The sequence below is a fragment of the Christiangramia oceanisediminis genome (genome assembly GCF_022570735.2).
Classification (GTDB): Bacteria; Bacteroidota; Bacteroidia; order Flavobacteriales; family Flavobacteriaceae; genus Christiangramia; species Christiangramia oceanisediminis.
Genome location: NZ_JANCNS010000001.1, coordinates 1,439,735 through 1,497,405 on the forward strand (window position 1 = coordinate 1,439,735; position 57,671 = coordinate 1,497,405).

The following is a 57,671-nucleotide window of genomic DNA, read 5'->3' on the forward strand; positions in this document are numbered from 1 at the left end:
AAGTTCTTGTAAAACAAAAAAATGGAATAGTTGCCGCTCTTAATGAAGTGAAAGCTTTGGAAGATCAGGCTTAAGATTAACTACTATAACATCTTTCGGGAAATCACCCCAATGAACACGATATCGAAGGAATGTGAACATACAGATGCGAGCAATGTTTGATTGAAGTAGTAGTAGTTTTTAGTGTTCGTATCAGGCCTCACATCGATCTGTTGATCAGATCTTTGTGAGGCTTATTTTTTTGGTTGATAATTCTTGAAAACTATGTTTTAAATCAGCCATAAAGTTCCCTATTTTAGCCGGAATGGTTTAAGTTTGCAAACCATTTTTTATTCTTCATAAAGGCTTAAAATACAAAGGAATGTACCTTATTTTTGATACTGAAACCACCGGACTTCCCAAGCGCTGGGATGCCCCTTTAACCGATTCAGATAACTGGCCACGCTGTATACAGATCGCCTGGCAGGTACATGATGAAATGGGTAGGCTTGTGGAAAGCCAGGATTACCTGGTGCAACCAGATGGCTTTGATATTCCTTATGATTCTGAACGTATCCATGGAATTTCAACCGACCTTGCCAGGGAGCAGGGAATTCCTTTAGACGATGTTCTGGAAAAATTCAATACCGCTCTACAGAAATCCAAATTTGTGGTTGGCCAGAATGTAGGTTTTGACCTGAATATTATGGGTGCGGAATTCCATAGAAGGAATTTCGATAACAACCTTCAGGAAATGCCTGTTCTGGATACCTGTACCGAAAGAACCGCGGAATTGTGTAAAATTCCTGGTGGTAGAGGTGGAAAATTCAAATTGCCAACTCTTACGGAACTTCATGAATTCCTTTTTGATGAAGCCTTTGCCGAAGCGCATAATGCAACGGCCGATGTTGAGGCAACCACGCGTTGTTTCTTGGAGCTTATTCGCCAGCGCATCTATACTGTTGAAGAGCTGGACGTACCTGCCGATTATTTCGAGAACTTTTCTGAGAAGAATCCAAACCGGATCGAGCTAATAGGTCTGAAGCATATCAACCTGAAAAAAGCTTCCGATAAGATCAGGGCAAGGCTGGAAAAGCAACAACCTTCAGATGATATTTCAAAAGAAGAGATCCAGGAAAACCTGGAAATGCTGGACGAGGTTCCTTTTGCCCATTTGCATAATCATTCCCAGTTTTCGGTATTACAATCTACCATAAGTATTCCCGATCTTGTTGCTGCGGCAGCCGAGGAAGATATGAGTGCTGTTGCCCTTACCGATCATGCCAATATGATGGGAGCCTTTCACTTTGTGAAAGAAGTTGGCACCTATAATAAAAGTATCAAGGAGCATAACGCGACTGCCGAGGAGAATGGTGAAGATCTGAAGAAGCCTTTAAAAGCGATCGTTGGATGTGAATTTTTCGTCTGTGAGAACCACGCCGATAAAAGCCGAAAGGATAATGGTTACCAGGTTGTAATGCTCGCTAAGAATAAGAATGGTTATCATAACCTGGCGAAAATGTCTTCCATGGCCTATACAGATGGATTCTATTATGTTCCACGTATAGACAAGGAAGTCATTAAAAAATATAAAGAGGATGTGATCGTCCTTACCGGAAATCTTTACGGAGAGGTTCCAAGTAAAATTCTGAATGTTGGTGAAAAGCAGGCCGAAGAGGCTTTGCTATGGTGGAAAGAAGAATTTGGAGAGGACCTGTATATAGAGATCATGCGTCATAACCAGGAAGATGAGAACAGGGTTAATCCTGTACTCGTTGAGTTCTCCAAAAAACATGACATAAAATTAGTAGCGACCAATAACACCTATTACTGGAAACAGGAAGATGCCAATGCCCACGATATTTTGCTTTGTGTAAAAGACGGGGAAAAGCAGGCGACTCCAATTGGTCGAGGAAGAGGATATCGTTACGGACTACCTAATACAGAGTATTACTTTAAGTCTGGTAACGAAATGAAGAAGCTATTCAAGGACCTGCCTGATGCGATTTCGAATATCCAGGAGATCGTTGATAAGATCGAACCTTTTGAACTGGCGCGAGACGTTTTACTTCCAGCTTTCGAAATTCCGGAAGAATTCCAGAGCGAAGAAGATAAGGTCGATGGAGGAAAAAGAGGAGAAAATGCTTATTTGAAGCATATTACTTTTGAAGGTGCTAAAGATAGATACGGCGAGATCACCGATGATATTGCCGAACGACTCAATTTCGAATTATCAGTAATTGAGAACACCGGTTACCCTGGTTACTTCCTGATCGTGGAAGACTTTATTCGAGCTGCTCGTGAAATGGGTGTTTCGGTTGGGCCGGGCCGTGGATCGGCAGCCGGTTCAGCGGTGGCCTACTGCCTTGGAATTACCAATATCGATCCCATTAAGTACGACCTGCTTTTTGAGAGGTTTCTGAATCCGGATCGTGTAAGTATGCCCGATATTGATATCGACTTTGATGATGAGGGCCGAAGCCGGGTTATGGATTATGTGATCAAGAAATATGGAGCCAACCAGGTTGCGCAGATCATCACCTACGGAACCATGGCTGCGAAATCTTCCATCCGTGATACAGCTAGGGTACTGGACCTTCCTTTAATGGAGGCAGACAGGATCGCGAAGCTTATTCCGAATACCAAGCTTGGAAAGCTTTTCGCCATGGACGATAAGACCATCAAGTCCAAATTCCGTGGGGATGAAATTGAAAAAATTAACGAGCTCTTCAATATTTCTGAAGGAGATGACCTGGAGGCTGAGACCATCAACCAGGCCAGGGTATTGGAGGGGTCGGTTCGAAATACCGGGATACACGCCTGTGGGGTGATTATTACCCCCGGTGATATCACCAATTACGTTCCGGTATCGGTTGCCAAGGATTCCGATCTTTATGTGACCCAGTTCGATAACTCGGTCGTGGAAAGTGCGGGACTACTAAAAATGGACTTCCTGGGTCTTAAAACACTGACCTTAATTAAGGATACCGTAAAAATTGTAAAAGGAAGACATAATATAGACCTGGACCCGGATAGTTTTCCGCTGGACGACGAGGAAACCTATAAGCTGTTCCAGAGAGGGGAGACGATAGGGATATTCCAGTACGAATCTCCCGGGATGCAGAAGCATATGCAGTCGCTAAAACCAACCGTTTTTGATGACCTTATTGCCATGAATGCCCTATATCGTCCTGGACCTATGGAATATATTCCAAGTTTCATCGCCCGTAAACATGGGGAGGAAGAGATCTCTTATGACCTTCCCGAAATGGAAGAGTACCTGGAAGAAACCTACGGGATTACGGTCTACCAGGAGCAGGTGATGCTTCTGTCACAAAAACTGGCTGGATTTACCAAGGGTGAAGCCGATATGCTTCGTAAAGCCATGGGTAAAAAGATCGCTGCACTTCTTGCAGAACTGAAACCGAAATTCATTGGTGGTGGAGAGGAAAAAGGACATCCAACCGAAGTTCTGGAGAAGATCTGGAAAGACTGGGAAGCCTTTGCTTCCTATGCATTTAACAAGTCTCACTCCACCTGTTACGCATGGATCGCCTACCAGACGGCCTATTTAAAAGCGCATTATCCCGCGGAATATATGGCGGCGGTGCTTTCGAATAATATGAACGATATCAAGCAGGTCACTTTCTTTATGGAGGAATGTAAGAGAATGAAGCTGAATGTACTCGGGCCCGATGTAAATGAATCGTATTACAAATTTTCTGTAAACAAGGATAACGCTGTTCGGTTTGGAATGGGTGCGATCAAGGGTGTTGGCGCAGGAGCCGTAGCCACGATCGTAGAGAACAGGAAAACAAAAGAAGGCCCGTATCGATCTATTTTCGATATGGCTAAAAGAATAGACCTGAGGGCAGCCAATAAAAAAGCATTCGAGAACCTGGCCCTGGCCGGGGGATTCGATGGGTTTGGTGGAACCCACAGGGCACAATACTTCCATGATGATGGGAGCGGCATGAGCTTCCTGGAAAAGGTGGTGAAATATGCCCAGAAGTTCCAGGAAAACCAGAATTCATCGCAGGTGAGCCTTTTTGGTGAAGCCAGTGATGTTCAGATCCCGGAGCCAGAAGTACCGCCTTGCGAAGAATGGGGAACCATGGAAAAGCTTCGAAGAGAGAAAGAGGTAGTTGGGATCTATATTTCGGGTCACCCGCTGGATGATTTCAAGATCGAGATGAACTATTTCTGTAACGGGAAATTATCAGATTGCAGAGATCTTGAATCAATTGTAAATCGAGAACTAACCATTGGTTGCGTGGTGGTAGACGTGCAACACAGAACTTCCAAAAATGGGAAAGGATGGGCGATCTTTACCGTCGAAGATTACGATGAATCCTATGAGTTCAAGATCTTTGGGGAGGAGTATTTGAAAATGAAGCACTTCTTTGTTCCGAACAACTTCATTCATATGCGGATCTTCGTCAAGGAAGGCTGGACTAACAAGGATACCGGTAAAAAAGGTGAGCCTCGAATACAATTCAGGGATATTAACCTGTTGCATGATGTGATGGACAAGAATGCCAAGAAATTGACCATTCAGCTGAACATTGATGACCTGAAGAACGAGAAGATCGAATGGCTAAGGGAAACCTTTGATATGCACAAGGGCGACAGCAGGCTTAACTTTGTGGTCTATGAAATGAAAGAGCAGGTGAAGCTGCATATGCCAAGCCGAAAGCAAAAGGTTAGGATCTCCCAGGAACTGATAGAAAGCCTGGAGCGGGAGCAATTTATGTATAAGCTGAATTAGATCTTATTATATCGTTATCCTGAACTTGATCCAGGATCTATTGATGAGAAGCTGAAACAAGTTCAGCTTGACGTTTTAATTTTTAATTCGGGCCAGGGATTGAGGCGAGCTACCGCGTAGTGCCGAAAGCCCGGTTCCTTGGAGCGAAGCGGAGAGGAAGGCCCCCAAATAGGCCTTAACAATAAGCTTATAGTCAAATAAAATATTGGGGGTGTAAGGAAAATTTATTTTATTGACTACTTTTACGAATCAAATTAAAAACACAGAAAAATAACATATTATGGCTGTAGAAATAACTGACGCGAATTTTGAAGAGCAGGTGCTAAAAAGCGATAAGCCTGTAATGGTAGATTTTTGGGCTGCATGGTGCGGACCTTGTAGAATGGTTGGACCGATCATTGACGAACTAAGTTCGGAATATGAAGGGAAGGCTGTTGTAGGAAAGCTGGATGTAGACGCAAACCAGGAATTCGCGGCTAAATATGGTGTAAGAAATATCCCAACCGTACTGGTATTTCAGAACGGAGAGGTTGTAGGTCGCCAGGTAGGTGTTGCGCCTAAGCAAACCTATGCAGATGCAATTGACCAGTTATTGTAATAACTGATTATATATAAATTGAGGCCTCGCTAAATGCGGGGCTTTTTTTATTCATAAAGTATAGCTACTTTAAGGCTTAGAATGAATATAGAAAAAGAGCTACATGAAACGGGTGGTTTCCTAAACCTGGACCTGCTGGCGAGGCAGGTGGTGGAAGGTTATATTTCGGGCATGCATAAGAGTCCGTTTCACGGCTTTTCTGCTGAATTTGCCGAGCATAAGATCTATAATTCGGGCGAAAGCACCCGGCATATCGATTGGAAACTATTCGCGAAGACCGATAAGCTGTATACCCGCCGATACGAGGAAGAGACCAATTTAAGGTGTCATTTGATCTTGGATAATTCGGCCTCCATGCATTACCCCAAAATGAGATCCCAGGGTTTGAATTCGCTCAATAAGATCGGGTTTTCGGTGCTGGCCTCGGCCTGTTTGATGGAGATCCTGAAGAGGCAAAGGGATGCGGTAGGTGTCAGCATCTACAGCGATGAATTCGAGTTTTATGCGCCGGAAAAATCCAGTGAAAGGCATCACCATATGTTATTGGACAAGATGAATGGGATCCTGAAGCAAGGTGCTAAAAAAAAGACAACAGATACCTATACGTTTTTGCACCAGATCGCAGAAAAGCTTAAGAGACGGTCCCTGATCTTCCTTTTTACCGATATGTTCCAGGCAGATGCCGACGAGGACAAATTATTTGAAGCTTTAAGACATTTGAAATATAACCGGCATGAAGTGATCCTTTTTCATGTTTTTGATGAAAAGCGGGAGCTGAATTTTGATTTTGAGAATACTCCAAGGCGATTTACCGATGTGGAAACCGGGGCTGAGGTGGACCTGTATTCAGAAAATATTCGTGAGAATTATAAGAAAGCGGTGAAATCCTTTCTTTCGGATCTCAAAATGCAGTGCGCAAAATACCGAATTAAGTATGTGGAAGCAGACATCAATAAAAATTTTGATAATATCATGACGACCTATTTGCTTGAAAAACAAAAATTTGGATAGGATCGAAAAAAATCCCTTGAAAAATTTCAAAAAAAGGTTTGGTGAATCTAAAAAGGGGCGTATATTTGCCCTCGCCTAACAGAAAAGATAGGCAAGCAATAAAGCAACGGTCTGGTAGTTCAGTTGGTTAGAATACCTGCCTGTCACGCAGGGGGTCGCGAGTTCGAGTCTCGTCCAGACCGCAAAACAAATAAAGCTCCTATGAAACTGGGAGCTTTTTTTGGCACTAAGATTTAGTTGTGTTGTTTGTCTCAGGAGACTGGGACGTGTAGTTAACCGAGTTATAATCCTGTGTTGTGAGGATTTTGGTTAACCAATGAAAAGCTTTTTTCCATTTGATGGAAGAAGGCTTTTTTGTTTTATAGACCTTTCCGTTATTCTCTGCTGTTTTAGTGTCCTGAAAATTACAATTCAGGAAATTGAAACTTTTCAGCTTCATCTTCAGTACTGGATTCACATCATCAAATCAAAATATTTTTGCCTGGTTGAGAAAATGAAGCAATTATGGTATTCAAAAGTAACCCAGGATAATTTTTGCTAATTTATCTTATCTTAAGGTTTCCAAAATCCCATAAATGAGAATTTTCAATTTAATTTTTGTATTCTGTTTTTTTAAGTTAAGCCTCGCCCAGAACGATACTGGAATTTTCCAAAACATTAAAGATATAGGAGAGCCTGCTATAAAAGGTTCTGCAGTTTATGATGAAGAGAATCAGGTCTACACGTTAAGCGGAGCCGGAAATAATATCTGGTTCGATAGCGATGAATTTAATTATTTATACAACGAACAAGATGGAGATTTCATAATTACTGCAAATTTTAGATTTCTGGACGAGGGTGGAGATCCTCATCGAAAAACCGGAATAATGATAAGGGAGTCTGATGATGAGAATGCCGCTCATGTAAGTGCTGTATTGCATGGTGATGGTTTGACTTCCATGCAATGGAGATCTGCCCTGGGAGAAGACATGACAGAATCTAATGAGATCAAGGCACCAAAATACAGTTATCAAACCCTCCAATTGGAACGCACTGGAAAAAAATTGATCATGCGGGCGGCTCATTGGGGTGAACCTCTACAAAAGATCGGAACACGCGAATTAGAAAACCTTAGCGGAAAAGTCCTGGTAGGTCTTTTTATAAATTCTCATAATCCTGAATTGACTGAACAGGCCTCGGCCTGGAATGTTCGAATAGACAAACCTGTTTCAGATACGTATAACCCTTATGAACAGGGTTGGTTAGGATGTAGATTAGAGACCATTGATATCGAGACCGGTAACAGGAAAGTTATTTTTACAAAAGATGACCGGTTTGAGGCTCCTAACTGGATGCCCAATGGTGAAGAGCTTTTATTCAATATGGATGGATCTTTATATACTATTCCCGTTGCAGGAGGTAAGCCTTCAAAATTGAATACTGGCTTTGCAGATAACCTGAACAACGATCATGGTATTTCCTTCAATGGAGAAATGCTTGCTATAAGTCATAGTCCGCAGGGTGAAGGCTCTGCAGTTTACGTTCTCCCATTAGCAGGTGGCGAACCTCAAAGGGTAACCGAAAAAACGCCTTCCTACTGGCATGGATGGGCACCTAATAACCGGGAAGTTGTATATGTCGCTACCAGGGATGGCGATCCTACCTACGATATTTATAAAAAGGATATCAACGGAGGTGAGGAGGTAAAGCTGACAAACACTAAAGAAAATGAACATGTTGATGGATGTGAATATTCACCAGATGGTAAATACATCTATTATAATGGGAGTGCTTCAGGAAGCATGCAGATCTGGAGAATGAAACCTGACGGATCTGATAAAGAGCAGATCACCTTTGACGCTAATAATGACTGGTTTCCGCATATTTCTCCCGATGGGAAATGGATCGCTTATATTTCATTTCCTGCCGAAATTCCCGTGAACGATCATCCCTCATTTAAAAGAGTTACTCTTAATATTATTCCAGCAGATGGAGGGGCACCCAGGGTTATCGCATATCTTTACGGAGGCCAGGGAACCATAAATGTGCCTTCCTGGTCACCAGATAGCAAACATTTTGCCTTTGTAAGTAATTCGGGTTCTCGAAAAGAGTAGAAATTTTGATCGTTTTGATTCTTAACTAAAGCAATTTTGATATTGGGCAAATTTACCCTACATAAAACAGGCATACTTCTGCTGTCACTTTTAGTTATAAATGCGTGTAATTCAGTTTCGCAAGACTTTGGTCAATTTTCCAGGATTCAATCTTTTGATGAAAACTGGCAATTCTTTTTAGGAGATTCTGTGGCTGCTGTCAATTCTGAAAACTGGAGAGAATTAGACCTGCCTCATGACTGGAGCATAGAAGGGGAATTTGAGCAGGATCATCCGGCTGGCCTGGGTGGAGGTTATCTTCCCGGTGGCATGGGCTGGTATAAAAAAACCTTTAAAATCCAGGATTCTTCAAAACTTACTTCCATTCAGTTTGACGGAGTTTATATGGATAGCGAGGTTTGGGTGAATGGTGAGTATCTTGGAAAACGACCTAACGGATATATTTCTTTTGATTACGATTTAACTCCTTACCTGAAATATGACGGACAGGAAAACGAGATCCTCGTAAAAGTCGATAATTCAAAACAACCTAACTCCAGGTGGTACTCAGGATCTGGAATTTACAGGCATGTCTGGCTTAATACAACCAATAAACTGCATGTCGCCAATTGGGGGTCTTTTGTGACCACTCCAATAGTTTCTGAAGATAGCGCTGCAATTTCCATAGAGTCAATGATTGAGAATGAATATCCGGTTTCAAAGACAGCTACGATTGAAACCAGCATTCTTTTTAATGAAGCTGAGATTTCTTCCACAGAGGAAAATTTCAGTTTCGAAGCTAATTCCATCAAAAACATTCAGCAGAGAATAACTATTGAAACCCCGCAATTATGGTCTATAGACACACCAAATATGTATACAGCAAAAACTAATATAATCATAGATGGTGAGCTGGTAGATTCTTATAAAACTCCTTTCGGAATACGAACTTTTGAATTCGACCTTGACAAAGGTTTTATTTTGAACGGCGAACAGTTAAAGATCAAGGGAGTTTGCCTTCATCACGATCTTGGTCCTTTGGGAGCTGCTGTTAATACCAGGGCTATTGAAAGACAGCTGGAGATCATGAAAGACATGGGTGTGAATGGAATACGAACCGCTCATAACCCGCCAACGCCAGAACTACTGGATCTTTGTGACAGAATGGGTTTTGTCGTGATGGACGAGTCTTATGATATGTGGAACAATACCAAAACCAAATACGATTATGCGAATTATTGGAATGAGTGGCATAAGAAAGACCTGGAAGATTTCATAATTCGCGACCGGAATCACCCAAGTATCATTATTTGGAGCATCGGGAACGAGATCCAGGAACAATGGAAGGAGCAGGGAGTTAGAACGGCCAGGGAATTAAAAGCCATCGTAAGAGAACTGGACACTACCAGGCCAATTACTGTGGCCATGAATCCACCGGTGAACATGCCCGATGCCAATGTTACGACTCAGTTTGATACTGCAAAAGTTAGCTTGAATCCTGTTGCGGCTTCCGGTGTACTGGATATAATCGGGTACAATTATGCGCATCAAACCTATGAGCATCATCAAAAAAATTTCCCGGAAACTCCCTTTATAGCTACAGAAACAACTTCGGGATTACAAACCAGGGGATATTATGAATTTCCTTCAGATACCCTGAAGATCTGGCCGGTTAGATGGGACATCCCGTTTGATGGCGGAAATCCTGATCATACCATTTCAGCCTTCGACCAGGTAAGGGTACCATGGGGATCCTTGCATGAAACTACCTGGAAGATCATTAAAAAGCATGATTTTCTATCCGGAATGTTCATCTGGACCGGATTCGATTATATAGGGGAACCCACTCCCTATACATGGCCATCAAGAAGCTCCTATTTTGGGGTGGTAGACCTGGCTGGTTTTCCTAAGGATGTCTATTATATGTACCAGAGCGAATGGACAGATAAGGATGTGCTGCATCTACTTCCACACTGGAACTGGGAAAACGGGCAAAGCGTAGATGTATGGGCCTATTATAACAATGCCGATGAGGTTGAATTATTCGTAAATGGCAAATCCCAGGGAATAAGAAAAAAACAAGGAGATGAGCTTCACGTGATGTGGCGAATTCCGATTGAGGCCGGCACTTTAAAAGCTGTTTCCAGAAAGGCTGGTAAGATTGTCCTGGAAAAAGAAGTTCATACTGCCGGGGAAGCTTTCGGCCTGAAATTAACTCCAGACCGGGAAACCATCAATGCTGATGGCAAGGACCTTTCCTTTATAAAAGTAGAAATAGTAGACGACAAGGGGAATCTTGTTCCAAGAGCTAAAAATCAGTTAAACTTTTCGGTGGAGGGAGAAGGGAAGATCGTTGGAGTGGCCAGTGGAGACCCTGCAAATCATGAATCTTTTAAGGGAAAAACCCATAAGGCCCTGAATGGAAAATGCCTGGCCATCGTTCAGGCGAATAAAAATGCCGGAGCCATAGAGCTTACAGTTTCGGGTGAGGGATTAAAAACAAATACTATTAGTATAACTACAAAATAAATGATCTGGAGTTACAGCTGAATATGAATTAGTCATAAACTAATTATATAGGAAATATAATTTCACAAGTAATTCCGAATTTTATAAAAACCACTGAGATGAAAATATATAAGGAGACCTCTCTTTTATTCGTTCTTATTTGCTGTCTTGGAAGCCTTCTTCCATTGAATGCCCAACTTCAAAACAATAATGTTCTGAATGAACCGCCAGACATTAGCAAGGATTTTGAAGATTATCGAAACACCTATTATCTGGCTGATGAGCTGGTTGATTTTGATCCCGAAACGGGAAAAGGAACGATCAAATACATCAGGCATAATTTTTCCACTAGCCAGGCCTTCAACAATATGTTAAGCAGGCTTAGCCCGGCAGGGGCTAATGAATTTCCTTCCACAGAATATGCTGCACAGCCGGAATTGCCATTTTCGCTTCAGTTTGTATCAGATAGAACCATCAGGCTGAAAATGACTTCGGGTCCCCAGTTCAGAAAAGAAGAGCCTTCTCTTATGCTGGTCGACGGAAAGGCGCCTACAAACCGATCTTCCTGGAAGTATAGTAAAATTGAAGGAGGGCATAAATACTCCAATTCCAATGGGTCTGTGACCATTCAGGAAAAGCCCTGGAAGGTCTCATTTTTCGATGCTGAAGGCAAAATGCTTACCAGTACACAACATTTAAGTGATTTTTCTAATACCTATACCCCGGTTACTCCATTCTCATTCGTGCGCAGGGCCGATGACTATTCCAAGAGTATGGACGCGGTTTTTTCACTGTCTCCAGATGAAAAGATCTTTGGCCTGGGAGAATCTTTTACCCAGTTTAACAAGCGCGGGCAGAAGGTGGTCTTATGGACCGATGATGCCAACGGCGTTCAGAATGAAACTATGTACAAGCCAATTCCTTTCTATATGAGTAGCCGTGGATATGGCGTTTTTATGCATACTTCTTCTCCGATATCGGTGGATTTTGGGAAGTATTTCAATGCAGCAAACTCCATGTATATAGGGGATGACGAGGCCGATCTTTTTATTTTTCTTGGTGAGCCGAAGCACATCCTGGATGAATATACCGATCTAACAGGAAAAGCCGAAATGCCACCGCTCTGGTCCTTTGGCTTCTGGATGAGCAGGATCACTTATTTTTCTGAAGAAGAAGGGCGCGAAATAGCCAGGAACTTAAGAAAATATGAAATTCCGAGTGATGTCATCCATTTTGATACCGGCTGGTTCGATGTGGACTGGCGTAACAATTATGAGTTTGCTGAGGACAGGTTCGACGATCCGGTAGATATGATGGCCGATCTCAAAGAGGATGGTTTTCATGTTTCCCTTTGGCAGTTACCATATTTTACACCTAAGAATTCCTTATTTGACGAAATTGTGGAGAATGGATATGCCGTTAAGGATAAAAAAGGTAACATTCCTTACGAAGATGCCGTACTGGATTTCTCCAATCCTGAAACCGTTGAATGGTATCAAGATAAACTGAAGAAATTGTTCGAGCAGGGAGTTGGGGTCTTTAAGGTAGATTTTGGAGAAGCGGCGCCTGCCAGCGGAATTTACCATTCCGGCAGAACGGGATTTTATGAGCATAACCTGTACCCATTGAGATATAATAAAACCGTAGCAGAGATCACAAAAGAAGTGAAAGGCTACAGCCTTATCTGGGCGAGAAGTACCTGGGCCGGGAGTCAGCGTTATCCGTTGCACTGGGGTGGTGATGCGGCAACCTCCAATACGGCCATGTCAGCCACATTGCGCGGCGGACTATCTTTGGGACTTAGCGGCTTTAGTTTCTGGAGTCATGATGTGGGAGGTTTTACCACTGCTTCCCCAGAGGATGTTTACCGAAGATGGACGCCATTTGGAATGCTTACTTCTCACGTTCGTAGCCATGGGGAACCGCCTACTGAACCCTGGGAATTCAGCGAAGGATTCCTGGAGGATTTCCGAAAGGCCGATAACATGCGTTACCGCCTGATGCCGTACATCTATGCTCAGGCCAAATTATCTTCAGAAAATGGCCTCCCAATGCTTCGAGCCATGTTCGTGGAATATCCGGATGATCCCGGCTCATGGCTGGTGGATGATCAGTACCTGTTTGGCTCAGATATGCTGGTTGCTCCATTGTTTGAAGAGGTAACTGGACGCCATGTATACTTACCGCCGGGTACCTGGATCGACTATCAAACCAATAAAGAATACCAGGGTGGATGGCATAAGATAGAAGCCGGTGAGATCCCTATTGTGGTATTGGTAAAAGATGGAAGTGTAATTCCTCATATCGAATTAGCTCAGTCTACGAAAGATATGGATTGGAGTGAGCTGGATTTGAAGGTGTATGCTTCAGATGATACAAATTCGGCCAAAGCTCAGATCTACCTCCCAGATAGCGAAAAGGTTGAAACCATCGAGCTTTCAAGAGAAAATGGCAGGTTCAGCATTCAAATCAATCCTTATAGTTCAAAGGTTGATTTCAATGTTCAATAGAATAAATAAGTATTAAACTGTAGGATGGCTGCAGGTTCTGTTCTATTATGGTCTGCATTAATGAACTTGCGGTTCATAAATAAGCCTTAAAAATGAACTGAATCGTTCTTCATCCCGGTTTAATGAAATTCCGGGTACTATTCCTATCTTAAGAGAGTTTTTAATTTCCAACCGCATTTGTGGCCGTAGAACAGTATTTAGTTTACCATCTTTAATGAGTTGATTGACTTCCAGGCCAATAAAATTTCCGGTTCCGGGGATCATATAATGCAGGTTACTGTTAATTTCGTAAGCTGTATAATCGTCGTGGCCGCCCCAACCAGAAAAGAATCTTGGGCCGGTATAAATGAGTCCATGCCACTCGTTGGTAAAACGTTTGGCGGCTATAAAGAACGGATTTACCAGCACACCCTGGGATAGATTATTAAACTGCATGGAGTTTAAATCTGTAAATTCTAATTCTGTTATCGTACCAATAGCGAGAGAGGTTTGCCATTTTTCTGATACTAGAAAAGTATACTGCCCCGCAAGTTTAAGGCTTTCAATGCGGTCATTTGGTCTCGTGGTCCCATTGCGATTCAGTGAATTTCGGCTAAAGAGGGTAACGGGGATTTCAACTTCAAGGCCAAGCCTGTCTGCCACGGCCCATTCATATTCCACCAGGAATTCGTAGGCATCAAAATCAAGGTTATCGGTAATTCCGGCTCCAATGTTCCATTCTCGTTCTCCTTTCCTCGCGCCTAAATCCCTTATAAGATCGATATAAAGAGGTTCAGCATGTTGTAATTTTAGAGGAAGCTCTTTTTCTGTAGCTTCCTGTGACTGTATAGGATTTGTTAAGAATAAAAAACAGCCTATGGTGAATGGCAATAAAAATAGCTTCTTCATGTGATCGATAGATTTTAAGCAAAGAAGCTATGCCGGAATTAAAATCTTTTTAAATACAGATTAAAATGCGATTAGAACCGGGAGGCATTTGGCAATATAATCTTAACTGAAGTGCCTTTATGTTCTTGAGAAGAAATGTTAATTTCTCCCTTGTGCAGTTGAATAATATTGTGAGCCAGGGCCAGGCCAATTCCGTAGCCTTTTTGTGATTTAGCATTTTCACCCCGAAAGAAAGTGGTGAAAACTTCTTCCATTTCGGTTGAAACTATTCCTATACCCGCGTCCGTGACCTCAATTATGGTAGTTTTAATTGTTGATTTTAGTCGAATAACCACTGTTTCTTCAAATGAGTATTTTAATGCATTATTTATAATATTGGTAAGTGCAATTTCAATCCAAAGGATATTACCAAGTATCTCAAACGAATCTTCCCTAAGGTCTGCAGAATTCTGATATTCGAGTCTTACGCGGTTTTGTTTTTGTAAATCGTTGGCAGTAATGGCAATTCGTTGCACGAGCTCGTCAACCCTGAAAACAAGAAAATTTTCCTCAGGCCTTGTTTCATGAACATCCGAGAGTTGCAGAAGACTGGTTAAAAGTTCATTTAAATGTTCGGCTTGCTGGTGAATTTTTTTAATGGAATTATGAGACTCACTCTTTTCTCTCTGAAGAACATATTCAGATTCTCCAAGAATAACGGTTAAAGGGGTTCTTAGCTCGTGGGAAGCATTGTGAATGAATTGTTTTTGGGAGTTGAAGGCTGTTTGAATACGCGAAAGCATTTTATTGAATGTTTTCGCTAATCTTGAAATTTCATCCTTTCCTCCGGGCTCCTTGAGACGTAAATTAAGGTTACTGGCGCTTATTGTTTCTGCCTTGTTTATGATTGATCTTATAGGTTTTAGGATTATTTCTGCAAAAATCAGAGAAACCACGAGTATTAAGATGAGACTTATCAGGACGATTATGGAAAGTGTTCTAATTAGAAAGCCTAACTGCTGTGTTCCTTCTATGTCTTCTGCACTAAGAATTATGATGAAATCTCCCTGGTTATCTTTATAATATATAGCGGTAGCCGGTTTGCCATCAGTCTTAAAAAAAGTATGGGTATTCTCTAAAGTTTTTTGAAATACTTCTTCATTAAAACCTGGGTAATCAAAGGCTTCATTATCGATTCTATTATTGTTTAGTTTAAAAAAAGTCTCGTTCTCTCCCGGGAGTGATTTAAAGTGTTGTAGCGTTAAACGTTGATATTTGGTTTCACTTAGTTCATCTTCCTCCAACGAAATTTCTGCCGCGATATAAGCGCGATCAAGAAGTCTTTTATTGAATTGTTGCTGCATATTTGCGGCTACCAGGAAATAAATAAATATCGCAACTAAGGCAATGATCCCGGTGCATATTAAGGAGAATGTTGCCGCTATTTTAAATTTTAACTTCAAGATCTAATTACGTATCCCATCCCAATAATGGTATGGATTATTCGATTATCGGGAGTATCGTTGATTTTCTTCCTAAGGTAATTAATATACACATCTACCACGTTGGTGCCTAAATCGTAATCTACCCCCCAAACTTTTTCGAGAATATTTTCCCTTGACAGAACCCGGTCTTTATTTTCAAGTAAGTATTTAAGTAATTTAAATTCTGTCGCGGTAAGTTTTATTTCGGTATTAGCCCTGTACACTTTTTTTTCTCTGTCATTAAGGCTCAGGTTTTGAAATCCAAGAGTTTTAGCAGATTTATGATCGTGATCTGTGTTGCGTTTATCCAGGCGACGCTTAAGGGCGTTAATCCTGGCTTTGATTTCCTCTATCTTAAAGGGCTTAACAATATAATCATCGGCTCCCATATTTAATCCCTTTACCAGCATTTCTGTGGTATTTAATGCAGTTAATAAAATTACCGGAGTCGTATTCTTATTAAGTTGAAGTTGTTCTAGAACCTCTAATCCTGATAGCTCTGGAAGCATGATATCCAAAAGGATAAGATCATAGTTATTGGACAGTGCAGCGTCTAAGCCCATTTTGCCATTTGTGGCAATCCCTATTTTATGGTTATCCTCAGATAAACACCTGTGCAGGAGGGATGCCACATTTGGCTCATCTTCAACTAATAAAATATTCATAAGCCTAAAATTGTAAAATTATCTTATTGTAAAGATTAAAATGGCATTAAAATTCTAAATGCATAATAATTTAGGAAAGGCTGTAAGGAGGGAAGGATGAATTAATCAAAACTAAATCTTTATTCAAAATCTCCGCATTCGCATCGGGGTTATTTTTTCAGTTTTTTATAACAGGCGGAGTGGCCAAAGTATATGGAACCGTATCAAAGCTTTTTACCCTCTTCCTATGTTTGCTGAATTTAATAAGTTGAATAATGAAGATAATTAAAAAGGGTATGAGAGCTATACATATAAAAATCATTTCCCAGTTAAAATGCATCTTTAATACGCCAAGTAAACCAGCTCCAATTGCTCTTCCCATATTCGATAAGGCCATATATAAAGTGAACTGGGTCGCTGCTACCGTTTTCCAGCACAGGTGCATGGCCGAGGCAAAAATGCCAATACACAAAAAAGTATAAAGCGTATAGTAGGATAAAATAAAGGCTATTGCCACAATGCTGCTTGACCAAAGATTGGTCATGAAAGCAAAAGACGTGATCAGGCTGGTTGTAAAAATCAGGTAAATACTCAGCATTTTGATCTTACCAAAATAATCTACAAGATAACCACCGAGTAACATTCCTAAGACTCCGCCAATTACGGTAGTGATGGACAGAATGTTTGAAAAATGAGAATTATCCCAGCCTAATTCCTGGATGCTGAATATTGGAAGCAGTGTATCTACCAGTCCGAACATGATGCCCAGTAAAAAAATTCCAAGGCATAAAATAAGGCTGGACTTTAGGACCACAACTCGATAAAGATTTTTAAGAATCCTGCCCCAGCTTTTCACCTGTATCATTTTCGAATGCCTGGAAATCTTACCCCTGGTCCATGGAAGCATTTTTTCACCTTGTCGTTCCCTGAAGTATATGGGGGAAATCATGATACAGGCAACTACTATGGATAATGAAGAAACCGCCAGGCTAAAACCGATATTGTTGATTAGCCAGGTCCCGATGATCAGGGAGGCTGAAATTCCTACTGTTTTAGAGCCCCACATGAGGCCGTTGGCCCGGGCCTGTTCTTTCGCCGGAATCACTTCTACAGCCATGCCGTCTGTAGCCACATCCTGGAAGGCTCCAAAGAAATTTACCAGGAAACCGACCATCATTAATCCACTAAGGTTATTAAGTGGATCTTCCACCATTCCAAGAAAAAGAAAACTAAGAATAAGGCCTAGCTGGCCGAATATCACCCAGGGACGTTTACGGCCCATCGATAAATAAGTGAACCTATCCATTAAAGGAGCGATTATAATTTTAAAACTCCATGGAATTAACATGACACTCACCAGGGAAGCAATTTCAAGAGCCGACCTGCCATTCATCGCCAGCCAGGCGGGAAGGGCAAAATAAGTAATGCCTTCTGGAATACCCTGCGCTGTGTATAGCGCTGAAAATGTAAAGTAACGCGCCCTCGAATTATCGCTTAGGCTTCTGGTTTGAGCTTCTTTTATCCTTCGAATTTTCTTCTTCATATGCTAAAATTTGAAGTACGATTCTGAAAAATATAGTCGGGGAGTGAAAGAACCTTAAGGTTCCATGACTAGAGGTCTGCTTTAGATTGATATGAATGACCCATTAAATTTTGATGAAACTTATCGGGTGCTGGCCTCTGGTACGCCCCGACCTTAAATTGTGATGATCGATGAAAATGTATTTAAATACCTGGCTAATTAAGGGATTAATCGGCTGTGTACGAACCGGATTAGGACGAAAGCAGTGTAAGGTTGTCCGGGTAAAGCTTAATTTTTAGCGGTTAACTATATGGTTTGCAGTCTTTTGAGTAATTCCTTCTTTAAGGATTTACCTATCGGGATCGCTTTCCTTCCAATCACGATATGGGTTGTGGCTACTTCCTGTATCTTGGAAATATTTATTATATAGGACCTATGGATTCGCATAAAATGTTTTGCGGGCAGTTTTTTATCCATTTCCTTCAGGGTGATCACCAGCAGATGTTCTTTATTGCTGGTAAAGATCCGGCAGTAATTTCTTTCGGCTTCAATGTATAGTATATCTGCAATACTAACTTTTACCATCGAAGTAGAATGTCTTACAAAAATGGCATCCTCGAGGATAGAGATCTCTTCTTGCTCCTGCCTGGGCTTTTTATTATTTTTCACCTTCATTTCTGCCTGTGACATTGTTAATTCTATGGCCCGTTGGAGGTCGAGTTTTTTAAAGGGTTTGGCAATAAACGCATAGGGATGGGTTTCTTTTGCCCTTTGGAAATGCGCGTCATCAGAATTTGCGGTGAGGTAGATTATTGGGATATCATGGGTCTTTTGCATTTTCAATGCAGTTTCAATTCCGTCCAGTTCTCCTTTTAAATTAATGTCGAGCAATAGAATATCGGGAAGTTCAGATTCAATCTGGGTTAGAGCCTCTTCACCCCTGGGCACGATCGCGGTTACCTCGTATCCCAATTCGGTTAATTGAAGAGAAATATTGGCAGCGATGACCATCTCATCTTCAACTATAAGTATTTTGATCTTCTCACTCATCAGGCAGTCTTTCTGATTAAAAAGTCAAATTCAACATAGGTTCCTTCCTCATTTCGTTCTATCATTTTCCCGTTTAGCTGCCTGGTTAAGAGTTTTACCAATTGAGAACCAAACCCGGTTCCCTTTGGCGCCAGGCCTTCGGTTTTTCCAATTCCGTTATCCCTTACCAGCAATTTCAGGTTCTCCTGTTCATCCTTTTCCAGGCTTAGCTTAATGACCCCTTTTTGCTGATCTGGAAAAGCATATTTCAGTGCGTTGGTTAGTAATTCGTTCACGATAAGGCCTATGGGAACTGCTGTATCTACATCCAGGTCGAGATTGTCCATAGCACATTCTATCCTGATTCGGTCTTCAGCATTAAAAGTGTCAAGGATACCTTCGCTTAAATTGATGAAGTAATCCTTCATTTCAATGCTTCCCAGGCTGGTGCCCTGATACAATTTTTGATGGATGATGCCCATTGACTGTACACGGTTCTGACTTGCGATCATGGCATCCTTGGTTGCTGGATCTTCAATTTGAGCCGATTGAAGTGCGATAAGGCTTTTTACCATTTCGAGGTTGTTCTTTACGCGATGGTGTATTTCTTTAAGGAGGAGTTCATTTTCAGCATTTTTAGCGCGAATGATCCTCGTGGCTTTTTTACTTTTCTGGAAGAAATAGAGAAGGGATAATAAAAAGACGAATAAAAGACAGGCGATCACGATAAACAGGGTCTGGGTCTTGCTTTTCTGATCCAGCAGGGTCGCCTGGGCTGCCAGGGCTTCATCCTTTTTTTCAGTTTCGTACTTAATGGCCATTTCAGATTCGATATTTTCGATCTTTCCCTCCAGCATATTGGTATTATTGGTATAGGCCTTTTCGCGATATTCCAGTGCGTTCTCAAAATCACCCAGTTGAGCATAGGCCTCGGAAAGATCTAAATATGGCTGAACGAGCCCCGCCTGGCCTTTCTCTTCATAGGCCTCAACACCGGCCAGGAGATGCTCCCGGGCCTGTTCGTAGTTGCCCTGAAGCAGGTATATCTGGCCAATTTCGGTTCTATAAGTGGTACAGCGTTCTTCACCTACATGCTGTTTGCACAATTCCCAGGCCATCAGGTAATCATCCAGTGCTTTAGCATAATCGCCGGCTTTAACGTAAACCTCACCCCGGTATGAATAGGCTCTCACCGGGATAAAGATCTCTTCCGGCGCTTTGGTTCGTACGATCTCCAGGCAACGTTCTGTGGCAGCATAGGCTTTTTGATAGTCTCCTAGTTTTCCGTAACCGATTATCAGGTTAAATTGAGAAATGGCCAGTTCACTATAATTTTCAGCCTTTTCCAAATACGGAAGCGCCTTCTGAGTATATTCAACAGATTTATCATAGTCTTCCATTACCCGGTACAGGGTTCCAAGAGTTCGATAGGCACTTCCCAGGCCGCCGTCATCCTTGAGCTCCTCATAAAGTTCGATGGATTTGAACAGTACCTCCTGGGCTTTATCCAGCTCGCCGGTATTTAAATAATCGATAGCCAGTGACCTGTAGGTGTCGGCGATCTTTTTTTTATTATTTGCTTTTTGATAATAGGAAAGAGCAAGCTCGGCATGGTAAACTACCGAATCTGGAGGGAAAAGTCCGTTATAGGCATGCCAGCCGGCCATTGCTTCATGTACCTGTGCAATTAAAGTGTCGTTTTGAGTGGATCGGGCTCTTTTTAGAGTAGCTAATCCAAAATCCAGAAATCTGTCCAGGTTGGCATCACTGGTGATATTGGCCTGCATCCATGTTAAGCTTGAATCTATGGATTGACTTGATTGTAGCTGCTTCATATCTGCAGCTATTTGAGAATAGCCAAATCCATATATTGAAAAAATCAGTAAGAATAAATAAATGATCCTTTGCATTAGACAAATACTACTTACTAAAGTGTTAGACTTAAATATACTGAAATTGAATAGTATAAATAGCTGGTTTTTAGAAGATAAGAGATAAAATGAGAAAGTGTTCCGTAAGATCATCTCATATTTCGGTAAAGAGGGAAGATTATTCCAATTATCTTTTAAAATTGAAGGAATTGGATGACTTATATAATCAAACTAAATACTGAAGAAAATAATTTCCGATTCGGTTTTTGAATTGGCAACAAGTATATCTTTCTAATTATGGCGGTAACTTATTTGGTTCGGTATTTCACCTGGAAACACTTTTTCAAAAATAATTTCAGAATAGAGCATGGGGATCTTTTGTTTCAATTAAGTCTATATAACTAGTAAAGTTTTAAAGTGGTTAAATATTTCCCTGTAAAAATGTGCTTTGGAAATCAGGATAATATGCCAAAAATTCTATTTTTGCGCGACCCTAAATGTTCAGTAATCACAAAATTTTAATGCGAAAGTCCTGTTAGAAAATTAGCGATGAGGAGGATATTATATGTATTGCTTTTAATAGGAATTAATGGTTCTGCTCAAAAAGAGCAGTTAAACCAGGCAGATAGTCTCTTTTATTCAGAAATCTATAAAAAGGCGCAGGAATTACGCGAAACCAACCTGGATTCAGCTCTTTTTTATTACCAACAGCTCGACCAGTTCCTGGCCGATAAAAATTACACCAAAAAACGGTTCCGGGTCATGCTGGACATTGGGAACGTGTATCTAACCCAGGGACAATCAGACAGGGCACTTGAAACTTATCTGGAGATCGCCGAGGCATCAGGGCTGGATGATGATGCCCAGTATAAATTATATGCCGAGATCAGCATAGCGAATATCTATCTCGATTCTGAAGAATATCAAAAAGCCCTTGATCGATTTAAAAGCATCAGGGAAAATTTTGATGGAGCAGACTCCTCCGCCACGAACCTGGTGCCCTTTTCAGTGATCTATAACAACGAGGGTATAGCGAATGAAAACCTTGGTTTTTACGATGAGGCAGAACAGCATTATCAAAAGGCTATCTCCTTATCCAAAAAGCTTGAAGAACAGTATTACCTGGCAAACGCTTATAGCAACATGGGTTCACTGGAGGTTAAAAGGCAGAATTACCTGGAAGCGCTGGAATGGCACCAGAAGGCCCTGGAAATTAGAGAAACGGGCAATTATTCCCTGGGGATCGCCCAGTCTGAAACCCACATAGGCGCTATTTACATTGAACTTGATCAACCCAGCCAGGCTGAAGGATTTTTGAGGAAATCCCTGGAACGTTCTCTGAAAATGGGCTACGAGAAACAAGTCATAGAAAATGCTCAGGCCCTGAAAGAAATCTATGAGCAAAGAGGCAATTTTCAGCAGGCATTTAGAATGCAGCAAATGGAAATGGAATCCCGGGCCGCGGTCTTCAACGAAGAAAGTATCAAGAACCAGGAGCGCCTAAAGGCCAAGTATGAATTTGAGCTTGAGAAACAGATCGAAGAAAAGAACCGCAGATACAGGGAAACGGTCTATAAATTCGTTTTCGGGCTGCTTGTTTTATTGTTGATTATAGCCTTTATCCTATACCGGCTTCAAATGATCAAAACCAAAAAAGAGCAGCTACAAACCGAAAATATTAAAAAGGAAAAGCACCTTTTACACCAGGAACTGGATTATAAGAACAAAAAACTAATGTCCAACCTGATGTTCCTTCTTCAAAAGAATGAAATGATCTCCGGGTTAACTGAAAAACTTCGGGCCGTCAAGAAAATGACCAAGGCACAGGGTGATAAATCGATCACCGATATCATCAGGGAACTAAAACATTTTCATAATAATGAGTCCTGGGACGAATTCGACCTCTATTTCCAGGAAGTACATTCTGAATTTTACGAAAAACTTTCTTCAAATTACCAGCTTACTCCTAACGAGATGAAACTGGCTGCCTTCACAAAACTGAAACTTTCTTCCAAGGAAATCTCTTCGTTGACCGGACAGAGCATTCGTACGATCGATGTTGGAAGGTACCGTTTGCGTAAGAAATTGGGTATAACGAACTCTGAAGTCAATCTTACCACCTTTTTGAACAGTTTGTAGTTAATAAACTGAAAATCAACATAAACCGACTTGTTGTATAGGTATTGTAACGCCTAAAAATGGCTATGTATAGATTTTGTCACGCCAATTTTTAAAGTAGACTTAACATTATTTTTTCATTTGGGAAATCTTTAACAGGCGCTCTTAAGAAAGCGCTAAAAACTTAATTCAAATGAAGAAATTATTGTTTTGGTTACTCCTGATACCTTTATCTGTGAAGGTAGGTTTTTCCCAGGAGACCTCCGGGGTGCAATCAACCGCAGCACCCTTTCTCTTAATCGTACCTGATGCCCGAAGTGGGGGTATGGCAGATATGGGAGTCGCTACTTCTACTGATGCCTACTCTCAGTTCTTTAACCCGGCCAAATATACCTTTATGGAGGGTGATATGTTACTGGGAGTGAACTATACTCCCTGGCTTAGAAACCTTACAAATGACGTATTCCTTGGTAGTTTTTCGTTTGCCAGAAGGATCAACGAAAGAAGTACCTGGGGTGTGGGAATGCGTTATTTCTCTTATGGAAGTATAGACCTGTCTGATGCCAACGGAAACAATTTAGGTAGTCAGAATCCTTATGAAGTTGCTATCGACGGGTCTTACTCCTTAAAGCTAAGCGAAAACTTTTCAACCGCTGTGACCGGAAGATATGTGCGTGCAGATTATGCGCTGGGTGACGAAGGTTCAGACATGAATACTTTCGTGGCCGATGTAGGTGCTTATTACCAGTCAGATATGATGAAGCTGGGTAAGAACAACGGAATCTGGCGTGCAGGTATGTCTCTAAGTAACATTGGATTTAACGTAGAGCTGGTAGATGGGGCTCCTAAATCGCAGATGCCCACTAACCTGAAACTTGGGTCTGGATATGAGTTGATTATGGATCCTAAGAATTCTATCGCCGCGAATGTTGAGATCAATTCTCTACTGGTTAAGGATAGCGACTTTGGTTCTTTGATCTACGCACTTGGAGCAGAATACAAGTACAATGATGTGTTCGCTTTGCGTACCGGATATTTCCATGAAGCTGAAAGTTCTGGAAACAGGCAATTCGCAACTGTGGGAGGAGGTATCGCATTTAAAAGTGCCAGGCTTGACCTGTCTTACCTGTTCAATACTTCAGATGTGGCAAGTCCTTTAGAAAACACAATGCGTTTCTCCCTGAGCTATGCTTTTGGGAATAACAATAATGCGGCAGATGTGGAGATCGATGATGATGAAGTAGTGGCTCAAACTAAATAAACTCAATGAAAGAGCGGGATGATGAGAGTGTCGATAACTGGTTAAACCGGAACGCTTCACAGCGAAAGGCACTGCGCTCAATGTTAAACATATTGAAAAGCAAGGAGCTGGTTGAACTTGAATCTCAAGAGAATCAGAATCAGCAACTTCCAAACAAAAATAAAATCATGAATAAAATTACTTATTTGTTTAAAAAACTGGGGATCCTGAGCATCATGTTCTTGGTCGTTGGTTCTTTAAATGTTTTGGCTCAAAATCAGGATTTTGTGCCAGGTAAGGTTCGAATAAAAATCGAACCGAATCAATTAGAAACTGTGGTAAAGGGGATGAAACAATCTTCCACTGCCGGGCAGTTAAAAACCGGGCTGCAAAGTTTCGATAAGGTAAGCGAGAAATATGCAGCCTCAAAAATGGTTAGGGTGTTCCCCGATGCCGGAAAGAACGAATTCAAACACGTAAAACACGGGCTTCATCTCTGGTATGAAGTAGAGGTGAACAGCCAGGCAGATATGGCTGCTGTTGCCCGCGAATATGGTACGGTACAGTACGTAACCACCGCAGAGCCAGTTCGTGTAAAAATTCTTGATTATAAGGGTGTAACCGAAGCTAAAAGTCCGACTGTTGCTTCAGCGCCTCTAACTACCAACGATCCTTATTTGAACGATCAGTGGCATCTGTTTAACGATGGAACGCTTCCAGGATCTGAGGCCGGGGCAGACATCAATGTGAAGCCGGCATGGGATATAACGACAGGAACTTCCAATGTGGTTGTGGCCATTGTAGATGGTGGTGTGGATGCTCAACACGAGGATCTTAAGGATAATATGTGGATCAACGAGGCCGAGCTTTATGGAGAACCTGGTGTTGATGATGATTTTAACGGATATGTTGATGATGTCTACGGGTATAACTTTGCAGATGGAAAGGGTGAGATAATACCCCAGGACCATGGAACACACGTTGCCGGGACAGTAGCCGCCACCAGCAATAACGGCAAAGGGGTAGCCGGAGTTGCCGGTGGTTCCGGGAACGGAGACGGTGTTCGAATTATATCAGCACAGGTGTTCAGTGAAAATGGAGGTGGAAATTTTGCTGCCGCCATCGTATATGGTGCCGATAATGGAGCGGTGATCTCTCAGAATTCATGGGGCTATCAGAGCAGTGGTTACTATGAGCAGGCAGTTCTGGATGCTATCGATTATTTCGTGGAAGAAGCTGGGAAATATCCTGGAAGTCCTATGAAAGGAGGAGTAGTGCTTTTCGCTGCTGGAAATAATGGTGTTGAAGAATTGCATTACCCAGCGGTATACGAAAAAACTATCGCAGTAGCTGCTACCGGAACAAATTATAGCAAAGCACCTTATTCGAGTTACGGTGATTGGGTAGACCTTTCTACTACAGGTGGTGACGTGAGCCAGGGAAATAAGAATCAAATATTGAGTACTCTTCCTGGTAACCGATATGGATATATGCAGGGAACTTCTATGGCAACTCCACATGCTTCTGGTGTGGCTGCCTTAATTGTTTCACAATATGGTTCTTCTTCATTCACTAACGAACAACTTAAGAATCGCCTGCTAACCGGAGTAAGAGATATTGAATCACACAACCCTGATTATACTGGAAAATTGGGTGTTGGGTATTTGGATGCCCTGCTTGCAGTTATGCCGAATGATGAACAGGCACCTGATGCGATAAACGATTTTACATTAGAAGGAATTTCACAGGATTTTGCAAATTTCAGCTTTACAGTGCCTGCAGATAACGGGGATGGGACACCATATCAATATCGAGTGTACTGGTCTACTAATGCCGATATGAGTGCAAAGTCTGAAATGATCCTTAAGAACGATTTTCGTGAAGTAGGAGATCTTATCGAAACTACGGTAGAAGGCCTGGAATTCAATACCAATTATTATTTCGCGGTTGTGGCTGAAGACAGATGGGGCAATGTTTCTGAAATGTCTGCTGTTCTTAACGGCATGACGAACGAGGGACCAGATATTGCTTCAGAAACCGCTAACTTTGAATTTTCTCTAGATGTTCAGATGGAAACTTCTGCTATGGATAGTATGAAGATCCAGAACCTTCAGAATGGAATCCTTAAATGGACTGCGGAAACCAGGGAAGTTTCAAACCAGGCTTCTTTTAATAGCATACAGTTGCCTGCCGCAGGAACTCCTTCCGCAGGAACCAATAAAATTGAGATGCTGCAGATCGAAGCTATCGAGGCTTTTGCATCTAACGGCGCTGTTCAAAATGCATGGGAAGCTTCTGAAAAGAAATACTTCAGTCCAACTCCAATCTATATTATCGGAGAAGAAGACACCACAAAAACAAATTCAACGGCAACTCGATTTGATGTTACCAACCCAGAAGGTTTCAATTTAACCGATGTTACCTCTTACTTCAGGCTGGACCAGGAAGATGGTCCTGCTGTGATGGAAATCTATAAGGGGAATCAAATTAATGAGGATAACCTGATCTATCGTGATGATCGTTTTGTAGGACGCTCAGAAGATGATACACGTTATTATCCTCTAAAGCTTAATGAGCAGCTTTTCTTTGAGCAGGGAGAATCTTTCTGGATCGTTTTTCATATTCCGGCAGGAAATCTTTACCCGGCAGGAGTAGCTCCGGAAACCAGTCCGGAATATTCAGATCGATGTCTGATGAGTTTTGACCTTGGGGAAACCTGGCAGTCGCTTGAGAGTGCTTTAGGAGGAGATAATTTTGTATGGGTCGTTACAGCAGCCAGTAAAACAGAGCCTCTGGGTGAATATACAACCTTAACTCCCGCTGAAGGTGAGATAAACGGCATGGGAGAAATGAACATGGACGTTGATGTGAATGGTAGTAACCTGGTAAATGGTGATTATTATTCTAATATCGTAATCCAGTCTAATGATGAGGATACTCCTTTTTACAGGGTTCCTATGAAGCTTACGGTTTCAGGACAGAAACCAGCCCTGAATACGAATAATATTCTTGAATTTGGAACTGTATTCAATGGTCTTTCCTCTACAAAAGAGATGACTATCGTAAACAGCGGTTTGGGAAGGTTCAGAACTCAGTCTGTTACTTCATCCAATCCTGCCTTCAAGGTAAATTCGTCTACCTGGTCCCTGAACATTCCTGCAAAGGATGAGACCACGATGTCTATCACCTATACACCTTCTAGAATAGGAAATGAAAATGCGGTGATCAAAATGACCAGTGCAGCAGGTGACGTTTATGAGTTCAACGTTTTCGGTGTGGGAACAGCTCCTGCTGAAATGACCGTAGCACCTTCTGTGATCGATCTGGATAATTTAATGGTTGGAGATTCGGCCCAGGCAAACGTTACCATTACCAATAATGGGGAATATCCATTACAGTTCGGTTTCCCTGCATTTGCAGATGATCTAAGCCATATCGATAATCTTCCTGAATATGTTCAGAAGTTTAATTATGTGGCAGAGACTACTCCATATAATGGTTATGAATTTAATGACATTTCAACTTCAGGAACCGATGTAACTGATTTCTTTATCAGAAACTCAGGTGAGGATTTTTATAATGTAGAGCTTGGATTTGATTTCCCTTACTACGGGGACTCTTATGATAACCTGTATATTACCAACCAGGGTGCAATCACCATGGCTACGAACAGTAATTTTGCTTCCTCTCCGGGTTATGGTCGTACGCACCTGCCAGACGGTTATATAGCAGCCCTAATGAAAGAATGGGCATTTAGTAAAGGAGGAAGTGTTCATTATAAAAGAGAACCTGGAAAATTCACGCTTCAGTATACTGATGTTAGAAATGATAGGGACCGCGATAATGTAGCGATCACTTTCCAGATCGAATTGTACAGCAATGGGGATATTAAGTTTATCTACGACAAGTTCGAAGGACTTTTCGCATACCAGTTAAACGGATTTTACGCTGCGATCGAAAATGCGGAAAGAAACGATGGGGTACTTTTACATTCACAGAATGACCAGGTAAGTTTACCTCACAGACCTCAGCAGATCGTACATATCCATAGCCCGGGTATTGGTCTTATAAAAGATGTTGTTGAAGCAAAAGGACTCATACAACCAGGAGAATCTAAAGATGTGGTGATCACTGTTGATGGGGAAAAACTAATCGAAGGAGATCATACCGAATATATTTCAGTTCTTTCTAACGATCCGTTCAATAGTTCACAGGCTGTCGAGATCAACCTGAACGTAGTTGGAGGCGGAGTTTCTAACCTGGTTCTTAGTGAAACAGAGGTGGAACTTGGCGATGTTTTCCAGCAAGCGAGCGTTGAAGGTGTTATCGAACTGAAGAACGAAGGATCCAGGGTGATGAATATCACTAATATCGCATTTTCCAATGGGCAGCTAAGCTTTGAAGGAGAGAACAGCGTGGTGATAGAGCCTAACCAGACTTATTATTTAGAGTATAGCCTGGATACGCAAACGCTTGGTCCAATTGATGACATGTTGGTGATCACAGATGGAGAAGGAGATAAGCATGAGGTAAGCTTTACAGGGGAGATCATTGCTGCTCCTGCGATCGAAGTGATGGAAACTTCTTATGCTGAGTCTATGGCTCCAGATGAAGAGGTGGAAAGAAGCTTTAAGGTTTCCAATACGGGACAATCAACTCTTGAGTATGCAATCGCAGCCTCAGAGCATGTTACAGTGAATGAAGCCGAAGCAGCTCAGAATTCTGTAGAAGACTTTACGTATGTATACAGAACAACTTACGATGATGGATCTAAACCGACTTACCAGTGGATAAAGCTTGGTTTGGAAGATAAAGTTCCATTCTATCTTTCTAACGGAGATTTCTGGGAGCAACTGGAACTGCCGTTCGAATTTGAATTCTATCAAAAGAAATACTCAAAGATCTGGATGGGAACACAGGGTGTTCTAAGTCTTCAGGAAGAAGTTAATGAAGCTTATTCTACATTTTTCCCGAATAGAATTCCCAGAGAAGACGATCTAAATGCGATGATCGCTCCTTATTTCGCCACTGGAGGACCTTCTGTAACTTCAGATGAGGCAGAATGGGGAAGATTCATGAAAGCCTTTGATGATAAGGTTGTTTTCGAGTGGAGAAATTATACACCTGGTGGATTTAGCCCAACCTATAGTTTCCAGGCCATTCTTTATAAAAATGGAAAGATCAAGTTCCAGTATAAGAATGGTTCGGCTGCTGGAGGTGTAATAGGGATCGAGAATGAAGACGGAACAGAAGGTGAAGAGATCGTATTTGCCCAGCCTTTCGTTGCAGATGGTGTAGCGGTAGATATTTTTCCAGCTAAAAAGGAAACCCTGGAAGCAGGCGAAAGCAGATCTTATGATCTTACAATTAGCAGCATGGGCTCTAATGCCGGAGTATATACTGAGTCATTGAAGCTTATTAATAATACACCGCTCACTCCTGAAGTGGAAGTGCCAGTAGAGATCACTGTAAGCGGTGAACCAATGTTCAGCTTTAATCCGGATACTTTGGATCTTGGAGAGAAAATGCTTCTTCCAGGTGCTTCATTCGTAGAAGAAATCAGCTTTTCCAATACGGGAGAGAAGGACATGACGGTGACCAACTTAAGAGTTGAGGATCCTTCAACCGTTAAAGTCGAACATCTTGTAAGCGGATTCTTTGGACCTAGCTGGACGGCGGTAAGACCAACCGATGTATTTACGGTTGAACCTGGTTTTGAATCAAAGACCTTCAGGGTTACAGTTAGTCCTCAGGCTCCAAATTCGGCCTATACGAATGCCGTAATTGTGGATACCGATTATGGTACAACCGAAGAAATGCCGATCATGGCAGACTTCAAAGCGCCTCCGGTATTTACAGTTAACCAGGATCCAATCTATCATCTGGCTTATACCAATGATATTTATAGCCATATACTGGATTTTGGAAATATCGACGGAGAATCACCTTTAGTGTATACCATTGGAATGAGTTATGACAGGCCAGACGCACAACCTGCGCAGGCTGCTCAAAACTCAGGAAGCGAGGCAACCTTGTTGAGCAAGGCTCATACTTCAAATTCGGGTAACCAGGTTGCTGTTCAGTACAATACCGAATTTGCTAATCTGTTATCTTATGATGATGCTACAGCGCCTGCGACCCTTCTAGGTTTTGACGGAACTTCAGAATTCATCATTTCCACCGAATTCATAGCGCCTGAAACAGGATTCAATTTATCGCATATTCAAACCTGGTATGCGCCAGGTAGCTGGTTAAATTCAGATATTACTATTGAGATTCGAGTTGGAGATAAGGTGGAGACCGGAGAGGCTGTACATAACGAAGTTGTGAATCATACAGTTGATGCCGAAGATTTTGATGGAGAAATGCTAACATTTGAACTGAATAAAGTCGTGGAAATGCAGCCATACGAGAAGTTCTATGTTGTGATCTCTTATCCTCTGGGTGCCGACTTCCCACAGGGAGTTGCCAATACAGATGAATATGTAAGAAACAGGTTCAAATTCTTCAATGCAGGTAACTGGTATGACCTGGGTGATGGTGGTTTTCCTGAATCAGGCTGGATGGTACGCGCCGGCGAGATAGAAGCAGCCCAGAAGAACTGGATAAATATAGCCGGAATGACGGAAGGCGAAATAGCTGCCGGAGCAACAGACCAGGTGGAAGTTCAGCTGATCCCTGAAAGAGCAGAATATGCGCAGAACAAGGCTAACCTGATCATTGGAACTAATGATCCTGAAATGGAAACGGTTAAGATCCCTGTAACTCTTGAGATCAACCAGGCACCAGACCTTGTTCTTGACGATAGATACTACGTGAATGAAAATGAAACACTGAACATCACTTTAGGAACTTCAGATCTTGAAGGGGATATGGTTACCGGTGCTAGATTGGTAGAGGATAATCCAAAGACCCAGCTTAGTTTCGAAGAGGGGATGGTAGGTTTCACTTTCAGTCCAGACTTTGAAGATGCTGGTATTCATACCTTCGAGATCATGCTTGAAGATGAAAATGGAATTGAAGGGATTTCAACCATCACGGTAGAAGTGATTGATGTGAACAGGAATCCGGAGGCAACTGCCATTGGAACTCAAACCATCAACCTGTATACCGGGGAGTACCGTTTGGATCTTTCTGAAATCTTCACAGATCCTGATGGAGATGAGGTAAACAGCTTTAGGCCGGAAGCTAACAATGATGTGGTGGATATCTTCCTGAATGATGAAATCATGTTGGCAAGCCCATCTAGACTGGGAACATCTACCATTACCTTAAAAGGAACTGATGGCCGTGGAGGAGAGGTAACCACCGCTTTTGATATCGTGGTGGTGAATAAAGTTCTTGAGGATAGTGTGCTTGAAGAAAGCTGGAAAGTACATCCTAATCCGGTGAACGAAACCATGTTCATTAAAATGTATAAACCAGTGATGGAGAAGATGAGCATCAAATTCTACAATACACTGGGAGCCCTGGTAAAATCTACACAATCTGAAGGTTCAGATTCGATGATCGAAGTGCCAGTAGCTAATCTTAGTCCGGGTATATACTTTGTGGAAATTGCCACAGAGAATGCCCGATCTGTCAAAAAGATTGTGAAGAATTAGTTTGATTTAGATTCCATCTTTTTTAACCCGGCTCCTCCCTACAGAGCCGGGTTTTTTTATGTGCAGTAGTGGGCAGTCTCAAAATAGGAAAACTGAGATTTACAGGGTCTTTGAATCCTGGTGTTCGGTTTTGAATAATTTTTTGAAATTGTTAAGGTTACTATAATGCACTTGATGTGAACGAACGGCTAATTAATATTTTAAAATCCTGTAGGTCGTTGATTATCAATAATTAATTGGTTTGGTCAATTTTTTGAAAATTTGGAAAAAATTAAAAAATTAACAAAACCATTTGCTTTGAATCGAAACTATTTCTTAAATTCACTTCATATTAAAAAGTATAATCAACTATTATTTAATATTACACTTAATTAACCGGCCCCTAACCCTTACCTTTATCTTTATTTTCTTCCCCCCGTGCCCTAAGTTATTTTGCCCTTTGGCAAAAAGCCATTTATATTTTCAGTGATCCTCTATTGGGATTATTGTGGCGAAGCCCTGACCTTAAATCTCAAACTTTCGAAATTATATTGATTCGTTGCGTAAAATCTGGTGAACGAATAACTAACAAAAGTTTGATTCTTCTTAGCAGGTAAGACTAGGTAATCATGAAAAAGAAATTTTATGGGATGGTTTGTACTGTACACTAAGCCTAAATCTGAAATTAAAGTAGCCGATTCCTTAAGGGATGCGAATTTTGAGGTTTTTTGTCCTACGACTACGGTAGTCCGGCAATGGAGTGACCGAAGGAAGAGGCTTGAAGTACCTTTATTTACCTCTTATGTTTTCATCCGAATAAAAAATTCAGAAAGGTCAAAGGTCTTTGGATTTCCCGGGGTGATCCGGTATTTGTTCTGGTTGGGAAAACCAGCCATTGCAAGGGATGAAGAGATTGACCTTATCAAGGCCTGGCTGAACGATGACAGGATCGAGAATATTGAAGTAAGAAATATATGTCCTGGTGACCGGGTAAGAATTAAATCTGGTCCGTTTAAAGAGCGGGTAGGAATGGTCCAGGAATTGGGTTCAAAAAGAATAAGATTGGTGCTTCAGGAATTGGGGGTAACCGTGAACCTTCGACTCAACGAATTAAGTTTGCAGACCTAAGCGTTATGACTCATTTCATAGGATTCAATACGTAGTTTCCCTTGGTTTTGGGACATAATTTTACAAATATTGGTTCTACTCCACAGTCACCTTTATCATGTGTTTACCAAAATAGAGGTCTTATGAAGTTGCTTTATCTTGATAGTTCAATTTCCCGGCTGGCAGACCCTAAAGGTGAAGTACTTAAGGCTATAAAAATGGAGTTGGGTTACAGGGAAGAGGTGCAGGAGGTATTTTCCCCGGAAATGGCCGATGCAATAATCATTCAGGAACGATCTTCTTTTAAGAATTTCAGGTATAGAAGTGAATTGCTTGCAGATCCGGTTATTTCAGAATTTCCTCATAAGGTCTTTACCTTGAATTCTGAAGACAGTGCAACCGGACTATTGAAAGGCTTGTACACAAGCTTGCCCAGGGAAAGGTTTAATAGTACTGAAAATGCTATCGTACCATTTATGCAATTTCCTAACGAGTATGTATTTGAGAGGTTAGATGAGGTGCCTGGAGCAAAATACCTGGCCTCCTGGAGAGGTAATGTAAAGTCTAATAAATTAAGGCGGAAACTCCTTGAACTTTACCAGGATGATAATAGATTTTTGCTGGAAACCACAAATAGTTGGCTAAACCATAGTGAAAGCGAAAAAAGGGCCTATGTACGGCTTATACTCCAATCTAAATTTTCACTCTGCCCGGCAGGTTGGGCACCTGTTAGTTTCAGGATATATGAAAGTATGGCTTTAGGTAGGTGTCCGGTTATCATAGCAGATAGTTACGTTCCTCCTGCCGGACCTGAATGGGAAAAATTCAGTCTATTCTTTCCGGAAAGAAAAATTAATCGCCTGGCTTCCTTTTTAAAGGAAAATGAATACAGGGCTGAAGACTTAGGTAAAAAGGCTTTTGAGGCCTGGGAAAAGTATTTTAATTCCGATTGTATAACTAAGTATTATGCAGACGCTGTTCTTGCTTTAATTAAATCGAATTCAGAATTGTCCAGGGCCAGGGAAATAGAACGTTGGAACTCGCTTAAACTTCAATGGGAAAATGGCTGGACTATTCCACAGAGGGCGCTTAACAAAATAAGAAACCTCAAGGCATTTTTCTGAACTTTCCTACTGAACTTATTCTCAATGATGATACAAAATCAATTTAGTGATCTCTGTCTGGAAACATTATGATCTTACAAAATTTAACCTGTGGATCCGGTTAATAGGTATAACCGGATTAACACAAGTGCTGGTTCAGTTCCTGGGGTTTATAAGTGGCGTTCTTGTTATCCGGCTGCTTCCAGTTGAAGAATATGCCCTGTATACTCTGGCTAATACGATGTTGGCGACAATGGTATTACTGGCTGATGGCGGAATTTCTACAGGGGTGCTATCTCAGGGTGGAAAAGTTTGGAAAGATGAGATAGAGCTTGGAAAAGTTCTTAGCACCGGGATCTACTTGAAGAAAAGATTCGCTTACTTAAGTATAATAGTTGCCTTCCCGATATTAATTTACTTATTGCTCAGGCATGATGCCTCATGGTTAACGGCTATTTTAGTCGCATTAGCAATCATTCCCGCATTCTATGCTCAATTTTCAGATTCGCTACTCACAATAGTTCCAAAACTGCATCAAAATATTGGGGATTTACAAAAGAACCAGGCTGTAGTAAGTTTCGGGAGATTAATTTTAACTACCTTATTTCTTTTTATTTTTCCCTTTACTTTTCTCGCCTTACTTGCTAGTGGTATTCCACGTATTTATGGGAACAGGCGGTTAATGAAGATTTCAGCCATAAATGTTGACACTAGCCAGCAAAAAGATCCGGTTTATACAAAAAGGATCATAAGTACCGTAAAAAGGCTTCTACCCGGCATAATATATTATTGTATTTCCGGCCAGATCACCATATGGTTGCTGTCCTTTTTCGGGAGCACAACCTCAATAGCCCAAATAGGTGCTCTCGGGAGACTCGCCGTGGTACTGTCACTATTAAATTACCTTACAGGAACCTTATTAATACCCAGGTTTGCCAGGAAGGAAAATAAAAGGGAGGCGCTTTTAGTGCTTTTTTTAAAAATAATGTTAGTGACGATATTTTTCTTAACCGGAATAGTGCTGATAGTTAATTTTTTTCCCGATCAGATTTTATGGATTCTTGGCGATGAATATACCGGTTTGCAAAAGGAACTTACACTTATAATTATGGGAAGTGCTCTAAATATTGTAGCGGGGGTTGCCTATTCGCTTAATGCGAGCAGGGACTGGATTTTGAATCCGTTGATATCTATAAGCTTAAGCGTACTTTCAATCATTGTAGGGATAATTATATTCGATGTTTCAATCCTTAAAGGTGTGCTTTACCTGAACATCTTTTTGGCCATTTTTCAAATCTTAATATACGGGAGCTACTCCGCCTATAAATTGATGAAATAATGAATTCTGTCATTTGTACCTTATCGGAAGGGAGTTATCATTTTGGGGTAGCGGCCTTGATTAATTCCTTGAATACTCATGGTTTTAAAGGTGAAATTTATATTGGGTACCGGGGAGAATTACCGGAATGGGCAAAAAATTCTGAAACTATTTCCAGTAAATCAAGGTCACTCACCATACGCATCACTCAGGGTTTTTCTGCAGTTTTTATGCCTCTCGAAACAGATTCTCATTTCGCGTTTTATAAGCCTGATTTTATTTTAAAAATTTTTGTTGAAAGACCGGAAATTGATGCTGTTTTCTATTTCGACCCTGATATAGTCATAAAGTGCCACTGGAAAAATTTTGATAGCTGGGCACAGCATGGAGTGGCTTTAGTTCATGAGATTGTAGCGAATGATATGCCTGGAACTCACCCTAAACGGGCAGAGTGGAATAAGGTTATCAAAAAAGCAAACAAAGAGCCCGTAAGATACATAAGTTCTTATTTGAACTCCGGTTTTTGTGGTGTTACCAGAGAATATTTAGAATTTGTGAGGATATGGAAACATATTATTGAAATTGGCCGAATTCATTATGGTTTAAATGTTCGTAAATTGATGTCTAGAGATATGACAGATGTTTTTGCGATAGGCGACCAGGATGCATTTAATATGGCTGCGATGTGCGCTGATGTGCCAATTAGCGAAGTAGGTCCGGAAGGCATGGATTTTTTATATGGCGGGATCTATATGTCTCATGCTGCTGGTAAAACCAAACCATGGATAAAGTCATATATATATGAAAGTTTAAGGGGAAATCCCCCTTCCCTCGCAGATAAAAATTATTGGATCAATGTCCAGCACCCCTTAAAATTATATAGTAAATCAGAAGTACTATATAAAAATCTTGTTCTTAAAACTGCATCATTTGTAGGTCGTTTTTACAGGAGGTATTAGTTTTTCTACTCTTAAATCCTTCAAAAAAATACAACTCAACCTCCTAGAAAATTTAGACCTGGCCTTAGGTTCAAAATATAAAAACCATTTACAGATAGGATGAAAATAGATTATGTAACCATAGGAAACGCCTCTGATATTCATAATTGGTCAGGTTTGGAATATAATATTGCCCAAACCCTGGGCAATCACGTGGGCCAGGTTAATTATATAGGTAATCTTAAAATCAAAGACTCCTTTTATTCTTTCAATAAAAGGTTACTTTATCGATTATTTGGCAACAGGATAGTTTGGGCTCGGGAACCTTCTTTTGCACAACAGTGTGCCAATCAGGTAAAATCCCGAATACAAGCAGATACCGATATTGTTTTCTCTCCAGGAACCGTTGCCACAGCGTTATTAGAAACAAATAAACCAAAAGTTATTTATACTGATATTTGCTTCGCTACCTATTCCAGTACTTATTATTCTGATGTTAGTAATTTAACGATTCGAAACGGGAATTACCTGGAAAAAAAAGCGCTTGATTCGGCTTCCCTTTCCTTGTTCTCATCTGAGTACGGTGCTAGAACTGCTATAGATTATTATAACCTGAACCCGGAAAAAGTAAAGGTAGTACCATTTGGTGCTAATATTAATCATAATTTATCAAGAGATGTCATAAAGGAGAAGGTGCTTCAGAGAAGATATCATGAATGTCATTTAATATTTATCGGAGTTCAATGGGAAAGAAAAGGAGGAGATCTTGCCGTCAAAATAGCTGAGAAACTCAACAAAATGGGGTTGCGTACTATTTTACATATTGTTGGTATTAAGAAAATTCCTTTGAAAGAAATACCCTGGTTCATCGAGGATCACGGCTTCATAAGTAAAGCCGATCTGAATGGCGAGAAAAAATTAATAGAATTAATCAGCTCCTGCCATTTCCTACTTTTACCTACCAGGGTAGAAGCTTATGGATTGGTGTTTTGCGAGGCAAATTCCTTAGGATTACCGGCTGTTACTACCAATGTTGGAGGTATTACTACTATAATCAAAGATGATATTAACGGGAAGATGTTTTCTTTAGAACAAGAAGATAAGGACTACGCCGATTATATATTTTCAGTTTTCAATGATAGAAATAAATATGTGCAAATGGCCCTTTCTTCTTATGATGAATATGAAGAAAGACTGAACTGGAATGTCGCCGGGAAAAAGATTGCATGTTTACTTCAGGCTCTATAATATCATTTAGCTAATAATTTTGATTAAAATCGTCTTCCTTTGCGGTTGTCTCGAGCCTGGAAAAAATGGTGTGGGAGACTATGTAATAAGCCTCGCAGATGGCCTTATACAAAATAAAGTTCCAGTTGCTATTCTTGCATTAAACGATCACTATGTTAAGGAGATTACCTCTCAGGTCATAAATAAGGGGAAAAGTGAGATCAATACATTGAGGATCAATCATAGCCTTGATTCAAAGAGAAGAAAAAAAATCGCAAAGGAGTGGATCGCCAAGCTGGATCCGGAATGGTTGAGTCTTCAATTTGTTCCTTACTCGTTTAATAAGAAAGGAATTCCAGTTTTTCTTGGAAACATGCTGAAGAATATAGGTACTGGACGAAAATGGCATATCATGCTTCATGAGATATGGCTTGGTGAGGCCAGGTCAGATCCTTTCAAAAGAAAATTAATAGGTCTGTTACAAAAATACCTTACCAGGAATATGATCCTGGCCATAAAGCCGGCGAACATTTTTACAAGCAATAAATTCTATCAGGATTCATTGAATAAAGTTGGAATTAAAGCCCAGATCGTTCCGATATTTAGTAATATTCCAATGCATGCTAAGGCCTTTGCTCATCTGCTTCCAGAGAAGATTCTGCAGGAAAGATCTGATTACCTCATCGCTACCTTCTTTGGTAACATGGTTTTTTCAGAAGAAGTAACCGATCAGGTTTTTAAGCTTAGGCAACTGGTCGAGCTAGAAGGAAAGAAACTTATTCTTACGCATATTGGTAAGAATGGGCAGGCTGTAGAATATCTTAAATATTGGAATGCAAGGTTTGGAATTGAGACTTATTGCTTAGGGGAATTTTCAGAAGAGGAGATTTCGGCATACATGCAAAAGATAGATCTGGGCCTGAGTACTTACCCAAAGATCCTTTTGGAAAAAAGTGGAAGTATTGCAGCTATGTGTTCTAATGGTTTACCCGTTCTTTTATTGAGGAAAAGTTTTGTGAAGGATAACAGGAAATTTGACTGGATCGAGGAGTTAGATGAAATTTCAGGGCTATCAGAATTTATGTTAAATGCCAGGCCATTGGAGTCTCATGTTGGAATTAATTCGGCTATAGATCAGTATTTAAGCTCATTCCATAGTAAAGAAGAAAAACTTGCCTTATGAAAATTGGAGTTTTAGTAACTAATTATAATACCTGGGCCTTAACTTCTCAATGTATTGAAAATACCTTGAAATTTGCTGATGAAGCTATAGATCAGGTACTAATAATCGATGATTGTTCTACTGAAAAATTTGAAAATAAATTCGATCAGGTCGAGTTAATTCGAAACTCTGAAAATATAGGCCTGATAAAATCACTTAATAAGGGACTTAAAGAAATAAAAACCGACCTGATCCTAATTCTTGATTCTGACGCCTGGCCACTTGAAAACTATGTAAAAAAAATAAAGGAGTATTTCTCAAATAATCCGGAAATAGGAATTGCGACATTTGAAACCCTAAATGCCAAGGGGAAACCATCCCCCTCATACGTAGCCGAGCCAAGCGTTTTAAGCCTTTTGCTGGGGCAGCAATTATACAGCCTGTACCTGAAAAAGATACTAAAAAACCCCAGGGAGATCAATGTTTTTACCTGTGCAATGGTCATTCGCAGAGAGGTCTTGAATGAAATAGGGGTGTTCGATGAAAAATATGATTGGTTGGAGCTTGACCATGACATATGTATGAGAGCAAGCAGGAAAGGTTGGAAAATTGGTGTGATGCCTATAAGGGCATTTCATCAGGGAAGTGGTACACCACAAAGGATTGGTCAAAGGGTAGTTAGATTCTACAAAAACAGGTGGTATTTGCTGCGTAAATTTAGAAAAGTAAAACAGGAGCATTTAACGATCTTCTTCATTTGTTTGCGGCTTGGATTGGAGTATATAATTGTTTGGACAATTGGGTCGCTTTATTACAGGGATATTGATACTATAAGGGAAAAAGCTTATAGTAGGAGAGTGATGATCAAATACTTTTTACTCGGCGAATGGAAAATGGGCAAACTGAATTGAAAAGGTGAAAAAAAATCCTATTCACAGGCTTAATAGATCTTTTAAAAACGAATATTTCCTTCAACTAATCAGGTAAAACTTAATTAGCAGAATATGGTCCAGGATGATAGAATTCTAAAGAATTTGAAGTTGTGGGTTTGGATCTACTTCTTTTTGCTGATTTTTGAGGGCGCACTTCGAAAATGGATCCTGCCCCAATTATCTGAACCTATTCTGATAATAAGAGATCCAGTTGCAATTTTCATCATTTATAAAGCCATAAAAGAAGGCTACTGGAAACCAGGTCCATTGATAAGTATTATTGTTTTCGTTACGATTTTATCTACCATCCTGGCACTTATCATCGGGCACGGAAACATTTTTGTTGCTCTGTATGGCTTTAGGATAACGGGTATTCATTTTCCCTTGATTTTTGCAATTGGTAAAATCCTGGAATGGGAAGATGTGGTTAAAATAGGAAAGGTAACCCTATGGTTGACAATTGGAATGACGATTTTGGTGGGTCTCCAGTTCTTCAGTCCGCAATCAGCCTGGGTCAATAGAGGAATTGGTGGGGATCTTGCTGGTTCTGGTTTTTCAGGAGCAGCCGGTTTCTATAGAGTTCCGGGTACTTTTTCCTTTACAAATGGACTCTCTTTTTTTTACGGACTTGCATCTGCCTTCATCATATATTTTTGGATGAACGGAAAGAAGGATATATCTAAAATCCTTTTAACCTCGGCGACGATCGCCTTATTAGCAGCAATTCCTTTGAGTATTAGCCGGAGTGTACTGTTTCACCTCGCTGTAACCTTGGTTTTTTGCATTGCAATCTCCAGGAATAATCCTGCTGTTATTACAAGAATAATTACGATTGGGGTTTTTGGGATGATTTTATTGGTGGTTCTGAATAATTTTGAATTCTTTAGAACAGCCACCGGAGCTTTTTCGGAAAGGTTTACAAATGCTAATAGGTCTGAAGGAGGAGTTGAAGGCGTATTTATTGACAGATTCCTGGGAGGAATGTATAATGCCATTACAGATGATTCTTTTGCATTCTGGGGGAACGGTCTTGGAATGGGAACTAATGCAGGGGCCAAAATTATGACTGGTAAAAGAGAATTCTTGCTTGCAGAGGGTGAATGGGGTCGTATTATTGGAGAAATGGGTTTAATTCTTGGCCTGCTTATTATTTTAATTAGAGGCGGAGTTGTTTTACAATTGATTGTAGAATCCTGGAGATCGGTAAAGAAAAGCAATATCCTTCCGTGGTTATTAATGAGTTTTGGGATGTTTATTATTTTACAGGGTCAATGGGCCCAACCCACAGCCTTAGGTTTTAGTGTCCTTGCCGGCGGCCTTATAATCGCTTCGACGAAACAGGCTTCCTATTAAATAATCCGATTCCCGGAATACCAGATTTTTAAATTTTACCCCCATCAATTGAATCATATAGATTCAGGCATTCTTTAAAAGTTATTCGGTTCTCTATTATAGCCAGTGGCTATCTTCCAATTGCCTCAGACGCAGGGGGGCTTCCTGGGGCGATTGGTTGAGCCGAATAATGAAATGCCAGGTTTCTTATAAATTCTAATTCTTATGCATATCGTCATTTTTGTACATCCCGGTTTCCAGAAATCTCAAAGTATGCCCAGATATGCAAACTTACTTATCGAGGGAATGAGAAATAGAAAACATGAAGTTGAAGTATGGACAGCCAAAAGTTACTTTTACAAGCTACCATCCCCGGCCTTCATAAAAAAATGGTTAGGTTATCTAGACCAGTTCGTGATTTTTCCAATTCAGGTCAAGTTAAAGCTACTTAGAAAAGACTTCAATACTTTGTTTGTTTTTACAGACCAGGCATTGGGACCCTGGATGCCATTGGTCTCAAAAAGGCCATTTGTAGTGCATTGCCATGATTTTCTTGCACAGCGATCAGCTCTTGATCAGATCCATGAAAACAGGGTAAAACTATCAGGAAAAATTTATCAAAGACTAATCAGGAAAGGATACCGAAAGGCGAAGTATTTTATTTCCATATCTATGAAAACAAGGGATGACTTGCACCTGTTCCTGGGCAATAAAAATCCGGAGATATCAAGAGTGGTGTATAACGGACTGAATCAGGATTTTAAACCAGGGAATACAGAAATTGTGCGCCAAAACCTGTCCAAAAGGTTTAATCTTGATCTTAACCAGGGATTTATTTTGCATGTAGGGGGAAATCAATTCTATAAAAACCGCAAGGGAGTGCTTAAAATTTACGATACCTGGAGTGATTATTCAGCCAGGGAGTTGCCATTGCTAATGATAGGATCTGAGCCAGATATGGAATTGCTAGCATTGAGAGAAAAGAGTTCTTATAGATCATCCATTCATTTTCTTACGAATGTTTCAGATGAAAACTTAAGACTCGCGTACCAGGGAGCTTCGGTTTTTTTATACCCGTCTATTGCAGAGGGTTTTGGCTGGCCAATTGCTGAAGCCATGGCTAGCGGGTGTCCGGTAATTACCACTGGCGAACCTCCAATGAATGAGGTTGGAGGAGAGTTTGGCATCTATATACCTAAGATGCCACAAAACGAAGAAGATATGGAGTCCTGGGTTAGGTATTCGGCCAATGTTCTAAATGAATTTATCGAATTAGAGCCAGTCGAAAAAAATAAACTTAAACGTTCCGGCATTCAGCACGCAAGACGCTTCGACAGGGAACTGGCCCTGGAAAAGATTGAACAGGTTTATAAGGAAGTCTATCAGCTCAACGAAGTATGAATTATTTAAGAATTATAGCAACCATGGATCCAAAAAGCGGTGGTCCATGCCAGGGAATCAGGAATAGTGTGCCTGTGCAAAAAAAGGCCGGAATTGAAAATGAGGTGCTTTGTTTTGATGATCCGAATGCTGAATTTTTAAAACAAAGCGATCTGCTAATCCATGCCCTGGGCCCGGCGATAGGGCCTTACGCTTTTTCGAAAGGATTAAAGCCCTGGCTTGAGGAAAATTTGAAACGATTTGATGTTGCAATAATTCACGGGTTGTGGTTGTATAACAGCTATGGGACGTTTAAAGTTTGGAATGCCCTGAAAAAAAGAAATAAGAAAGTACCCGAGCTTTTTGTTATGCCTCATGGGATGCTGGATCCTTATTTTCAAAAAGCCAGGTCAAGAAAACTGAAAGCCATTAGGAACTGGTTTTTCTGGAATATAATTGAAAAACAAGTGGTGAACGGTGCCAGTGGTTTGTTATTCACCTGTGAAAGAGAACTGGAACTGGCAAGGGAAACATTTAATCACTATAAGCCAAAAAAGGAATTGAACGTAGGATATGGAATTCCTCAACCTCCGGATTTCGATAAAAAAGTCAGTAAGGTTTTCTACAGAAAATGTGCAGGTTTATCCAGAAAACCTTTCTGGTTATTCCTTAGCAGAATTCATCCTAAGAAGGGGGTAGACATCCTCGTAGAAGCTTATACCAGATTGAAGGCTGAAAATTTTGAAGTACCAGAACTGGTGATCGCCGGTCCTGGTCTGGATACCAAATTCGGCTTTAAAATTCGTGAAATGGGTAAAAAGCAAGGAATATATTTCCCAGGTATGCTCACTGGTTTTGAAAAATGGTCGGCTTTTCATTTATGCGAAATCTTTATTTTGCCCAGTCACCAGGAAAATTTTGGAATCGCCATAGTAGAAGCTATGGCATGTAAAAAGCCGGTGCTAATCACCGATAAGGTAAATATCTGGAAAGAAATTAGTACTGAAAATGCGGGTTATATTTCAAAAGATAATAAACAGGGAGTCTATGAAATGCTTAAAAACTGGTACCACATGAAATTGGCTGAAAAGGCCGAAATAAGTTCGAACGCATTCAAATTGTATTTGAACAAATTTTGTGTTGAAAAGACAGCCAGGAATATGGTTCATCAAATTGAAAATGGTGAAAAGATCGAAACGGAACCATTTACCCGGTTTTTGAGAATGGATGCCTAGGTTAAGAACAGGAATGAGCTCGAAATATTCAAACTATAAAGTTTCAGTAATTATACCTGCTTTTAATGCAGAGAAATACATAATAAGGTGTCTGGAAAGTGTGACCAGGCAAACCTATAGGAATATCGAGATCATTATTTTAAACGATGGTAGTACTGATGCCACACAATCATTGGTTGAAGAATTTTCTGAATTTGACGATAGGATAATTTGCATTAACAAGCAAAATTCAGGAACCTATGCTACACGTAGGCTGGGATTTTCAAAAGCTTCCGGTGCCTATATTTTGAATGTTGATTCAGATGATTTTCTTGAAAAAAATGCCCTGGAAAATTTAATGGCTAAAATGGTTTCTACCAAAGCGAATTTGGTTGTAGGGAACCACAACCAAATAATCAGGGGTAGGAAGAGATTAGTGGTAAATGAATTACCCGCCACACATACGAAAACCGAGTTGTTAAGAAGCCTTCTTAAAAATGAAATAAAGGGCTACATCTGGGGAAAATTATATAAAAAGGAATTACTGCTGGATCTGGATTACAGGGTTGATAATACACTTCAGGAAGACTTTTTGGCCAATCTTCATGTATTCTTAACGAAAAATGTCAAGATCGCTCAGGTGGATGTTCCGGTTTATAATTATCTGGTTCATCCTCATAGTGCTAATTCTTCTAAGAATAGAAATTTTATTGAAAATGTCATTCAGTTTAATGAGATCGTCGAAGATCTTTTGAAAACATATAATTATCTGGATCCATTAGCCAAAGAGTTCAAATTATATAAATGCAGAAATTGGGTAGTATATGCCAGGATGGGCGGTAGTCTTGCGAAAAACAGGAGGTTCATCGAAGAATTCTATCTGGAAAACTACACTTCATTCGCTAAGGCTAATTTGGCTGCCTACCAGAATCTTGAAATGCTGGTATACAAACACAATTATTCTGCGGGTAGATTATTGACTCGTTCGTTAAAAAAGATTCAGGAGATCATTTACTAAATATGGAAAGGCTAAGTGTAGAAACAGTAAGTTTTAGTATTGGAAACAAAATCCTAAGGGTTTTGTGGAAAATCTCCTGTTTTATATTGATCAGGCCTTTCTCATTAAACATTTTTAGGGGATGGAGGTGTTTTGTTCTACGTGTTTTTGGTGCAAATATAGGCAGACAGTCGAATGTGCGTTCAACGGTGAAAATCTGGGCACCCTGGAATCTAAGATTAGGAAGTTTTTCAAGTATAGGTCCTGGGACAGAAATTTATAACCAGGGTGTAATTACTATTGGGGATAGAAGTATTATATCCCAGAAATCTTATTTATGTGCTTCCACGCATGATTTCACACTTAGGAATTTCCCATTAGAAAAAAGGCCTATTCATATTGGTGATCAGGTGTGGATTGCTGCAGATGCCTTCATAGGTCCAGGAGTCGTGGTAGGTGAAGGGGCGGTGGTAGGAGCCCGTTCTGCTGTTTTTAAAAATGTTGAACCATGGACAGTGGTTGGCGGCAATCCGGCAAATTTTCTAAAAGATAGAAAACTCAGGGTGAATGGATCGGTAAAGCCTGGAATGATTATTAAAAAATCTACACCGACCAAACCTGTTTAATTTATAAATCCCCAGAAAAATCAAACTAATAGTGAATTAAGATGGTATCTGTTATTATTCTTACAAAGAACGAAGAATATGATCTGGGCAGATGTCTCGATTCTTTGAAATGGACAGACGATGTTCATGTTCTGGATTCAGGGAGTGAGGACCGCACCATCGAAATAGCCCGGTTATATGGTGCCCAGGTAGCCTGCCATCCATTCGAAAGCTTTGGAAAGCAAAGAAATTACGCGCTTCAAAATCTGAATTTAAAATATGAGTGGATCCTCTTTCTGGATGCAGATGAGGTGGTCACCACAGCATTCAAGAAGGAAGTTTTAAGATCCATTACAAAGGCCAGTGAAAATATTGCAGGTTTTTATTGCTGCTGGAAGATGATGCTGGAAGGTCAATGGCTGAAATATTGCGATAATTATCCAAAATGGCAATTCCGATTATTAAGAAAGGGAAGGGCTTTTTTTATCGATTTTGGTCACGGCCAGAAAGAAGGTGAGATAGATGGTGAATTGGGTTATATTAAAGAACCCTACCTGCATTACAGCTTTTCCAAAGGCTGGACAGAATGGCTGAATAGGCACAACAGATATTCCACCCTGGAAGCGAAAGCCAGATTGAATAGTTGCCCTCCGTTTCGAAATATTTTCAGGAAAAATTCCAGTATAAGGAATCCTGCACTAAAATCCTGGCTTATTAGAGTTCCAGGATGGCCCCTGCTCCGGTTTATTCATGCCTACTTTTTAAACCTGGGATTCCTAGAAGGTTCACCAGGTTTTATTTACTGCGTTAATATGGCATATCATGAGTTCCTGATATATATTAAAATACGTGAACTAAAGAGAAAAAATATCACCCAGGAACTTCTCCCAGATCCCGCCCAAACATATAAGTAATCACTGTTCCACTTACAGCTAAAAGCTGATCCAAAAATAAGGCTTCTCCCCATTTATCTTTTTTACAAGAAAAGGGAGGCCCCCCTAACTGATTAATTAACTTTTCTTAATTCTAAAGGTATGTTCGCTAAAACATTCTTTCGTAATCCCCTTATTGCCAAAATTTTATTTTTAATATCCTTAATCGTAGTTAGTTTTGAACTTTCTGGACAAAACTTTTCACAAAATCTGTTGAACTTTAATGGTTTTACAGATGTTAATGCTGGAACATCCTTAATGTATGGTCCTGATGGTCGCTTATATGTTTCGGAGTATACCGGAGATATAAAGATTTATACTATTGAAAGGATAGGTCCCGGAGATTATGTAGTGCAGGCCATTGAGGTTTTGAATGATATAAAACAAATTCAGGATCATAATGACGACGGCTCCTTACATTCCTCCAATTTAAGGGAAACTATAGGTTTAACCGTGACTGGAACGGCCACCAATCCTATTTTTTATGTATCCTCAAGTGATTTTAGAATTGGTGGAGGAGGCAACGGGGAAGATGAAGGCCTGGATACTAACTCCGGAATCATTACCAGGTTTAGCTGGAATGGAACCTCCTGGGATGTAGTGGATATAGTTAGGGGACTACCAAGATCTGAAGAAAATCATGCTACTAATGGCCTTGAATTCGTCACAGTTAACGGGATAGATTATTTAATCGTTGCTCAGGGAGGCCATACCAACGCCGGTGGACCTTCTAATAACTTTGCCTTTACAACGGAATATGCCTTATCTGCAGCTGTACTTTCAATTAACCTTACTCAATTGGAAGCTATGCCTATTCTTAATGATAACGGTAGGAAATATATATATGATCTCCCAACCCTGGACGATCCTACGAGGCCTAACGTGAATGGCATAATCGATCCTGATGCTCCGGGATATGATGGTATAGATGTGAACGATCCGTGGGGAGGGAATGACGGCTTGAATCAGGCAATGATAGTGCCAGGAGGACCTGTGCAGATCTTTTCACCTGGTTATAGAAATGCTTACGATCTGGTTGTGACAGAAAGCGGGGCGGTTTACGTAACCGATAATGGAGCTAATGGAGGATGGGGTGGTTTTCCGGTTAATGAGGGAGGTGGCCTGGCCAATAACGATTATGATCCTAATGAGCCTGGCAGCACATCAAGTTCAGATGGCGAGCAGGTAAATAATAAGGATCATCTCACTTTGGTTACTACAGATATTCAAAACTATCAATTTGGAAGTTTTTATGGCGGACATCCAACTCCGGTCCGTGCAAATCCTACCGGAGCGGGGCTTTATACCAATCCAGCAGTTACAGGAACCACCGGAGCGATCTTTAGAACGCTTATTTATCATCCCACTAAGAATGAACCTGGTTTCACTCAGGATCCTAATACTGGACTGCCTGCTAACTGGCCTCCAGTTTCAGTTGCTAACCCTGTTGAAGGCGATTGGAGAGGGCCTGGAATCAATAATCCTGACGGGCCAGACGACGAAATTATCACTACCTGGGGAACTAATACTAATGCCATTGACGAATATACCGCCTCGAACTTTTCTGGGGCAATGAAAGGAAACTTGCTTGCTGGTGTAAATACAGGTCTTTTAAGAAGAGTGGAGTTAAAAACAGATGGGACTCTTGAAACTCTTACCTCATCCTTTATTTCAGGTCTTGGAGGCAATGCCTTGGGTGTCACTTGTAATAGCGATACAGATATTTTTCCTGGAACTATCTGGGTGGTAACCCTGGACGGTACTTTAACCGTTCTCGAACCCCAGGATTTTAGTATCTGTATTTTACCGGGAGAAGATGGCTACGATCCATCAGGCGATAATGATTTTGATGGATACACTAACCAGGATGAAGAGGATAATGGGACTGATGCCTGTAATGGTGGATCTCAGCCTCAGGATTTCGACAAAGCGGCAGGAGGTCCATTGGTTTCAGATTTGAACGACCTCGATGATGATAATGACGGTATTCCAGATCAGGACGATCCATTTCAATTAGGAGATGTTTCCAAGTCTGGATCGGATGCCTTTGTATTGCCGGTCAAGAATGAATTGTTCTCGAGTAATACCCAGTTGAAAGGCTACCTTGGCCTTGGTTTGACCGGTTTAATGAACAACGGTTCTCCTAATCCTAATTGGTTAAACATGCTGGACAGGCGTGACGACCCAAATGATCCTAATCCAAATGATATTTTAGGTGGCGCAATTGGAGCTATGACCATGCAAATGACCTCCGGCACTGCCTTAGGTATAGAAAATAGCCAGGAAAAAGGATTCCAGTATGGAGTCCAAACCGATGTGAATACAGGTGTATTTACCGTTTCCGGGGGTATATTCAATTTTTCGGCACCACTTCAGCTATATGGAAATACCAGCGCTCCAAACGGGGAATTAGGGTTCTTTATCGGTGATGGTACCCAAAGCAATTATATTAAGTTCATTATTTCTCCCCAGGGTCTAACCGCACAACAGGAAATTAATGATAATCCGCAAACACCGGTTAATCTGGTGCTGGATGTAGCAGAACGCCCTCAATCAGGTGTTGAATTTTATTTTGTGATCGACCCTTCGAGCGGACAGGTCGATCTAAAATATAGTCTTGATAATGGTTTGCGCCAGGATTTGGGAAGTTTAAATGCTGAAGGTGCTATCCTGGAAGCACTGCAACAGAATTCAAAAGATCTTGCAGTTGGCTTTATTGGTACTTCAAATGCTGAAGGAGTGGAATTAGAGGGTACCTGGGATTATCTCAATGTGACTTCCAATCAGCCATCGCTACTTTCAGAACTGCCAGACCTGGAACGAACCGTTCAAAGTGCGGATGAGCTAATTAATTTAAATGATTATTTTACAGATGACCAGGGAGCAGCTAATCTTATCTATACCATTCAGGCTAATACCGACCCTGCAGTAACGGCAACTATTTCTGGAAATAACCTGAGTTTGTCCTATCCTGCAAACTCGACAATAACAACTATTACCATTCGAGCAACCGATGGCGATAACAATTTTGTGGAAGACAGTTTTACCGTGACCGTTGCAGACCCACCCTTAGTACTTTATAGGGTTAATGCAGGAGGCGCTTTGGTAGCATCAATCGATTCGGAAATCGACTGGGCTGAGGATAGCTCTACCTCACCTTCCCCTTACTTATCTGTTGCTGGCACAGGTGGTATTTATACCGGTAATATTGTTAACCTGGCAGAGGGAGTAGATGCAACAACGGTACCGGTAGGTATATTCAGTAAGGAACGATTTGATGGCTCCGCCGGTGCACCTAATCTTACCTATTCTTTTCCAGTGACCCAGCAAGGTAATTATGAAGTAAGATTATATATGGGGAATGCTTGGGATGGCACCTCAGATATTGGTACTCGAGTATTTGATGTTTCCATAGAAAATGTCGTACATCCTGAACTTGATAATATCGATCTCTCCGCCAGATTCGGACATAAAACAGGAGGGGTGATAAGCAAAATAGTGAATATTACAGACGGGTCCATCGATATATCATTTATTCACGGAGTTCAGAATCCATTGATAAATGGCATAGAAATACTTAGTTATTCAGGACCTGTGGAGACACCAATTCTAGTCTCAACTATTCCCGACCAGACTAATTTTATATCTGAAGAACTTGATGGCAGCCTGGCCGTTTCTGCAACAGGTGGAGATGGAAACCTTAATTATTCCATGGAAGGAGCGCCGGAAGGGGTGACAATTGAACCTACTAATGGTCAAATTGGAGGAACTATCGCTGAGGATGCCAATCTTGCCAGCCCCTATACCGTTACTGTTTATGTTAATGATAGTGATGGTACTACCACCGATGAGGTTTCTACCAGCTTTACCTGGACTATAATAGGGAATGAACCAAGCATATTAGTGGAGCTTCCAGATCTTGAAAGAACGGTTCAGAGTGCGGAAGATGTCATCAATTTAAATGATTATTTTACCGACGCCCAGGGATCAGCCAATCTTATCTATACCATAGAAGCAAATTCAGACCCATCCATTGTCGCAGCGATTAATGGAAGTGACCTGGTTCTAAACTATCCATCAGTTCCTGCCGTTTCTACAATAACAATTCGGGCAACCGATGCCGATAATAATTTTATAGAAGATTCCTTTACCGTCAATGTTACAGAGCCACCATTGGTTCTTTATCGGGTAAACGCAGGTGGTTCATTAGTAGCCTCCATAGATTCTGAAATTGACTGGGCTGCCGATAGCTCTATATCACCTTCTCCCTATTTATCCGAACCAGGTACGGGTGGATTATATTCGGGTACCATTGTAAAACTTGATGAAGGAGTAGATGCCACTTCCACTCCACTGAGCTTATTTAATACGGAGCGGTATGATGGCTCTTCAGGTTTACCTAACCTTACCTATACCTTTCCGGTTTCACAGGAAGGGAATTATGAAGTGCGCCTTTATATGGGAAATGGATGGGACGGTACTTCCAATCCCGGTACGCGTGTATTTGACGTATCTATAGAAGGGCAGGTATATCCCGAACTGGATAACATAGATTTGTCCGCAACTTTCGGCCATCAAACGGGAGCTGTAATCTCGAAAATAGTGAATGTTACAGATGGAGCTATCGATATATCTTTTATTCATGGTATTCAAAACCCATTAATCAATGGAATTGAGATTATCAACGCCTCAGATACACCGCTTCCATTAGAAGTTTGGAATATAGCAGATCAACAAAGTTATTTGGGTGAAATCCTAGATGGAAGTCTGCAGGTTTTAGCCTCTGGAGGAGATGGATCCTTAAATTATTCTATACAGGGAGCGCCACCTGGGGTCATTATTGATCCGGGTACAGGGGTGATTTCTGGTACCATATCTCAAACCGCAGATATTTCAAATCCATATGAGGTAAAGATCATTGTCGATGATAGTGATTCAGATCTAACCGATATAGTAGAAAGAACATTTATTTGGACCATTACCGAATCGGCACCAACACTATGGGTGAATAAGAATGAAAATGAGAACTATACAGGCAGGCACGAATGTTCTTTTGTGCAGGCAGGAGATAAATTCTATTTGATTGGAGGCAGGGAAAGTGCTCAAACTGTAGATGTATATGACTATACTACTAACTCGTGGAATTCCCTTGTTGATTCTGCACCTTTTGGTTTCAATCATTACCAGGCTACCGAATATCAGGGCTTGATATGGGTGATAGGCGCTTTTAAAACCAATAACTTCCCCTCAGAACAGCCAGCAGATTATGTTTGGGCTTTTAACCCTGCAACTCAGGATTGGATCCAGGTGGCTGAGATTCCCATTGATAGGCGAAGAGGATCTGCAGGTTTAGTTGTATATAACGACAAATTTTATATTTCGGGAGGGAACACCATTGGTCACGATGGAGGATATGTTTCATGGTTTGATGAATTCGACCCTGCTACAGGTGTCTGGACAACCCTGGCAGATGCTCCGAGAGCAAGAGATCATTTTCATGCGGTAGTCATAGAAAATAATTTGTATTTAGCTGGAGGAAGACTTTCGGGAGGAACTGGAGGCACATTTAAACCGCTTATCCCAGAGGTAGACGTATACAACTTTAGCACTAGTAGCTGGTCAACACTTCCGGCAGATAAAAATATTCCAACTCCGCGTGCAGCTGCCATGGCCGTCAACTTCAATGATAAGATGGTTGTTATTGGGGGAGAAGTAGATAATGAATTGGTTTACGGAGTTGCTACCACAGACGCGCTTAAAATTACCGAAGAATACGACCCGGTAACCGGAAACTGGACTCGCCTGGCTGATATGAATTTTGAGAGACACGGCACTCAGGCCATTGTTTCTGGAGAAGGAATTTTTACCCTTGCAGGTTCTCCTAATAAAGGTGGTGGTAATCAAAAAAATATGGAATACTTCGGAGTTGATGCTCCGGTTGGGTCTCCCAGTGTTGCAAGTGCCTTGTCTGGACCCGAAAACTTTTCACTTTCTGCAGGTTCTCAGGGAGAGATCCAGTTAGAAATAATTAACGGTAACGTAGGCTTGATCATTACGTCTGCCGTGATTTCTGGTCCCAATGCTCATAATTTCGAGATCACAAGCGAAAATATCTCTGGCTCTTTATGGAAGCCTAATTCAACCAATGTAATTAGCCTAACTCATCTTGGAGATCAGGCACTGGAATCGGCCATTTTGACCATTAATTATGGACAAAATGAACAATTAATAATTAATCTGGAAACCATTGAAGGTATTGTTGTTTCATCCATACTGGACCAAACCAATGTTGATGGTGATGTTCTTGACGAAAGTCTTTTTGTTGAAGCCAGTGGTGGAGATGGAGCATTGACCTATTCGATGACCGGGGCTCCTTCGGGCGTGGAAATTGACGCTGCTACCGGGGTGATCAGTGGAACTATTGCTTCCGATGCTTCTATAAATAGTCCGTATACCGTAACAGTAACGGTCGATGATTCCGATCTTCAGGATATTGATGCAGTTGATGTGCAATTTACCTGGACGGTAAATGCTTCGCAGGTTATTTTGGTTACTGATATTGCAGACCAGACCAGCATTGATGGAGATATCCTGGACGGAAATCTCCAGGTCGAAGCCAGTGGTGGAGATGGAGTATTGACCTATTCGATGACCGGGGCTCCTTCGGGCGTTGTAATTGATGCTGCTACCGGGGTGATCAGTGGAACTGTTGCTTCCGATGCTTCTTTGAATAGTCCGTATACCGTAACAGTAACAGTCGATGATTCCGATCTTCAGGATACAGACGCAATTGATGTGCAATTTACCTGGACGGTAAATGCTTCGCAGGTTATCCAGGTCACAAAGGTTTTGGACCAGACGAATATCGAAGGCGATGTTCTTGACGGAAGTCTTTTTGTTGGAGCCAGTGGCGGAGATGGAGCACTGACCTATTCGATGACCGGGGCTCCTTCGGGCGTGGAAATTGACGCTGCTACCGGGGTGATCAGTGGAACTGTTGCTTCCGATGCTTCTTTAAATAGTCCGTATACCGTAACAGTAACGGTCGATGATTCCGATCTTCAGGATACCGATGCAATTGATGTGCAATTTAACTGGACGGTGAATGCTTCGCAGGTTATTTTGGTTACTGATATTTCAGACCTGACCAGCATTGATGGAGATATCCTTGACGGAAATCTCCAGGTTGAGGCCAGTGGTGGAGATGGAGCATTGACCTATTCGATGACCGGGGCTCCTTCGGGTGTAGAGATTGACGCTGCTACCGGGGTGATCAGTGGAACTATTGCTTCCGATGCTTCTTTGAATAGTCCGTATACCGTAACAGTAACGGTCGATGATTCCGATCTTCAGGATACCGATGCAATTGATGTGCAATTTACCTGGACAGTAAATGCTTCGCAGGTTATTTTGGTTACTGATATTGCAGACCAGACCAGCATTGATGGAGATATCCTGGACGGAAATCTCCAGGTCGAAGCCAGTGGTGGAGATGGAGCATTGACCTATTTGATGACCGGGGCTCCTTCGGGCGTTGCAATTAATGCTTCTACCGGGGTGATCAGTGGAACTGTTGCTTCCGATGCTTCTTTGAATAGTCCGTATACCGTAACAGTAACGGTCGATGATTCCGATCTTCAGGATACTGATGCAATTGATGTGCAATTTAACTGGACGGTGAATGCTTCGCAGGTTATTTTGGTTACTGATATTTCAGACCAGACCAGCATTGTTGGAGATATCCTGGACGGGAATCTCCAGGTTGAAGCCAGTGGTGGAGATGGAGCATTGACCTATTCGATGACCGGGGCTCCTTCGGGCGTTTTAATTGACCCTGCTACCGGGGTGATCAGTGGAACTATTGCTTCCGATGCTTCTTTAAATAGTCCGTATACCGTAACAGTAACAGTAGATGATTCCGATCTTCAGGATACTGATGCAATTGATGTGCAATTTACCTGGACGGTAAATCCTCCAAATGTGGCCCCAACTATTGAAATTGTAAATCCAATGGATGGAGCAATTTTTACTGCACCTGCAACTATTTTAATAACTGCAAATGCAACAGATACCGATGGCAGTGTGATCCAGGTGGAGTTCTTTGATGGTGCGAACTCATTAGGAATCGATTTTGATGGCAGCGATGGCTGGAGTTTGAACTGGACGGATGTTCCCACCGGCAATTATGAGCTAACCGCTGTGGCAACTGATGATGATTCGGAAACTACTACTTCTGCAATCGTGGCTATCGCGGTAGAAGCTCCTAATTCGTTGCCTTCGGTTGTGATCACCTCTCCACTTAATAATGAATTATTCACTTCGCCGGCTGATATTTTAATAACTGCAAATGCAACGGATGCCGATGGCAGTGTGATCCAGGTGGAGTTCTTTGAAGGTGCGAACTCATTAGGAATTGATACTGACGGCAGCGATGGCTGGAGTTGGAACTGGACTGATGTTCCCACCGGCAATTATGAGTTAACCGCTGTTGCAACTGATGATGATTCGGAAACTACTACTTCTGCAATCGTGGCTATCGCGGTAGAAGAACCCAATGTGTTGCCTTCGGTTGTGATCACCTCTCCACTTAATAATGAATTATTCACTTCGCCGGCTGATATTTTAATAACTGCAAATGCAACAGATACCGATGGCAGTGTGATCCAGGTGGAGTTCTTTGAAGGTTCGAACTCATTAGGAATCGATACTGACGGTAGCGATGGCTGGAGTTTGAACTGGACGGATGTTCCCACCGGCAATTATGAGCTAACCGCTGTGGCAACTGATGATGATTCGGAAACTACTACTTCTGCAATCGTGGCTATCGCGGTAGAAGCTCCTAATTCGTTGCCTTCGGTTGTGATCACCTCTCCACTTAATAATGAATTATTCACTTCGCCGGCTGATATTTTAATAACTGCAAATGCAACGGATGCCGATGGCAGTGTGATCCAGGTGGAGTTCTTTGAAGGTGCGAACTCATTAGGAACCGATACTGACGGCAGCGATGGCTGGAGTTGGAACTGGACTGATGTTCCCACCGGCAATTATGAGTTAACCGCTGTTGCAACTGATGATGATTCGGAAACTACTACTTCTGCAATCGTGGCTATCGCGGTAGAAGAACCCAATGTGTTGCCTTCGGTTGTGATCACCTCTCCACTTAATAATGAATTATTCACTTCGCCGGCTGATATTTTAATAACTGCAAATGCAACGGATACCGATGGCAGTGTGATCCAGGTGGAGTTCTTTGAAGGTGCGAACTCATTAGGAACCGATACTGACGGCAGCGATGGCTGGAGTTTGAACTGGACTGATGTTCCCACCGGCAATTATGAGTTAACCGCTGTGGCAACTGATGATGATTCGGAAACTACTACTTCTGCAGTTGTGGCGATCACGGTAGAAGAACCCAATGCATTGCCTTTGGTAGCGATTACTTCGCCATTGAATAATGCAGCTTTCACTTCCCCAGCCAATATCCTTATTGCAGCAGATGCAACAGACCCCGATGGATCGGTTATTTCAGTTGAATTTTATGAAGGATCTAACTTCCTGGGCCTTGATACTGATGGCAGCGATGGCTGGAGTTTTGCGTGGAACAATGTGACTTCCAATCCTTATACATTAACTGCCGTTGCAATAGATGATGAAGGGGCAAGTACAACTTCTGCAAGTGTAAATATTACTGTTTCTGAGCCTATTCCGGCCATCACGAGTTTTATTCCTTCGATGGGGCCTGTTGGCAGTTTGGTGAAAATAAATGGAACTAATCTTCAGGGAGTGACCGCGGTTAATTTTGGTCCTTCTGTTTCAGAAATTATTTCAGTCTCAGCGAATGTGATTGAAGTTAGGGTGCCCCCGGTCAATGGAAGGTTGCCCAAAGAGGTGAAAATTTCATTGACATCTCCTGCAGGAAACTATACTTCTTCAAATAAATTTACTATTATTGAAGGAACTCCACCAGCAAACCAGAACCCTGTTGTAAACATTATTTCGCCGGCTACCAATACGGTCTTCACAGCACCAGCAACTATAGATATTATCGCTAATGCTTCAGACTCTGATGGGAGCATCGTCAAGGTTGAATTCTTTGCGGGAACAACCAAATTAGGGGAAGACCTTACTGGACCGTATGAATTTAGCTGGGCAGGCGTTGCTGCAGGGAATTATTCCTTAACTGCAAAGGCTACAGATGACCGAGGGGCCGTGTCAACTTCAGAAGTTATAAATGTCCAGGTGCAAGATCCTGGAGGTAATGTAGCACCGGTTGTAAGTATCACTTCACCGGCTAATAATTCTAGTTTTACTGCTCCGGCCAGTATCAATATTACGGCTTCGGCTTCAGATGCCGATGGAAGTATTACGCAGGTTGAATTCTTCAATGGTTCGGTAAGTCTGGGTGTAGACATGGAAAGTCCATATGGGGTTGCCTGGAACAATATTACTGAGGGAACTTATTTATTAACGGCTATAGCGACCGATGATCTTGGTGCAGTTACAACTTCAGATGTTGTAACGGTTACCATAAATCCCTCGCTTACTATTAATGCACCAACAAATCTTTCGGCCCAGTGGATATCAAATTCTCAGGTGAGTCTTTCATGGCAGGATAATTCACTTGATGAAGATGGATTTGTGTTGGAGCGTTCCTCGAAACTGAATTTCTCTGGAAGGGTGGATCTTATAAGTTTACCAGCCAATACAGTTTCTTATATCGACAATAATCTTAATAGAAATAAAGGAGGAGGGACCTTGTATTATAGAATTCGAGCTGTAAGGGTTAACCAGTACTCAGCTTATTCAAACACGGCTTTGGCAAGCTCCAATTCCAGTACTTCAACTCAGTTAGATTCTGATAGCATGGAATCAAATTTAGCAGTATCACCAAACCCAACTACAGGTGAAGCAACGTTTAAATTCACATTAACCAAAAACAGTCCTTATAATTTAAGTGTTTTTGACGGCAGGGGAGCCTTCTTATTCCTTATCAGTGAAGGTTCAGCAAAGGCCGGAGTAGAGCAAAGTTTTGAAGTAGACCTTAATAACTATCCGGAAGCGACCTATATACTGGTCTTAGAGACCAGTTACAGCACCGAGAGTGTAAAACTACTGGTACGCCGGTAGGGATGTGAAACTTACTCATTGCCTTACATCATTAATTAAAAATAAATCGATATGAAGAGAATTTTAGTAACCGGAGGAGCTGGTTTTCTGGGTTCGCATCTGTGCGAACGACTCCTGAAAGAAGGAAATGAAGTGATTTGCCTGGATAATTATTTTACCGGGACCAAGAAAAATATAGTTCATCTTTTGAATGAACCATATTTCGAACTGGTGAGACATGATGTAACAATGCCTTATTTTATAGAAGTCGATGAGATCTATAACCTGGCCTGCCCGGCATCGCCAGTACATTATCAGTTTAATCCAATTAAGACGATTAAAACTTCGGTGATGGGAGCTATTAATATGCTGGGTCTGGCAAAAAGAGTGAAAGCCAGGATACTGCAGGCCAGTACCAGTGAGGTTTATGGTGATCCCGAGATACATCCACAGCCTGAAAGTTACTGGGGCAATGTAAATCCAATTGGACCAAGGTCTTGTTATGATGAGG

Annotated in this window: 31 protein-coding genes and 1 tRNA gene (2 of these 32 running past the window's edge); 26 read left to right on the forward strand and 6 right to left on the reverse strand. The window is 41.3% G+C overall.

What is annotated here, in order from left to right:
* The 8 genes from MKO06_RS06520 to MKO06_RS06555 form a co-directional block, all read left to right on the forward strand.
* Positions 1-74: the 3' end of a ferritin-like domain-containing protein gene (locus MKO06_RS06520; protein WP_241549930.1), read on the forward strand. Its footprint begins 373 nt before the window's first position; 74 of the gene's 447 nt are visible here — the last part of the coding sequence; its start codon lies off the left edge, out of view; its stop codon occupies positions 72-74.
* Between the two features lie 287 nt (positions 75-361).
* The gene (dnaE, locus tag MKO06_RS06525) at positions 362-4,747 is read left to right on the forward strand and encodes a DNA polymerase III subunit alpha (RefSeq protein WP_241549934.1); all 4,386 of its coding nucleotides are present in this window, start codon (positions 362-364) and stop codon (positions 4,745-4,747) included.
* Positions 4,748-5,027: 280 nt separating this feature from the next.
* Entirely contained in the window at positions 5,028-5,345 is a 318-nt protein-coding gene (trxA, locus tag MKO06_RS06530) for a thioredoxin (protein WP_241549937.1), read from the forward strand.
* Positions 5,346-5,426: 81 nt separating this feature from the next.
* A complete protein-coding gene (locus MKO06_RS06535) occupies positions 5,427-6,356 on the forward strand; it encodes a DUF58 domain-containing protein (RefSeq protein ID WP_241549939.1) in 930 nt (309 codons plus the stop codon).
* A gap of 108 nt (positions 6,357-6,464) precedes the next feature.
* Positions 6,465-6,538 (forward strand) — tRNA-Asp (locus MKO06_RS06540).
* A 393-nt stretch (positions 6,539-6,931) separates the two neighbouring features.
* Positions 6,932-8,449, forward strand: a complete 1,518-nt coding sequence (locus MKO06_RS06545; RefSeq protein ID WP_241549941.1) for a TolB family protein — start codon at positions 6,932-6,934, stop codon at positions 8,447-8,449.
* A 189-nt stretch (positions 8,450-8,638) separates the two neighbouring features.
* Positions 8,639-10,957, forward strand: a complete 2,319-nt coding sequence (gene galB, locus MKO06_RS06550; protein WP_482155874.1) for a beta-galactosidase GalB — start codon at positions 8,639-8,641, stop codon at positions 10,955-10,957.
* 98 nt (positions 10,958-11,055) lie between these two features.
* Positions 11,056-13,446 carry a glycoside hydrolase family 31 protein gene (locus MKO06_RS06555; protein ID WP_241549945.1) on the forward strand — a complete coding sequence of 797 codons (2,391 nt, stop codon included), beginning with the start codon at positions 11,056-11,058 and terminating at the stop codon, positions 13,444-13,446.
* A 57-nt stretch (positions 13,447-13,503) separates the two neighbouring features.
* Here MKO06_RS06555 and MKO06_RS06560 read toward each other — a convergent pair whose 3' ends face one another.
* The 6 genes from MKO06_RS06560 to MKO06_RS06585 form a co-directional block, all read right to left on the reverse strand.
* Positions 13,504-14,334 (reverse strand): HAEPLYID family protein, encoded by an 831-nt coding sequence (locus MKO06_RS06560; RefSeq protein WP_241549947.1) that lies wholly within the window; start codon positions 14,332-14,334, stop codon positions 13,504-13,506.
* Positions 14,335-14,405: 71 nt separating this feature from the next.
* Positions 14,406-15,776 (reverse strand): sensor histidine kinase, encoded by a 1,371-nt coding sequence (locus MKO06_RS06565; protein WP_241549948.1) that lies wholly within the window; start codon positions 15,774-15,776, stop codon positions 14,406-14,408.
* Complete coding sequence (locus tag MKO06_RS06570) at positions 15,773-16,462, reverse strand: response regulator transcription factor (protein WP_241549950.1); 690 nt, start codon at positions 16,460-16,462, stop codon at positions 15,773-15,775. The genes MKO06_RS06565 and MKO06_RS06570 overlap by 4 nt, the downstream gene beginning before the upstream one ends.
* A 157-nt stretch (positions 16,463-16,619) precedes the next feature.
* Positions 16,620-17,984, reverse strand: coding sequence for an MFS transporter (locus MKO06_RS06575; RefSeq protein WP_241549952.1), 1,365 nt, complete (start codon positions 17,982-17,984; stop codon positions 16,620-16,622).
* 285 nt (positions 17,985-18,269) lie between these two features.
* Positions 18,270-19,013 carry a LytR/AlgR family response regulator transcription factor gene (locus tag MKO06_RS06580; protein WP_241549954.1) on the reverse strand — a complete coding sequence of 248 codons (744 nt, stop codon included), beginning with the start codon at positions 19,011-19,013 and terminating at the stop codon, positions 18,270-18,272.
* Complete coding sequence (locus tag MKO06_RS06585; RefSeq protein ID WP_241549956.1) at positions 19,013-20,827, reverse strand: sensor histidine kinase; 1,815 nt, start codon at positions 20,825-20,827, stop codon at positions 19,013-19,015. Before MKO06_RS06585 ends, MKO06_RS06580 begins: the two co-directional genes overlap by 1 nt.
* Before the next feature lie 585 nt (positions 20,828-21,412).
* Here MKO06_RS06585 and MKO06_RS06590 point away from each other — a divergent pair.
* From MKO06_RS06590 to MKO06_RS06675, 18 genes are all read left to right on the forward strand, one after another.
* Complete coding sequence (locus tag MKO06_RS06590) at positions 21,413-23,002, forward strand: tetratricopeptide repeat protein (RefSeq protein ID WP_241549958.1); 1,590 nt, start codon at positions 21,413-21,415, stop codon at positions 23,000-23,002.
* 172 nt (positions 23,003-23,174) lie between these two features.
* Positions 23,175-24,242, forward strand: coding sequence for a type IX secretion system outer membrane channel protein PorV (gene porV, locus MKO06_RS06595; RefSeq protein ID WP_241549960.1), 1,068 nt, complete (start codon positions 23,175-23,177; stop codon positions 24,240-24,242).
* A 5-nt stretch (positions 24,243-24,247) separates the two neighbouring features.
* The gene (locus tag MKO06_RS06600) at positions 24,248-31,825 is read left to right on the forward strand and encodes a S8 family serine peptidase (protein WP_241549962.1); all 7,578 of its coding nucleotides are present in this window, start codon (positions 24,248-24,250) and stop codon (positions 31,823-31,825) included.
* A 624-nt stretch (positions 31,826-32,449) separates the two neighbouring features.
* A complete protein-coding gene (locus tag MKO06_RS06605; RefSeq protein WP_241549964.1) occupies positions 32,450-32,932 on the forward strand; it encodes a UpxY family transcription antiterminator in 483 nt (160 codons plus the stop codon).
* Positions 32,933-33,054: 122 nt separating this feature from the next.
* The gene (locus MKO06_RS06610; RefSeq protein WP_241549966.1) at positions 33,055-34,035 is read left to right on the forward strand and encodes an exostosin domain-containing protein; all 981 of its coding nucleotides are present in this window, start codon (positions 33,055-33,057) and stop codon (positions 34,033-34,035) included.
* Between the two features lie 46 nt (positions 34,036-34,081).
* The gene (locus MKO06_RS06615) at positions 34,082-35,353 is read left to right on the forward strand and encodes a lipopolysaccharide biosynthesis protein (RefSeq protein WP_241549967.1); all 1,272 of its coding nucleotides are present in this window, start codon (positions 34,082-34,084) and stop codon (positions 35,351-35,353) included.
* A complete protein-coding gene (locus MKO06_RS06620; protein WP_241549968.1) occupies positions 35,353-36,291 on the forward strand; it encodes a hypothetical protein in 939 nt (312 codons plus the stop codon). Before MKO06_RS06615 ends, MKO06_RS06620 begins: the two co-directional genes overlap by 1 nt.
* Before the next feature lie 99 nt (positions 36,292-36,390).
* Positions 36,391-37,518: a glycosyltransferase family 4 protein gene (locus MKO06_RS06625; protein WP_241549969.1), complete on the forward strand. Its 1,128-nt coding sequence runs from the start codon at positions 36,391-36,393 to the stop codon at positions 37,516-37,518.
* A 19-nt stretch (positions 37,519-37,537) separates the two neighbouring features.
* Positions 37,538-38,680 (forward strand): hypothetical protein, encoded by a 1,143-nt coding sequence (locus MKO06_RS06630; RefSeq protein WP_241549970.1) that lies wholly within the window; start codon positions 37,538-37,540, stop codon positions 38,678-38,680.
* Positions 38,677-39,570: a glycosyltransferase family 2 protein gene (locus MKO06_RS06635; RefSeq protein ID WP_241549971.1), complete on the forward strand. Its 894-nt coding sequence runs from the start codon at positions 38,677-38,679 to the stop codon at positions 39,568-39,570. The genes MKO06_RS06630 and MKO06_RS06635 overlap by 4 nt, the downstream gene beginning before the upstream one ends.
* Positions 39,571-39,663: 93 nt before the next feature.
* A complete protein-coding gene (locus MKO06_RS06640; RefSeq protein WP_241549972.1) occupies positions 39,664-40,944 on the forward strand; it encodes a hypothetical protein in 1,281 nt (426 codons plus the stop codon).
* 204 nt (positions 40,945-41,148) lie between these two features.
* Positions 41,149-42,324, forward strand: coding sequence for a glycosyltransferase family 4 protein (locus MKO06_RS06645; RefSeq protein ID WP_241549974.1), 1,176 nt, complete (start codon positions 41,149-41,151; stop codon positions 42,322-42,324).
* Positions 42,321-43,538: a glycosyltransferase gene (locus tag MKO06_RS06650; RefSeq protein ID WP_241549975.1), complete on the forward strand. Its 1,218-nt coding sequence runs from the start codon at positions 42,321-42,323 to the stop codon at positions 43,536-43,538. Before MKO06_RS06645 ends, MKO06_RS06650 begins: the two co-directional genes overlap by 4 nt.
* 13 nt (positions 43,539-43,551) lie before the next feature.
* Positions 43,552-44,535: a glycosyltransferase family 2 protein gene (locus tag MKO06_RS06655; protein ID WP_241549977.1), complete on the forward strand. Its 984-nt coding sequence runs from the start codon at positions 43,552-43,554 to the stop codon at positions 44,533-44,535.
* A gap of 2 nt (positions 44,536-44,537) precedes the next feature.
* Positions 44,538-45,140: an LbetaH domain-containing protein gene (locus tag MKO06_RS06660; protein ID WP_241549979.1), complete on the forward strand. Its 603-nt coding sequence runs from the start codon at positions 44,538-44,540 to the stop codon at positions 45,138-45,140.
* Between the two features lie 41 nt (positions 45,141-45,181).
* Positions 45,182-46,033, forward strand: coding sequence for a glycosyltransferase family 2 protein (locus tag MKO06_RS06665; protein ID WP_241549981.1), 852 nt, complete (start codon positions 45,182-45,184; stop codon positions 46,031-46,033).
* 120 nt (positions 46,034-46,153) lie between these two features.
* Positions 46,154-57,181, forward strand: a complete 11,028-nt coding sequence (locus MKO06_RS06670; protein WP_241549986.1) for an Ig-like domain-containing protein — start codon at positions 46,154-46,156, stop codon at positions 57,179-57,181.
* A gap of 51 nt (positions 57,182-57,232) precedes the next feature.
* A protein-coding gene (locus tag MKO06_RS06675; RefSeq protein ID WP_241549987.1) for a UDP-glucuronic acid decarboxylase family protein crosses the window boundary here: on the forward strand, positions 57,233-57,671 show its 5' portion. The gene runs 533 nt beyond the window's last position; 439 of the gene's 972 nt are visible here — the first part of the coding sequence; it begins with the start codon at positions 57,233-57,235; its stop codon lies off the right edge, out of view.

Coding starts and splice junctions, on each gene's coding strand:
- dnaE (WP_241549934.1), top strand. CDS start 362: ATGTACCTTATTTTTGATACTGAAACCACCGGACTTCCCAAGCGCTGG.
- trxA (WP_241549937.1), top strand. CDS start 5,028: ATGGCTGTAGAAATAACTGACGCGAATTTTGAAGAGCAGGTGCTAAAA.
- MKO06_RS06535 (WP_241549939.1), top strand. CDS start 5,427: ATGAATATAGAAAAAGAGCTACATGAAACGGGTGGTTTCCTAAACCTG.
- MKO06_RS06545 (WP_241549941.1), top strand. CDS start 6,932: ATGAGAATTTTCAATTTAATTTTTGTATTCTGTTTTTTTAAGTTAAGC.
- MKO06_RS06555 (WP_241549945.1), top strand. CDS start 11,056: ATGAAAATATATAAGGAGACCTCTCTTTTATTCGTTCTTATTTGCTGT.
- MKO06_RS06560 (WP_241549947.1), bottom strand. CDS start 14,334: ATGAAGAAGCTATTTTTATTGCCATTCACCATAGGCTGTTTTTTATTC.
- MKO06_RS06570 (WP_241549950.1), bottom strand. CDS start 16,462: ATGAATATTTTATTAGTTGAAGATGAGCCAAATGTGGCATCCCTCCTG.
- MKO06_RS06575 (WP_241549952.1), bottom strand. CDS start 17,984: ATGAAGAAGAAAATTCGAAGGATAAAAGAAGCTCAAACCAGAAGCCTA.
- MKO06_RS06580 (WP_241549954.1), bottom strand. CDS start 19,013: ATGAGTGAGAAGATCAAAATACTTATAGTTGAAGATGAGATGGTCATC.
- MKO06_RS06585 (WP_241549956.1), bottom strand. CDS start 20,827: ATGAAGCAGCTACAATCAAGTCAATCCATAGATTCAAGCTTAACATGG.
- MKO06_RS06590 (WP_241549958.1), top strand. CDS start 21,413: ATGAGGAGGATATTATATGTATTGCTTTTAATAGGAATTAATGGTTCT.
- porV (WP_241549960.1), top strand. CDS start 23,175: ATGAAGAAATTATTGTTTTGGTTACTCCTGATACCTTTATCTGTGAAG.
- MKO06_RS06600 (WP_241549962.1), top strand. CDS start 24,248: ATGAAAGAGCGGGATGATGAGAGTGTCGATAACTGGTTAAACCGGAAC.
- MKO06_RS06605 (WP_241549964.1), top strand. CDS start 32,450: ATGGGATGGTTTGTACTGTACACTAAGCCTAAATCTGAAATTAAAGTA.
- MKO06_RS06610 (WP_241549966.1), top strand. CDS start 33,055: ATGAAGTTGCTTTATCTTGATAGTTCAATTTCCCGGCTGGCAGACCCT.
- MKO06_RS06620 (WP_241549968.1), top strand. CDS start 35,353: ATGAATTCTGTCATTTGTACCTTATCGGAAGGGAGTTATCATTTTGGG.
- MKO06_RS06625 (WP_241549969.1), top strand. CDS start 36,391: ATGAAAATAGATTATGTAACCATAGGAAACGCCTCTGATATTCATAAT.
- MKO06_RS06635 (WP_241549971.1), top strand. CDS start 38,677: ATGAAAATTGGAGTTTTAGTAACTAATTATAATACCTGGGCCTTAACT.
- MKO06_RS06640 (WP_241549972.1), top strand. CDS start 39,664: ATGGTCCAGGATGATAGAATTCTAAAGAATTTGAAGTTGTGGGTTTGG.
- MKO06_RS06645 (WP_241549974.1), top strand. CDS start 41,149: ATGCATATCGTCATTTTTGTACATCCCGGTTTCCAGAAATCTCAAAGT.
- MKO06_RS06650 (WP_241549975.1), top strand. CDS start 42,321: ATGAATTATTTAAGAATTATAGCAACCATGGATCCAAAAAGCGGTGGT.
- MKO06_RS06655 (WP_241549977.1), top strand. CDS start 43,552: ATGAGCTCGAAATATTCAAACTATAAAGTTTCAGTAATTATACCTGCT.
- MKO06_RS06660 (WP_241549979.1), top strand. CDS start 44,538: ATGGAAAGGCTAAGTGTAGAAACAGTAAGTTTTAGTATTGGAAACAAA.
- MKO06_RS06665 (WP_241549981.1), top strand. CDS start 45,182: ATGGTATCTGTTATTATTCTTACAAAGAACGAAGAATATGATCTGGGC.
- MKO06_RS06670 (WP_241549986.1), top strand. CDS start 46,154: ATGTTCGCTAAAACATTCTTTCGTAATCCCCTTATTGCCAAAATTTTA.